Source organism: Candidatus Venteria ishoeyi, assembly GCF_030378065.1.
Lineage (GTDB): Bacteria > Pseudomonadota > Gammaproteobacteria > Beggiatoales > Beggiatoaceae > Venteria > Venteria ishoeyi.
Genome location: NZ_JAUCGJ010000038.1, coordinates 1 through 44400, shown reverse-complemented (window position 1 = coordinate 44400; position 44400 = coordinate 1). Strand labels below are relative to the sequence as shown.

Sequence of the window (44400 nt, the reverse complement as noted above, 5' to 3'; positions counted from 1 at the left end):
AAAAAATAAGTGTTATGTCTCTGTACAGGACATTAAAAAACCGCCTGAGGGCGGTTTTTTAAGTTTTAACAGCCTAAGCGGCCAATGCGTCTGAAACCATACACCATAAACACCTTTTGAAATCAAGCACTTTCAAGGCGTTTCCGCGCACCCCCTTAAAATTGCACAGATAATACAAAAAATTTTAAAAAAGTAGCTCAAAAACCGTTGTAAGTCATTGATTTTATAAGTACCGCCGACCTGTCTTAATAAATAACATGAGTTTTTATTGATAAGTCATTGAACGATATTATTATTTTGAGTTTAACCCTATAACCACTTTAATGGAATGGTCTTTAGCGCGGATTTATGCTGTTTTTGCACTATTTTGGTGCCATTAACTTAAGGCGCGAGAATTTTATAACTTCAGAAACCGGGCTGGTTTTTTTCTCCATTTTCTGCGTTGTGAAAATGAATGAAAATCCTGTGCCCAGTTCCTGCACTTATTTCATCCTCACTCCTCAGGGAAAGTCACCGTCACCCGCCAGTCCTGCCCCACGGCGCGCATATCTGCAATTTTCAGTGGAATACGCTCCGCCATCAATTCCAGCCCCGGCAGGTGGAACAAGCCGCGCGCGCTGTCGCCCATCAGCACCGGGGCCACATATAACACCAGTTCATCAATCAGTTTGGCGCGCAGCATGGCACCGGCAAGGTTAGCGCCGCATTCCAGATGGAGTTCATTGATTTCCTGATCTCCCAGTAATTGACATAAGGCCGCCAGATCAATGCCGCCTTCTTTTGCCGGTAAATACAAGACTTCAGCACCCGCTGCTTTTAAGTCGGCCTGGGATTCGGGATCATCGCTGGCAGTGACCACCAGGGTTTGTCCCGGCAGGCCCAGCAATTTGGCATCGGCAGGCAGGCTGAGGTGATGATCGACCACAATGCGTAGCGGCTGGCGCAGGTTTTCCGGTATGGAAAAATGCTCCGGCAGTTCTCCGGGGCGCACGTTCATGGAAGGGTTGTCGGTTAATACCGTACCTACGCCGGTCATGATGGCGCTGCTGCGCGCGCGCAGGCTTTGTGCGTCACGCCGTGCAGCTTCGCCGGTAATCCAGTAGCTTTCACCGGATTTCATCGCGGTGCGCCCGTCCAGACTCATGGCAAGTTTACAGCGCACATAGGGGCGGCCTTTGCACATGCGGGAAATAAAGCCGGGGTTGAGTTTTTCGGCATCAGCTTGTAATACGCCGGTTTTGACTTCAATACCGGCGGCTTGCAGTTGTTTGATACCGTTGCCAATGACTTGCGGATTGGGGTCTTGCATCGCTGTGACCACCCGCGCAACACCGGCTTTAATCAGCGCATCAGTGCAGGGTGGTGTTCTGCCATGAATACAACAAGGTTCCAGGGTGACATACGCCGTTGCACCGCGCGCGGCATCGCCTGCATCGTTTAAGGCATTGACTTCGGCATGGCCTTCGCCTGCGCGTTGATGCCAGCCCTGTCCCACGATTTGCTCGTCTTTAACCAGTACGCAGCCAACGCGCGGGTTGGGATCAGTCGTCCATAAACCTTGTTCTGCAAGGCGCAAAGCCTGCGCCATATAATATTCGTCATTCATTCTTTATCATCCGGGATGTAAGGAATTAAGCCTTTTTCAAAAGCGACTTCCTGTATTTCTCTGGGCAGATGACGCGCATCTACAATCAAACCATCGACTTGAATCATCCAGACCATTGGATTGTCATCCATGCGGCTGGGCAATGTCCAATTGCCATCAAACTGGCTCATTTTAAGCGCGTCACGTATTTGTTTTGACTTCGCCTGCCCGGTGCTTTCAGCAAGACCAAAGGCTTGATACATGGCTTTGGCTGTGATTGTTGGTTGCTGACTTTTATCAAAAACAAAATTAGTCATACCAATCGCATGTGCCGCGCCACAAGCCCATGAATTTGCGCGCCCTTTCACAAGCGGGGAAGGGCGCTTTCTTGCCATTGCCGCAACGGCGTAACGAATCATTTTTGCATATTCATCATTCAAGTGCCGTTGGCAGAAATCATCTGTGAGCGCAGTAATTTCAGCATATTTTGCTGCCATATTTTTAGGCACATTTTCTGACTTTTTAGCTGCCATGATTCATTTATCCTTTATGCTGAATAAACTGGAAATTGTTTACACAGGGCTTCAACTTTCCCGGCGATTTCCTGTTGCAAAGCTTCATTACCCAGGTCATCAATAATGTCACAAATCCAGTTTGCGAGTTGCTGACATTCCGCCGATTTAAAGCCGCGCGTGGTGATTGCGGGGGTGCCGATGCGAATGCCGCTGGTGACAAACGGGGATTGCGGGTCATTGGGTACGGTATTTTTATTAACCGTGATATTGGCCTTGCCCAGCGCCGCGTCAACTTCTTTGCCGGTGAGTTTTTTGTCGATTAAATCGACCAGGAATAAGTGGTTGTCGGTGCCATTGGAGACGATATTATAACCGCGCTCCTGTAGGGTTTTAGCCATGATTTGCGCGTTTTCTATCACCTGCTGCTGGTAGGTTTTGAACTCAGGTTCCATTGCTTCCTTAAAAGCAACGGCTTTGGCGGCAATGACGTGCATTAAGGGGCCGCCCTGAGTACCGGGGAATACCAGAGAATTGAGTTTTTTCTCGATTTCGGGGTTGGCTTTTGCCAGGATAATGCCGCCGCGTGGGCCGCGCAGGGTTTTATGGGTGGTACTGGTGGTGACATCGGCAATCTGTACCGGGCTGGGGTACAAGCCTGTGGCGATTAAACCGGCGACATGAGCCATATCCACCATTAAATACGCGCCCACCTTGTCGGCAATTTCGCGCATTTTTTCCCAATCAACAACACGGGAATAGGCGCTGAAGCCACCCACCACCATTTTTGGTTTGTGTTCCAGGGTCAGTTCTTCAATCTGTCCATAATCCACAGTGCCAGTGTCAGGATTTAAGCCATATTGTATGGCATTAAATATTTTACCGGAAAAATTCACTTTAGAGCCGTGGGTTAAGTGTCCACCGTGCGCCAGACTCATGCCTAAGATGGTGTCTCCCGGCTGCAATAAGGCGAGGTAAGCGGCGGCATTGGCCTGCGAGCCAGAATGTGGCTGCACGTTGGCGTAATCTGCGCCAAACAACGCTTTAACCCGGTCAATGGCGAGTTGCTCGGCAATATCCACATACTCACAGCCGCCATAATAACGTTTTGCTGGATAACCCTCTGCATATTTATTGGTTAACACGCTGCCCTGCGCTTCCATCACGCGGGGGCTGGCGTAATTTTCCGAAGCGATCAATTCAACATGCGTTTCCTGACGCACTTTTTCTGAATCGATTGCTTTTGCGATTTCTGGGTCAAATTCTGCAATGGTCATAGACTGGGAAAACATGATATACCTGCCTGTATAGCCTGGATAAAAATAAAACCGGTTATTATATACCAATCCCAGCAGCAACTGTAAAAATTACCGTGTTCAATTCAAGTTGTTTTCTCGCTCCCACGCGCCTTGTGTGGGAGCAAGCCGCCACGGGTTACCACGCAGGGCGCGTGGGAATCAGGAAATAACGCAAGGTCTTGTTTTATTAACTTCCCTGCCTTGTGTTGGATTAAGTTGCACCAGCCAAACCTCAAAGCGTGATAGCATTTTTTTACCATTCAAGCGTTTCATCCTTTATCAATGAAGCATCTAACCATTCGCTGTCTATCGTTTCTGAATCAGAAGATGCCAATATTGTAGCGATTGATTCCTGCCAGCCTTCTCTCGGCTTGTGTTTAAGTGAAATGAGAATACCCTCTGAGACGACCTTGATAGACAATTCAGCCCCTGCAAAATGTGCCTCTTCAATTAATGGTTTTGGTATTCGTATTCCTTGAGAATTACCAATCTGTATGAGATGTGCCATTTTTCTGCTCCAAATAAAATCTATAAAGTAATTACAATGTAATTACTTTATTTTTTCTCATTCCCAAAAAGGAAATATCACATGTGGTTTAAAGTACTTACAGGTTTCCAAGAAGAGTCCCCGACGCAGGTTCGTAAAAACTTATCTGTTACTGGAGAAATATTGAAATCTCATATAAATGATAAGGAATATAGCTGCGGGTTATTAGAAACACCATCTTTGGCAGAGTTACGAGAGCGCGTTGCACACAACGAAGACCAAACTAAAAAAATATCTGTTCGTGAAGTAGTGGCTGATGTTCAGCAACTGCATATTGAAAGCGTAAATGCCGGTTCATTGTTTCAAGTCGCTTCCCAATTTAACCTGCTGGAAATGGTTTCCCCCAATGTTACACCAGAACAGGGGGTCAGTGATTATGAGTATGATCGAACACAGGGGCCTGCTTGCGCCATAGCAGCGGGGGCGGGTACTATTTATCGAAACTATTTCGCAAAAGTTCACGGTGAAATAGGTCAAACCACGGATAATCAAATAGATTGCCTTGCTAATATGGGCGAGGCATTAGGCAATTCAGATAATCGTCTTTGGCAAATGAGAAATGGTTATGCTTTAGCATCTGAGGCAGGGCTAATCAAAATCAACCATAAAATCAAATCAGCAAGTGAAGCTGAAATTGATGAGCTGAGAAAGTTGTTGCGTATTGGAATTCAGTGGAATACAGAGGTAACATTACATGATGCCAAACACAGCGTTACCCAAACTTATTGTTCGGCACTTCCCGTTGCCTATTCACAACAATCACCTATGCTGTGGGCAGAGTTTGCCAGGATTGTTTTAGAGGCTTCATACGAAGCAACTATCTGTGCAGGTATCTTGAATTCCCAAAAAACTGGCAACAATAAAGTCTATCTCACACTACTTGGAGGGGGTGCATTTGGCAATGAAAGTACATGGATAGTAAACGCAATTGAGCGCTCTTTAAAGCTTTATAGGAATGCTGGTCTTGATGTCGTCATTGTGAGTTATGGGCATTCAAATCCTCATATCCAAGCATTAATCCATCAAGTAAATAATTTCTAAACATCTAACGAATACCCCCTCTTGAAGGGGTGTTATCCATGAAGCTATAGTTATTTCTGGCTCCCACGCGCCTTGCGTGGGAAGCAGAAAGATTGATGTTATTACATATCTGGATATTGACAAACCTAGATATGGCGATTAATATATTCTGAAAACTTAGCCTTTAGAATATTTAGTAGATAACTGTAAAAACGTATAGCGATTTTCAATCAAATGCGCATCCTGACACTTCTTTTGACACAGTTGTTGGCTGAAAATTAACGCTTAGTTTTGGCTCTTCATATTGATATTTTGCAATTTCCACATACAGGCATATTACAGATGAATGCAAGCTCATTATTTAAACCCGTAAAACTCGGCCCCTACACCCTTAACAATCGCATAGTCTTGCCACCTTTGACCCGTTGCAGAAGTAGCCAGCCAGGCAATATTCCCACTGATTTGATGGCAGAGTATTATGCCCAAAGGGTTAATGCCGGACTCTTGATTACAGAGGCCACTCAGATTGAGCCACGAGGTCAGGGTTATGCGTGGACCCCCGGTATTTATAGTTCTGAACAAGTGGAAGGCTGGAAGAAGGTTACTAAAGCGGTGCATGATGAGGGTGGAACCATATTTTTGCAGCTCTGGCATGTTGGTCGCGTATCACACACCTCATTTCAACCCAATGGAGAGCCTCCTGTCGCTCCATCAGCTACGCGCGCTGATGCCGTCAAGGTTTTTATTGAAACCGCACCAGGAGAGGGCGAACTGGCGGAACCGAGCGAACCCCGCGCATTAACAACAGAAGAGGTCAAGGAAATTGTTCAACTTTACGCCCAAGCTGCAAAAAATGCTATTGAGGCTGGATTTGATGGTGTGGAAATCCATAGTGCTAACGGCTATCTTGTCAATCAGTTCCTTTCAGATAAAACCAATTTCAGAACGGATGAGTATGGCGGCTCATTGGAAAACCGTTTGCGCTTCCTTAAAGAAGTCACTGAGGCAGTCGTGCAAGTCGTTGGTAAGGATAAAGTTGGCGTACGTTTCGCGCCTCTATTTGAAACCACAGATGAGGATCGTATCTACCTGGGTCTTGTGGAGGAGAATCCCCACCAAACTTACATCAAAGCCGTAGCACTGTTGGAACAGATTGGGATAGCATACCTCTCTATTGCTGAGGCTGACTGGGACAATGCCCCTGACTTGCCAGAGTTGTTCTGTCAGGAGGTTCGCAAAAGTTTCAGTGGGCTAATCATGTATGCAGGCAAATACACCGCAGAAAAATCATGCCGTATGCTGGAAGCGGGTTTAGGTGATATCTTTGGCTTTGGTCGTCCCTTTATTGCTAATGCTGATCTGCCGGAACGGATAAAAAATAACTGGCCTCTAAACCCTCTTGATCCCAATACGATGTTTGGCGGAACAGAAGTTGGATATACGGACTATCCACTGTATTCCCCTTCAGTATAGAGCCAGTCAGGCTAAGGAGGGCTAGTACATCAGCAAGCTTATTTTGACGGGTTTCAGACCTGACAGGTCTTTGGTATGGAGACCGACAATAGAATGTTGCTGATGTACTAATATCTGTAAGCTGGAGAGCACAATATTCACTTATCATTTCTATGTTTTAATGGATATTATTGGGCTACTCTCCCTTCTGGAATATTAAATTTTGTCAAAGGGTTCGGTTTTACAGAAATACCTAAATATCGTAATATGCAAGTTTCATATCTAAACAAAGGACTGATTTCATTGGATATTCTTGAAGTATTTAAAGCGCTGTCAAATCCAGTACGATTAACAATCGTCCAAAAACTGAAAGAGCCAAAGAAGCATTTTCCCGTTGCAGATCAGCTTGTTGATGCTGATCAAGAAGGTGTGTGTGTCAGCATCATTCAGGAAACATCGGGGCTATCTCAGTCTACAGTGTCATCTTACCTAGCCACCTTACACCGTGCAGGTATTATTCAATCCAGGCGTATTGGCCCCTGGACCTACTATAAAAGAAATGAAGAGAATATACAGATATTTATGAAACAACTTGCTGAACAAATTTAGCACCTCTTTTTCTCGCTCCCACGCGCCTGCGTCACGAATCAACTCGCGGCACAGGTACGCCGCCACGGGTTACCATACAGGGTACGTGAGAATTAGAAAAAGTTACAATACAGAACAACAACCAGCACAATAAAATAACATTTTTACAAAATTAAAAATATTATACTGGAATAGTCTTAATACCATCATATGGTATTAATTTCACATTACACCCTGCTGAGCTGTTTTTAATATTGAAAATTTTACACATTGCACGAGCAGGTTAAATTCAATATACAAGGACTTTATTATGAAGAGATATGTATTACTTAGCTTTCTGTTATCCGCCCTGCTTAACCATTCCGTTTTAGCAGTGACAATTTCAGGTTTACCTAATGTTGGTAAATTAACCATTGATGCGCGCATGTTGGGTACGCTTGATGCCGGACAATCAACCGGTGATTTTGACTTACAATGGCAAGAAACCAAGCGTGTTGTTACCAATAGTGGTGATTCAGTTATTGCTGGTTATTTTTATGCCAGCCAGGACAATGTAAGTTGGGGCAACGAAGGCAACCCTGAAATCTATACAAAAATCTGGTTTGCACAATCTGGCACAGTGAATTTAAATTTTTTCCATGTTGGCTTGTTTGAAGTGCGCATGAGTAGTCAATTTGAAGGACGCTCACCTAGTATTATTGGCGGTCGTTCTGATGACTCAAGTCGTATTAGCGTAGATAAAGCAGACTGGCGTTATGTTCGTCATGACTATTGCTGGGGCGAAGGCTGTAATAATGTGTCCGCACCGCCAGCAAATACCAGTAACTGCGAAGGACTAAGTGGAAGCAACTACAATCGTTGCCAGCCAGAACGCATGTATGGCAGTTGGGAGTTAAAATTTAAGATACTGAGTGAATTCACCAGACAATATACATTCACTGGGGAAGCCATAGAGAATGATAGCGACCCAGGCACTTATATTATAATGGGTACTGACCAATCTGGTAATACAGCAGCAGTTTCCTATAACCCTGATGTTCAATTATTTTTAATACTTGATTTTAACAGCCTTAATAACATCGACAATGTTTATACATTTTCAATAAACGATGATAATAACTCGTTATCAGGATGTCGTTTCAGCTCTGTTGAGAGCATTAGAACCGGTAGTTGCTATAGCATGACCGGAACCAAGCTAAGCAATATGCTTTCGTTATCGATGATGAAGTCGGGAGAAATTAAGCAGAAAAATATAGATCGGAAGATTGCTGAGCAGGAATATTTTGCCAAAAGACTTACCCATGAGCCACAGCCAGATGATTTAGGGCAAATCGAGTTCGCTGAGAGTGTGATTAACGAGCTATTAATTAAGCTTAATCAATAACCTGGTCGAATAGGCCGAGGGAGCTTCCCCCCTCAGCCTTTCACAGAACCGAACATGAAACTCTCTTTTCATTCAGTTCTTCATGCCCCTTGCAAAGTAGCAAGTTTGCGTAAACTTAAACCTCCTCCCATTTCTGGTTGAGATTAAGTCTATTTTTTCCCACTCCCACGAGCCTTGTGTTAAACCAATACGCGGCGCAGGTACGCCGCCACGGGTTACCACGCAGGGCGTGTGGAAACCAAAAAAAACCTGCAAATCCAATCAGGATTTGCAGGTTTTTTTTGGTGCAACATCAGTGCTTCAAGAAATCCGCTAGGCGACATTCCCAAAGCAAACACAATGGCATCTGGTACACACACACTATCAAACACTTAAGTTGAGACGGAAGCGGCTTTTTGCGCCATAAGCGCAAAATGAAGCTTACGTCGAACTCAGGTTAAACAGCATGAGACAGAAGCGGTTTTCAGCACTGTTAATGCTGAAAGAAGCTTCTATCGAATCCAGATTAATTACATCATGCCACCCATGCCACCCATGCCGCCCATGCCACCCATAGGATCAGCGCCACCCATTGCTGCTGGTGCATCGTCCTTAGGTACTTCTGCAACCATAGCTTCAGTGGTGATCATCAGGCCCGCAACAGAACCGGCATTTTGCAGTGCGGTACGTGTCACTTTGGTGGGGTCTAAGATACCCATTTCGATCATGTCGCCATAGGCTTCAGAAGCGGCGTTATAACCGTAGTTATTTTCACCTTCAGAAACCTTGTTCAGTACCACGGAAGCTTCGCCACCGGCATTGGCAACGATTTGGCGTAAAGGCTCTTCCATTGCGCGGCGTGCCAGTGTAATACCGGTATCCTGATCGCTGTTTTCACCTTTAAGTTCACCCAGAGAAGAGAGTGCGCGAACCAAAGCAACACCACCACCCGGTACCACGCCTTCTTCAACGGCGGCGCGGGTTGCGTGCAGCGCGTCTTCTACGCGCGCTTTTTTCTCTTTCATTTCAACTTCAGTGGCTGCGCCTACTTTGATCACGGCAACACCGCCAGCGAGTTTGGCAACACGCTCTTGCAGTTTTTCTTTGTCGTAGTCTGAAGAGGTGGTTTCAATTTGTGCGCGAACTTGATCAACACGTTCTTTGATTTCTTCGCTACGGCCTGCGCCATCAACAATTGTGGTGTTGTCTTTGCTGATGCTGATTTTTTTCGCAGTACCCAGGTCTTCCATGCCGGCTTTTTCCAGGGTCAGGCCAACTTCTTCAGAAATTACGGTACCACCGGTGAGAATAGCAATATCCTGTAACATGGCTTTACGACGGTCGCCAAAGCCTGGAGCTTTAACCGCTGCAACTTTAACGATGCCGCGAATGGTGTTAACCACTAAAGTCGCCAGGGCTTCGCCTTCAACGTCTTCGGCAATGATCAGTAAAGAATTGCCTTGTTTGGCAACGCCTTCCAGGATTGGCAGCAGGTCACGGATGTTAGAGATTTTTTTGTCATGCAGCAAAATCATTGGATTTTCGAGTTCTGCGGTCATGGTCTGCTGGTTATTGACAAAATAAGGTGACAGGTAACCACGGTCAAACTGCATGCCTTCAACTACATCCAGTTCGTTTTCCAGGGAATTACCTTCTTCAACGGTAATCACGCCTTCTTTGCCCACTTTGCCCATCGCGGTGGCAATGATTTCGCCCACAGCAGTATCGGCGTTGGCAGAAACAGTGCCGACTTGAGCAATAGCTTTGTCGTCGGTGCAAGGGGTGGATTGATTGCGCAGCGCGTCAACGGCTGCGTGAACGGCTTTATCGATGCCGCGTTTCAGATCCATAGGGTTCATGCCCGCAGCAACGGCTTTCATGCCTTCAGTCAGGATAGACTGTGCTAATACGGTAGCGGTGGTGGTGCCGTCACCTGCGGTGTCAGAAGTCTGGGAAGCCACTTCCTTGACCATCTGTGCGCCCATGTTTTCAAATTTGCCTTCCAGCTCAATTTCTTTGGCAACGGAAACGCCATCTTTAGTGATGGTTGGGGCACCAAAAGATTTATCCAGCACCACGTTACGGCCTTTAGGGCCGAGGGTTACTTTAACGGCATTAGCCAGGGTATTTACCCCGGAAATCATACGTTGACGCGCGTCATCACCAAAGCGAACTTCTTTTGCACTCATGTTGTAAAACCTCTATTGCGTAATTCTTGGTTAAAATTTAATGTTGGATGCAGGTGGGAGCGATTAAGCTTCAACCACTGCCATGATGTCGTCTTCACGCATCACCAGAAGTTCTTCGTCGTCAACTTTTACTTCGTTGCCGGAATATTTGCCAAACAATACGGTATCACCGACTTTGACATCCAGACCACGCTGTTGCCCATTATCCAGAACCTTGCCATTACCCACGGCAATCACTTCACCGCGAGAAGGTTTTTCAGTGGCGCTATCTGGCATGATGATACCACCGGCGCTGGTACGTTCTTCTTCCATGCGGCGAATAACCACGCGATCATGTAATGGACGAATATTCATATGTTCAATGTCTCCTTAGAAAACAAATATAAACTTAATAACAATATGTAGGAGAGAAAGATTGTTAGCACTCTCTCCGAGTGGTTGCTAATAATAAGGGTGAAATATTTGATGTCAACCATTTTGGGTGAAAATTTTCTGTATTCTCTGTATTCAATGATTAATGTTACGCAGTTGCTATTTTTTGCATCACATTTGCGTAACAGCGGTTAATCATGAGGTGACAAATGTAATAAAAAACCCGCATAACTTAGCGTTATGCGGGTTTTAGGTACTTGTGAAACACTATGGTTTCATGATTTGGTGCCGATGGCCGGACTCGAACCGGCACAGCTTTCGCTACCACCCCCTCAAGATGGCGTGTCTACCAATTTCACCACATCGGCATGTTCTGTATTACTGAGTATCAGGTGCTGCTCCTGTTTCTGTTGCTACAGGCTTCGCGTCTACAGGCGCAGGCTGTTGAGTTGCAGGCGCAACGGGTATCTCAGCGGATGCTGCTTCTTCTTTTGCTGGTACTACAGGTATTGTGGGAACTTCATTACCCGCTTCCGGCAGTACTGGTATTTCAGTCGGTAAAGACAAAGGTGCAGGTTCTGTCACTTCCTGTATCACACTTTCTGGCTCAGCAACTTGCGAACTGAGATAAGCTAAGACCAGATTGGTAACAAAAAAGATAACTGCTAATATTGCCGTGGAGCGAGTCAGAAAGCTGCCAGATCCTTGACTCCCAAATACGGTGGAAGAAGCGCCGCTACCAAAAGCTGCACCAGCGTCTGCGCCCTTGCCATGTTGAATCAAAATCAGACCAACAAGGCCTAAAGCAATAAATATGTGCAGTACATGAAAAAATTCAGTCATAATATTATTTTGTTCTCTTGTTTCCACGCCTTAGCATGGAAATGCTGATTACGTATCGTAATACGTTCTTATGCAGCCGTGCAAATACCCAGGAAATCTTCTGCTTTCAGTGCTGCGCCACCAATTAAACCACCATCAATATCTGGTTTTGCCAGTAAGTCCGCAGCATTGCCCGGTTTCATGCTGCCACCATAAAGAATCTGTACCTTATCGGCAACTTCCTGACTTTGCTTGGCAATTTTTGCACGAATAAAAGCATGAACTTCTTGCGCTTGTTCCGGTGATGCGGTTTTGCCGGTACCAATTGCCCAGACAGGTTCATAAGCAATGACGCCATCTGCCAATGCCTCTACGCCATTACGGGCTAAGACGGCATCCAATTGTTTTGCAACAACAGCTTCTGTTTGACCCGCTTCGCGCTCTTCCAGTAATTCACCAACGCACAAAATGGGTTTGAGTCCACCTGCGCGAACCACTGCATATTTATCGGCAACGATTTCGTCGCTCTCACCATATAAACTGCGGCGCTCAGAGTGACCAATAATCACATAATGACAGGCAAAGTCTTTGAGCATGTCTAACGCAATTTCTCCAGTAAATGCCCCGGAAGCTTCGCTAGAAACATTTTGACCACCCCAGGCAATTTTGCTGCCTTCCAATGCACTGGCAACCTGTTGTAAGTAGACAAAAGGCGGGCATACGGCAACACTGACATTACCCTGTACCTTATCCATTCCGGCTTTGATACCGTCAAGTAAGGAGGCAATGCTGGCGGTTGAACCATTCATTTTCCAGTTACCGGCAACTAAAATCTGGCGCATGAAACAACTCCTGGAGAAGCTTTAGATACTAAAAAAGCCGTAAATCATACCTGTTGCTCAAATGAAAATCAATATTTTCAGCATAAAAAAATCCAGGCTGGAATCTTAAACAGATTTCAGCCTGGATTTTTTATTACACTTGAGGAACAAAAATGAAATAAAAACCGAAACTAACGCAGAAAATGAACCATAAAGCGTTCTCAAGTTTCGGGCGTTATAACATTCCCGCCCCCTGGTACATCAGCAACATTCTATTGTCGGGTTTCATACCAAAAACCTGTCAGGTCTGCACTTCCGTCAAAATAAGCTTGGCAATGTGCTAGTCTCAGGCTTCCAGGTTATCCAGAGCTTTCTGGAAACGGTTTGCGTGGGAGCGTTCTGCTTTAGCCAGGGTTTCAAACCAGTCTGCGATTTCGTCAAAACCTTCTTCACGCGCATCTTTAGCCATACCCGGATACATGTCGGTATATTCGTGGGTTTCACCGGCAATGGCTGCTTTCAGGTTGTTGCTGGTGCTACCGATAGGCAGTCCAGTTGCTGGATCACCGGTTTCTTCCAGGTATTCCAGATGACCATGTGCATGACCGGTTTCACCTTCTGCGGTAGAACGGAAAACAGCGGAAACATCATTATAGCCTTCAACATCGGCTTTGGCTGCAAAATACAGGTAACGACGGTTTGCCTGAGATTCACCGGCAAAAGCATCTTTCAGGTGTTGTTCGGTTTTGCTATTTTTTAAATCCATTGTGTACTCCCAAGTGTTGTAACTTATGAAATCTGTCTAATAAAAAATTTAGAATCAATCTAAATTGAATAATAAGTTACCGTTTTACTCAAATAATGTCAAATACCTTGATTCCAGGGGGATTGCATGAGTGGCTCTACTTTTTTTAACATTTTTTTACTCACAAAATACCGATAGCCTGAACCTTTTGTAAACTTTGCTTGCGTGCAGGTGCTGCATCAGGATCTTGTTGCACTGTTTTAATCGGGCAACTGCGTTTACAATAGTGTTCATGGAAAATCAATTCCCAACATACAATTGTCCCTCTTGCGGCGGCCCTTTAGCCTTGCATTTTCGTTATACCAAATTGATGACCTGTCCGCATTGCGGCAGTGGTTTGTTTTTGGATGACAAGGTGGTGCAACTGCGCGGCATACAATCTGTGATGGCAGATTATCCCTCTTTGCTGCAACTCTATCAAAATTTTACCTATCGTGACTGGAAATTTACCCCGGTTGGTCATGTACGTTTTGAATATGCACATGGTTATTGGGATGAGTGGTGGGTTATTAGCAGTAACAGCGGAGAAGAGGGCAAATGGGTGAGCGTGGATGAAGGTGATATTGCCATTGAAGTGCCCGTATCCATCCATAGTTTATCGCTGCCTGCGCAGTTACTGAGCGCCCCACTGGACTTTAGTTTAGATTCAGCGCAACCCAAGCAGTCCACTGAGACGATAAAAATTGCACAAGCTGAAAGCCTGCAACAACTTTCGGTTGGCGATGAGATCAGCTTAAATAATCGTACCTTGTTGGTGACAGAGCGTGGCACAGCCAACTGTATTGGTTTACAGGGGGAATTACCGGAATTATTTAATCTTGGCGATCACTATGATTACCTGCATCTTCAGGGGGAAAAAGGTTATTTCATGACCCTGGAAATTGAGAAAAAAACATTATACGCCTATGAGGGACGCTGGGTTGACTCGTTTGAAGTAAAAGCCTTATGAAATTTTATTCCGGGTCTTAGGAACGAGGATTATAAAATCCTCGTTCCTAAGACCTGGAAGGTTTTCACAATTCAGCTTAATTATCCAAAAATGTTTGTAAACGCTGGTATTCCATCATAGAACGACTGACGCAATCCTCAATTGATAAGCCGTAAAAATAATTTCCCGTTAATGCCAGTGGCAAGGAGTCTAAGTTTTTTTGTAAATGCGCAAGGTTTTGATGATGTCCGGCACCGAGGCTGGGCAGGCTACTATATCGGGTTTTTTGTTGCAGAATCTGCTCTGGTGTGATGTTCAGCACTTTGCACACGGTATTTATTCGGGTTTTTTCATCAATTTGTGGCTTAAAGTGGAAAGTAAAACCACGATAACGTTCATTGGGCAGGGGGTCGCGGGAAACCACGGAATAAAATGCTGCATCGGTGGCAATAATACCGCCTACAGGTTTCAGTGACACGGCTGATGCGTCAACCAGCACTCCCAGACTTTGAATATTGGCGGAGGGAATATGTTGCAAGGATTCGCATAACTGTGGAAATGCTGTTTTTAATAAAGACACAGTAGTTGCCACAGGCGTTGCCAGCGTCAAGGTACGACTATAATATTTTTTATTTTGCTGATCAGTAAGCTCAAACAGACCTTCTTGATAAGTAATCGCTTTAATTTCAGTTCCAGTCAGGCATTCAAAATTATTTTGTCCAATAATCGCTTCGGCAATACTTTGTAAACCTTGCGTTAAAATCATGCTGCGGGGCTGTGTCTTATCGCGTGGTTTCTTACGAAATAGTAAATCTGCGGGAAATGCATCGGCTGGTTGGGAAATAACCGCGTTAAACGCATGACGAAATACATGCTCGTAATTGTAATCACCCACCACCTTGCGGTAATACTGCGCAACGCTCAGACCATTTTTACGAGTAATAAATAATTTGGGTATATTTAACAATAAGCGCGGAAAGCTCAGTTGTGAAGGAATCGACGACAGCATATTTTGTTGCCACAACTGGAAGCTGAGTCCAGTTTTTTTCTGCACTTGCTCCAGTTGTTCCACATCTTTCAAAATCCCCAGCAAGTGACGATAGGAGTTAAAAAGACTATGTCCACCCAGTTCCAGCCAGAAATCTGTTTTTTCAAAATGTGTGGTATGCAGCAAGCCGCCAACCTCCGGCGTTGCTTCCAGTACTGCACTGCGCCAGTTTGAACGCAACGCATAATGTGCCATGCTCAAACCACTGATGCCCCCGCCTACGATAAGCATATCATATGTTTTCATAAGTCTCCTGTTATCAATAACGGGTGTTACTATGCAACGCGTTTATTTTTGGCTTGGCATCGGGATTATCCAGGACTAATCAAAAATCAGCGTGAAGCAAAAAACAGTTTTTTTATACTTTAAAGCATAAAAAAGAAGTTTTTGCGTAACTCCTTTAAATAATTAAAATATTGAGTATTGTAGCATTACCACTATAAATGCCAGTATCCACGTATTGTTATTTTTTTATCCGCTGCCGCATAAGATAGACCAAAAAGGCATAAATACCTGAAAATTTATAATTTTTATCCGTATATTTTTCAATTACATAAAACATAAAATAATAGCTTCTGGCAGATGACCATATCACCAGTATAAGTAGAAAAAATATTTTCAGGCTTGGGTATGTGTTTAATATCAAAAAAGAAGACAGCAGTAATATCAGAAAAAACAGAAAACCTTTCAGATAAATAAGTTTTGTGGATTGCAAATCACTAATAAGGTATTTCATGGGGTGTGAATTTTTGTTTTTTTAGCTTCACGCAGGTGCAACCAGACATCATCACTTTTTTCCTGCAATAATGCCTGCCATTTTTCTAACTCCTTTACCGCCTGTTTTTGCTTCAGTATTTTTTTAACCTGGATCCACAATGCCAAATTCTGCGTTGTACCTTTGGCATCCTGCATATGCAAGCGTATGGTAATGGCGCGTTCTAAACGATTATCTGCTTCTGACCAGTTTTGCTGTTGCATCAGTAATTTGGCCCATTCAGTTAATGTCGCCGCAAGACCGGGACGATACAGCGCGCGGCGATAATGAAGCAGTGCTTTGTTTAATGCTTGATGCGCTGATTGCACGTCATGTTGTTGCAGAGCAAGTTGCGCTTTAAACCGTTCCAGACGTCCGCGAAAAGCCGCAAGAGTCCCGTGTTGTGGGCGCGGCCTCGCATTTAAACACAGCAATAAAGCAAATTCAAAACGCCTCAGTTGTGTTGCAGCTTGTTGAGGCGTATACATAAAAGCCAATAAGGTACGATTACTCATGGCGCTCAGATGTAGATTAGAAGGACAATGCTGCTGACCTTCAATTTCCAGCAACAAGGTTTCCAATAACGCCAAAGCTTTATCATAGTTTTGTTGACGTATTGCCAGCGTTGCTTGTAATAAATTTAAACGTGGTAACAAATCACTTAAGCGTTCACGTTGAATCAAATCCGCTACAACATCCAGATGCTTTTGTGCAGCTTTCAAGCTATGCAGGGCTAAGGCAGTTTCTGCTAAATTTAAATGTGCGGGTACCATGCCTTTAACATAATCCAGCGCACTATAATCAGCTAAAGCATGTTGAAAATGGGTGCTGGCGGTAACATAATCATTTTCTGCGAAAGCCCAGGTACCGGTACTCATTTGCTCTTCAGCTTTAAGCAAAGCAAATGGTGGGGTTTCAGGTGGCGCAGAAATACAAGCCGTTAAGAGCAATGATAATAATAAAATGTATGACAATCTTCTATTCACTGAGGCCCTGTATTTTATCGAAATCGAATTCAGATTATTTACTCATTAATGGGTAGTGGTATGGTTAATAAATCACGTTTCGGTACCTCCAGTGTACTGGAAACCGGCCAGATACGCTGTATCCCCATCAACAAGCGATCCGTATCTTCAATCAGCAGTTTTAACTGTGTCATGAGTTGTGGAAACTGTTGTAATTCGCCGCTTAAACTGGCAAGCAGGGTATTGAGTTGCACCACCAGTTTGTGTACTTCATTGGCGGTAATCGGGAGTGTGGCAGAGGCTTTGCGTACATCGCGGGTAATGGCTGAAGAATCCCGCAATAGTGGTTGTAAAGCTTGCAACATCTGATTCACTGTTTCCACAACGCGGTTTACCTGAATAATCGCAGCTTCCAGATTATTTGCCAACGCTTCATCAAATAATAATTTACCCAATGAGCCTTTACCAGCACTGATACGGTGAATAATCGCAACCAGATCCTTTCCCGATGTATCAAGCATGGCTTCCAATTTAATTAGTTCAACTTGAAGCAAATGTTGACTGATGAGTCTGAGGTTTTTGGCAGTAACACTGATATCTTCAGTAATACCAGTCACTTGTTGAGGATCTATGGCACGAATCAACTGTGCTACATCAACAATTGTGGTACGGATGGTTTCAACTATGGGTTGCGTTTCATTGATAATATCTTCCAGCGTTTTTTGCTCTTTGGCTTGTAAATAAGCCCCCTGTTTCAGCAAAGCTAAGGTTTTATCACCAGGACTGATCTCTATTACGGCTTTACCCAGTAAAGAAAGCGTACCCAAGGCAGCTTTTGAGTCTGTGCGGAGCAATTCCAGAAAGCGTTTACGCACGGAAAGCGTCAGACGAATACGATTGTCTTCAGATAATTCAATGACAGTTACCCTGCCAACCTCAATGCCGGAGATTCGCACCGGGGTTTCAGTGGAAACACCACCAGCGTTTTGCAACAGGATATATAAATCAATATGTTCTTCAAACAGGTATTGAGTTTCACTGTTGACCACAAATAAAAATATCAGTACCAATGGTGCAAAAAAGACAAAAACACCCACAATCCGCTCCTGAAAAGAATAGCGGACATGGTGTATATAATGCTGTTCACCCAGAGATGTTTTAGTTTCCATTTTTATCTGGTTTATGACTACTTTTATTTAGCTAAGCACATACCTAAGTCATTATTTATCAATGGCTTAAAAAACTGGTTTTTTTAAAAAACTGAGTTCCCGGACAGCCTTCTAGCGCAAAAATGGGTTGCTATGCCGTTCCTCACCAAAGCTCGACATAGGGCCATGACCGGGAATAAAACGTACTTCATCACCCAAAGGTAATAACTGCTCGCGGATACATTTTAATAAGCTTGCAGTGTCACTTTGCGGAAAATCCGTGCGTCCGATAGACCCCTTAAACAGAACATCACCCACCCAGGCTAATTTTGAATCTGCATGATAAAAAATGATATGTCCCGGCGTATGTCCAGGGCAATGCCGTACCTCCAGCAAGAGTTCACCGACTGTTACCTGATCGTGTTGCTTCAGCCAACGCTGCGGAATAAAACTTTCAACTTTAGGAAAACCGAATACCTGGCATTGTTCAGCCAGACTGTCTAACCAGAAACGATCAGCCTGATGGGGGCCTTCTATGGGTATTGACCAGCGTCGGGCTAGTTCTGCAACCGCCCCAACATGATCGATATGAGCATGCGTTAATAAAATTTTTTCCGGGATGAGTTTACGGCTTTCGAGTTCGCTACATAATAAGTCAGGTTCCCCTCCCGGATCAATTAAAGCCGCCTTTTGGCTTTGATCACACCATAATAAGGTAGAATTCTGTTGAAAATCTGTAACGGGAATGATTTTATATTGTAACATAGCGATAATATATCTAGAATGAGTGTAAATGAATATGTAATCGTAACAAAATAAACAAACTTTTATTTGTTTATGGGAAAACTATTGCAAATCAAGGAAGTCATTAAATAAAAATAAATTTTAGGACATTATTATGAATAAGAAATCATGGCAGCACAAAATAACAGTAATGATGGCTGTGTTCGCTGGTAGTAGCATTTTCCCCCTATTATCTTCTGTTGCAGCACAGGAAGACCCGAAAGAAATTATTCAAGATTTACGGGGCCTGAGCCTTGAGCAGTTGTTGGAAGTACGCATTGATGATATTGCCAGTGTGGCGCGTAAATCTCAGAAAATCACTGAAACTGCTGCTGCTGCTTTTGTCATTACCCGCGAAGATATACGCCGCGCGGGTATTACCAGCATCCCTGAGGCATTGCGCATGGCACCAGGTGTGCAGGTCGCACGTTTGGACTCCAGCACCTGGGCAGTGAGCATTCGTGGCTTAAATGGGCGCTTTTCCAGTAAACTGCTGGTACTGATAGATGGCCGCAGTGTTTACAGCCCCACCAGTTCCGGTACTTATTGGAACCGTATTAATACCGTGATGGCAGATCTGGAACGTATCGAGATTGTACGCGGTCCCGGTGGCACCTTATGGGGTGCAAATGCGGTAAATGGCGTCATTAATATCATCACCCGTCACAGCCAGGATACACAGGGCGCTATGCTCAGCACAAGCTTGGGTCAGGGCGGAGAAAAAGGCAGCTTAAGTGCGCGTTATGGCGGTGAGTTAGGTGACTCAGGCACTTACCGTTTCTATGCCAAAACTTCGACATTTAATGGCTCGGTTGATGCTTTAAATGCAAAGCAAAAAGATGATTGGCGTATGCAGACCGGCGGATTTCGTGCTGACTGGAAAAACGATGAAAAAGATGCCTTTAACATGCAGGCTGAGGTTTATCACAGTATTTTAAACAGCCCACCATTACAGCGTCCCGATATTGTTGATCGTAATCATCATAATGGCTTTTTCCTTTCTGGTCGCTGGCAGCATGATCTGGAAAATGGTAACACCATTCTACAAAGCTATTTCGAGCGGGAGAAGCGTACAGAATTCAATTTAACGGATTCCAGAAGAATCTGGGATATTGACTTTCAGCATCGCTTTCAACGTGGCGAGAAACAGGAATACGTCTGGGGTTTAGCTTATCGTTATATTACAGATCATCTGGTTTCACCTCCTGGCGGTGCAGTCAATTATAATCCACCTAAACGCCAGGACAACCTGTTCAGTGCTTTTATACAGGGAGAATGGATTTTGATACCGGAACACTGGTGGCTGACGCTGGGTACCAAATTTGAACATAATGATTATACTGGACTTGAAGTTCAACCCAGCGCACGTTTGTTGTGGCGTCCTTTTGACAAGCACCAACTATGGACTTCGGTTTCACGCGCAGTACATACACCTTCGCGCTCTAATTCAGATTTGGATGTTTCCAGTGTTCAGCAAGGGATGCGCATTAGCGTCAAGGGTAATCCTGACTTAAACTCAGAAGCCCTGCTGGCTTATGAATTGGGTTATCGTTATCATCCCTCTAAACGTTTCTTTTTAGATACAACGGTTTTTTATAATGATTATAAGCACCTGATTATTGCTGACATACAATTTTCTCCATTTCCACCGCCACCCACATTAAATCAGCATTTTACCAATGATATGAAAGGTTCGGGGCAAGGTTTTGAACTGGCTGGGCAATGGCAGATCGCAAAATCCTGGAAATTGATTACCAGTTATACTTATCTGGATATGCGTTTACAGGCGCTGAACCCGTCACTCAGCAGTCAGGAAAGCAAAGCGGGTAAAACACCGCAGCACCAACTTAATTTACGCAGTTTATGGAATCCTGCAAAAAACTGGGAAATTGACAGCAGTATTTATTATGTTGACAAACTGACGGAATCAAATACATCGGCTTATACGCGGGTAGACTTAAGATTAGGCTGGAAACCTCATCAAAATTTAAGCGTTTCTATCGGTGGACGTAATCTATTTGATCCGCATCATGCAGAGTTTGGTCAGGAAACAGGATCAACAATTATTACTCAGGAAATACCACGGACGTGGTATATACAGGTACAGTATCAGCATTAAGGAGTGGTTATGATTCACAGGGGACTGTGAACCGACAACTGTAAATTATCAAGTGCTTGCCTCATCAATCTGTTTGGATTCAACAACGCACCGGGCTACACCATCGACAAACTTTATTTGCAATTTTTGCCCAGTTTTTATCATTTCAATGCGGTGTAATACCTTTTTAGCACGCGCATCAGTGACAATACTATAACCCCGTTGCAAGGTTGCCAATGGGCTGACTGTATCCAGTCGTTTGCCCAGATTGGCTGCGGCTTGTTGATGGGTTTGTAAATGTTGCTTGATTTCGCGTAATAAGCGAGCTTGCAAATAATCTAATTGTTTAGACAAACTTTCAAGTTGCTGAGCGGGCTGTAAATCCAGTAAATGCTGCGCTTGCCGCGCCAGACGATACTGGTTTTGTTGCAGTGTTTTGTGTATGGCATGGTGTAAACGCAACTCAAAATTATCCAGGCGTTGACTGAAATCATTAAGCCGACTTTGTGGATGCTGCACCCGGGCGCTTAATAATGCCTGTTTTTGTTGCAAAAACTGTATTTTGTTTTTTAATTGCCGGATCAGATTCTGTTCAATCCGTATAAAACTATCCAGCCACACGCTGACATCAGGGCTGAGTAACTCAGCAGCAGCAGACGGCGTGGGCGCGCGCGCATCAGCCACAAAATCGCTGATACTGAAATCGGTTTCATGACCAATGGCTGAGACCACGGGCAGGCGACTGCTGGCTATTGTGCGCGCCAGGCGTTCATCATTAAAAGGCCATAAATCTTCTAAAGAACCACCGCCCCGGGTTAATAAAATAACATCATTAAGTGAGCTGGCATTGGCTTTTTTTAATGCACTAATGATTTCCCCAGCGGCATTTTCGCCTTGTACTGCAACCGGATAAATATAAACGGGAATAGCCGGGAAACGACGTTGCAGTACGCTTAATACATCATGAATGGCAGCACCGCTGGCTGAGGTGATGATTGCAATACCCTGAGCTAATAAAGGCAACGGCCTTTTACCCACGGCTTCAAATAAACCTTCTGCCAATAAACGCTGTTTTAAGGCTGCAAAGCGTTGTTGCAGCAAGCCCTCTCCCGCTGCCTGGATATGCTCAACAATTAATTGAAACTCACCGCGTCCCTCGTATAAGCTCACGCGGGCGCGCACAATCACCTGTAAACCATTTTTTGGCTGACAAGTATTTAATTGCGCACGATAACGAAACATCGCGCAACGCACCTGTGCTTGCGCATCTTTCAGGGAAAAGTAGAGATGTCCTGAAGCAGGGCGGGCCAGATTGGATATTTCACCCTCTACCCAGAGTATTGGAAACTGGGTTTCCAGCAGGGCGCGGGCTTTTTGATTGAGTTCGGAAACCTTGAGAATATCACGGGATTGCATGGTTTTGAAATGAACGATAAGCGTCTCTATTGAGTGAGTGCTGCCAATTTTTTGAGAAAATATTGTGCACTTGGACAAGCTGGATGAGCAGCAGCACGCTGAAGGGAAAAACCATAATCATTTAACATTTTTCTGGTAAATATTGGCTTTTTCTTACCTGGACCTCTGGTTTTATATTTGTTGGCAAGACATTTTAACTCATCCCAAGGCTTTTTTTCAGTACCTGAGAGTTCAGGGTTTTTGTGTTCAGAAACTTTCTTTTCCATCCATTTTTGCAATGCTTCAGTATCAGCAAGATACCAGGATTCTAATGCCTTGCAAGCAATACAGAGCAAATCAATATGCTCAATCCCAATACGTTGACGTGCTTGAGTAATACAAGGCTCACATTCCAAATCAGTCAGTACAACAATTTTATCTGGATTTGCTTGTTTCTGACAGAGTTCCACATAAGGCTGGATTTGCTGTGGGCATAAATTTCCTCCACCACGCACATCAATTACTGGATCACAAATTTCCAGTTCATATTGAACAGCCCAATCACGGAAATGCTTTGATTCAATCAGTATTTTTTCACAATCACCTTCAACGACAAAACCAACTTTGACTACCATGGCAATCCACCATTTAGTGCATTAGAAAGCCACATCTGATCAACAGAAATCCCGGTTTGTTTGGGAATATTTGCTTGTTTTATTTTTGTTGTACCGTCTTCATCTTTTTCAACTAACCAAAGCTCCCCATTATGCAAGCCTCTGATTACTGCTTCACTATGTGTTGTCAGCCAAATTGGAGCATTTTTTCCTGACTTCTCCCGAAAAAAATCAACCAATTCATAGATTGCTTTCGGGTGCAAGCCCCGCTCAGGTTCTTCAATTAAAGTAAAAGGTGATGTTCCCAGTGAGGTTTGACCTTGAAAAACAGCAACCAATAAACATAATAAATAAACTGTCCCTTCAGAAATTAAACGTGCTGGAAATATACTGTTTGCACCTTTTTCATGCAATAAAAATGAGACATTACCTGTTAAGTGCTCTCTGTTGGTTTGAAATTTTTTGAAGCCAGGCACAATTAATGTCAGCCACTCTTCAATTTCCTCTAACCTTTCTGTCTTAGAACAAGGCAGCATATTTTTTTCTTGCTCACGTTCAAATCTATTTAAAACATTTGCCAGATTATTTCCTGTTTCATTTAATTGAGCATTAGAATAATTAGATAGGGAAGGGGGATATTTAGCAGATACAGGATCAATTTTATAAACTCTTACACCTTTCAGGAACTCCTTAACCCATCGGTAATACTCTTTTCGGATTCGATTTTTGGTATTTTTACCTTTTATCGGCGCTGCTTGTTCCAGGTTATCGGAATATTTTTCCTCTTTATCTTTAAGGTTTCTATTTTTCAGATCAATCGTTAATTTATACTGATAAATTACATCTTCATCTCTGGTGTGGTCACGAATAATTGCCTCAATTACAAATTCAAAAAATTGATTATTTTCAGCAGAACGCTGATAACAATAAATATTTTCATAACCACCATATTGTCTGATTGCTTCTTCAGCACCAAAATGCAAAATTTTACCAACAAAATTCATCGCATCAAAAAAATTACTTTTCCCTGAACCATTAGGACCTGCAAATACTGAAAAAGGCTGGATATTACGCAACTCAAGCATGTTGATGCTTTTAAAATTACTTATTTTGAGATAGCGAATCATATCTTTTCGCTAATTCTAATGCACACTACCAGTATTAATAGCAGGATCTTGTTCCGGTTCGCCCGTTTTAATCTCTTCCGCCGTAGGATTACGCACGTCTGCAACCTTGACATAAAACGTGACATTTTGCCCTGCTAAAGGATGATTGGCATCCACCGTCAGTTTGCCATTTTCAATTTTTGTCACATAAAAAGTTTTGCTTTCGCCCTGTTCATTCTGGAACTGAACTTCCGCGCCAATACGATGAAATTCTGGAGGGACATTGCTCATGTCATCAGTAAAACTCAGGCTGGGATCGCGTGGCCCATAAGCTTCATTCGGCATCAGGGTGACACTGACTTGCTCGCCTACCATCTTGCCTTCTAAAGCGGCTTCAACGGGTAAAAACAAACCCTTGTCAGAACCCTGAATATAACCAACGGGTACATCAGAAGATTCAAAAAATTCACCTTGCTGATTTTTGATGGAATAGGTAATAAATACAACCTTACCTTGGCTGACAGGAATCGTCATTGATATGCTCCATTTAAGCAATTTAACTTGAGTTTGGTCAAACTTGATTTTTTCGTTAGATGCAAACAAGCCCCATTCACCGTTTTTAGCGGTGAATGGGGCTTGTCTATTATGTTTTGGATTTACTTAATCCGCTTACGCAGTTTTTCAATCGCCTGAATCTGTGCCATAGCTTCTATCAGTTCAGCTTGCGCTTTGGCATAGTCAATATCGGACTGCTTATTGGCTAACAGGGCTTCGGCCTGTTCTTTGGCTTTCAGCGCCGCCGCTTCATCCAGGTCTTTTGCCCGCAAAGCCGTATCAGCTAATACTGTCACCGTATGCGGTTGGATTTCCAACATGCCGCCAGAGATGAAATACGACTCTTCTGTTTTAGGATCGATTTGCACCCGAACTTCACCGGGTTTCAGTGTCGTCAGCAGTGGCGCATGGCGGGGAGAAATACCCACCTCGCCCATTACCGCAGGCGCAAACACCATTTCCGCCAGACCGGAAAAAATCTTTTCCTTGGCACTGACTATATCAACATGGACGGTCATCGTCATAATCTTGACTCCCTGAAACCTTTACAATTTTTTGACTTTGCCGTTGTTTGGCACTTAGGAGCGAGAATTTTATAACTTCAGAAACTTGACTGGTCTTTTTCTCCATTTTCTGTGTTCTGAAAACAGTTACATAGCTTGCTATGTGCCTGTTTTCACGCCTTGAAAATGAATAAAAATCCTGCGCCCTGCTTCTGAAGTTATTTTATCCTCACTCTTTATAATTTTTTAGCGCGCTCAACGACTTCGTCAATGCCACCAACCATATAAAACGCTTGTTCCGGTAAATGATCGTACTCACCCGCAATAATCGCCTTAAACCCGGAAATGGTATCTTTTAAGGAAACATATTTACCTGGAGAACCGGTAAAGACTTCAGCCACAAAGAACGGTTGTGACAGAAAACGCTGAATTTTACGGGCGCGTGATACGACTTGTTTATCTTCTTCAGATAATTCATCCATCCCCAGAATGGCGATAATATCTTTTAATTCTTTATAGCGTTGCAGTGTACCCTGTACCGCGCGCGCCACATCATAATGTTCCTGACCAACAACCAAAGGATCAAGCTGGCGACTGGTAGAGTCTAATGGGTCAACCGCAGGGTAAATGCCTAATTCAGCAACCTGGCGAGACAATACAACGGTTGCGTCCAAATGTGCAAAAGTGGTTGCAGGCGAAGGATCGGTCAAATCATCAGCCGGTACATAAACCGCCTGAATTGAAGTAATAGAACCGGTTTTAGTCGAAGTAATACGCTCTTGCAATGCGCCCATCTCGCCAGCCAGCGTAGGTTGATAACCTACCGCAGAAGGCATACGTCCGAGCAATGCGGAAACCTCGGTACCTGCCAGGGTATAACGATAAATATTATCAATAAATAGTAATACGTCACGACCTTCATCACGGAAAGCTTCTGCCATGGTCAAACCGGTCAGCGCAACACGCAGACGGTTACCTGGAGGCTCATTCATCTGCCCGTAAACCAGTGATACCTTGTCGAGTACGTTGCCTTCTTTCATTTCATGATAGAAGTCATTACCTTCACGGGTACGTTCACCAACCCCGGCAAATACGGAATAACCGCTGTGCTCAATCGCAATATTACGAATCAGCTCCATCATGTTCACGGTTTTACCTACACCCGCACCACCAAACAGACCCACCTTGCCGCCCTTGGCGAAAGGACAAATCAAGTCGATTACCTTGATGCCGGTTTCCAGCAATTCATTGGTATTAGCCAGCTCTTCAAACTTGGGTGCGCTGCGGTGAATCGCCCAATGCTCTTCTGCGCCAATATCGCCTGCTTCATCAACCGGATTGCCTAATACATCCATGATGCGACCCAGGGTTTTTTGACCAACAGGCACCTGAATCGGTGCGCCGGTATTAGCCACTGGCATATTACGCTTCATGCCTTCGGTAGTACCCATTGCAATGGTACGAACAACGCCATCACCAAGCTGTTGTTGTACTTCAAGGGTCAGATCATTACCTTCTACAGTAAGTGCATCATAGACTTTTGGCATGTTGCCACGGGCAAATTCCACGTCCACAACCGCGCCAATAATCTGTACAATTTTGCCTGAACTCATGACTTTCCTCTTACACTAATTCTTGGATATGATGTTGCGCAAGGACAAAAAAATTGCCCATGTATCACACGTTATTTGATTATTATACCGCTGCTGCGCCTGCAACAATTTCAGATAATTCCTGAGTAATTGCAGCTTGACGCGCTTTATTATAAGCCAACTGTAACTCATCGATAAGATCGCCCGCATTATCAGATGCGCTTTTCATGGCAACCATACGCGCAGATTGTTCACAGGCGATATTTTCTACCACACCCTGATAAACCCGGGATTCAATATAACGTGCTAACAAACTGTCTAATACATCTTCTGCATCAGGCTCATAAATATAATCCCAATGATGACTCAAATCTTCATTTTCTTCTGCTTTTAATGGCAGCAACTGCTCTAAGGTGGGCTGTTGTGTCATGGTATTGACAAATTTATTGTAAACCAGCACCAGTTGATCGATTTCACCATTAGTAAAGGCATCCAGCATGACCTTAACTGAACCAATCAATGCTTCAATATTAGGCGTATCGGATAAGCTTTCAGGCTGGGAAATGATCTTTGCGCCAACGCGTTTAAAAAAAGCACTGCCTTTGCTGCCAATGGTGCAAAGGCTGACATCCAACTCATCTTTATCCCACTGCTTCATTTGATTCAGGGAGAATTTGAAGAGATTGGTATTCAAACCACCGCATAAGCCACGATCTGAAGAAACCACAACCAGTCCGATACGTTTGACTTCACGGGACTGCATATAAAGATGCTGGTATTCCGGGTGCGCGTTAGCAAGATGTCCAATTACTTTTTGGATTTTTTCAGCATAGGGGCGAGACTCTTCCATCTGTACCTGTGCTTTACGCATTTTACTTGCAGCAACCATTTCCATTGCGCGCGTAATTTTTTGTGTATTCTTTACGCTGGAAATTTTACCACGGATTTCCTTACCACTTGCCATGCTCTATTACTTCCCAAAAAAGTGGAAATTAAAGCAAAAGCACTGATTGTTGCTGTTCATCGCACAATCAGTACTTTCCTCAGAATCCTGTATTACCAATAAATTACCAGGAATGATTTGCTTTGAAATCATCTAAAGCCGCTGTAAAGGCTTTAATAATTTCATCATTATAATCCCCTGACGCATTGACCTTGTCGAGTAAATCCTGTTGATTTGCCCGCATATAACTGTGCAATGCCTGTTCAAAGTCAACCACCTTGTTGACATCAACATCATCCAGATAACCTTCGTTAATGGCAAACAGGGAAGCCGCCATTTCAGCAACGGTTAGCGGTGAGTACTGCTTCTGTTTCATTAATTCAGTTGCGCGCTGACCACGTTCAATCTGTTTTCGGGTCGCTTCATCTAAATCGGAAGCAAACTGGGCAAAAGCCGCTAATTCACGATATTGCGCCAGGGTCAGGCGAATACCACCACCCAGCTTTTTAATAATCTTGGTTTGTGCAGCACCACCCACACGAGAAACGGATAGACCTGCATTAATCGCTGGACGAATATTGGCATTAAACAAATCCGTTTCCAGGAAAATCTGTCCGTCAGTAATCGAAATTACGTTGGTGGGAACAAATGCCGAAACGTCACCGGCCTGGGTTTCAATAATAGGTAATGCAGTTAAAGAGCCAGTCTGACCTTTGACTTTACCATCAGTTAGTTTTTCAACTTCAGCAGCATTAATGCGCGCAGCGCGTTCCAATAAGCGAGAATGCAAATAGAATACATCACCGGGATAGGCTTCACGACCTGGCGGACGGCGCAGCAACAGGGAAACCTGACGGTATGCCCAGGCTTGCTTGGTTAAATCATCATACACAATCAGGGCATCTTCACCGCGATCACGGAAAAATTCACCCATGGTGCAACCGGCGTAAGGGCCGATGTACTGCATGGCTGCCGAGTCAGACGCTGAAGCCGCAACAATAATGGTATGTGACAGAGCATCATATTCTTCCAGTTTGCGCACAACATTGGCAATAGAAGAGGCTTTTTGCCCAACCGCAACATAAATACATTTAACGCCGGTGTCTTTCTGGTTAATAATTGCGTCAATGGCAACAGCGGTTTTACCCGTCTGACGGTCACCAATAATCAGCTCACGTTGTCCGCGACCAATCGGCACCATGGCATCCAATGCTTTTACACCGGTTTGCACCGGCTGGTTCACTGCCTGACGATTAATGACACCAGGTGCAACTTTTTCAATCGCTGAGTTTTCAGTGCAACCTACCGGGCCTTTGCCATCAATGGGATTACCCAATGAATCAACAACGCGACCTAATAAAGCTTCACCAACCGGCACTTCCAGTACCTTACCGGTACATTTAACCACATCACCTTCAGTAATATGCTCATAAGCACCCAGAATCACAGCACCCACAGAATCACGCTCTAAGTTCAACGCCATCCCATAAGTATTATCAGGGAATTCCAGCATTTCCCCTTGCATTGCATCGGCGAGTCCGTGGATACGCACGATACCGTCCGTAACACTGACTACAGAACCCTCACTACGCGCTTGCGTATCGAGTTCATAACCTTGAATTTTATTCTTAATCAGTTCACTGATTTCAGATGGATTAAGCTGCATGATATTCTCTCAAAAACTGTTTTAGTCTGTGTTCAGGTTTACCGGAGCGACTTTAGCCAGGTTTCAGCCCTGAAGCTCCACGGCCATATTTTCCAGACGGCCCCGCACCGATAAATCAATCAACTGGTCATTCGCACGAATCAACCAACCACCCATTAAAGAACGATCAATCGTGATATTCACATTCACTTTTTTGCCGTAACGTTTTTCCAGCATTTTTATTAATTCTGCTTTTTGCGGCGCTCTGACTGCATAAGTAGACGTCACCTCAACACTGACATAAGCTTCCTGTTTAGCTTTTAGCAATTCATATTGTTTGGCAATTTCTGCCACTGCTAATAGCCGATCATTTTCCACCAGTGTCTGAATCAGGTTTTCTGCCTGCTTTTCAAATTCCGCAGACAGTTCTGTTTGCTGACAACAACCTTCCTGACACAGTTCCCACAGAAACTTAAGCAAAGTTTCTTTATCCACTTGTGGATTACGGGTTATCTCTTCCAGCTCGGGTGATGATGTCACCACGCTGAGAAACTCAATGAGATTTGACCACTGCGTCAGATTATCGGTTTCAACTGCCAGTTCAAACAATGCTTCTGCGTAAGGCCGCGCTAAAGTTGCAAGTTCCATGCGTATTTAACCGCCTTAAATTTTCTGTGCCAGTTTATTAATGAATTCACCGTGCGCTTTTGCATTCACCTCTTTCTCAAGGATTTTGTGAACCCCTTCCAGAACGATTTCAGCAAATTCTTCACGCAGGTGCGTCTTCGCCCGATTTATTTCCTGCTCAATTTCAACTTGAGCAGCGTCTAACTGGCGCTGACCTTCCTGACGACCGGTATCTTTTGATTCCTCAATAATTTCATTGGCGCGTTTATTAGCCTGAGCAATCACATCAGCAGACTGCTGTTTGGCTTCGCGTAAGCGTTCAACCGCTTTCTTCTCAGCCAGTTCCAACTCATGCTTGCCGCGCTCTGCTGCTGCCAGCCCATCTGTAATCCGCTTGCGACGATCTGCCATCATCTGCGTCATCGGTCCCCACAAGAACCGATTGACAAACCAGACCAATACTGCAAACGTGAATATCTGCCCCAATAACGTGGCTGTTATGTTCACGCTTATTCTCCCTTTGAATTAGAGATAATAAAAAATCAACGACAAGGACGACTAGTGTCCGCCAGCAGCTTTGCTGGTTGCTGACAGAAATGCGCCAACAAAAGGATTAGCCGTTACAAACCACATGGAGAGACCCAATACAATCATGGGAAACGCTTCCATCAATCCACCAGTAAACAACATTTGCCCCATTAACTGAGGACGCATTTCTGGTTGACGCGCAATACCTTCCAGGTATTTAGCACAAATCAAACCCCAACCTAATGCGGAACCAAGTCCAGCACCAGCGAGAATGATACCCGCACCAATTGCGGTATAAGCGTAAATCGTGCTAAGCGCTGCGATCATATCAGGGGACATTGAATGTTCTCCTTAAAATAGGTTTTTGAAAAAAAAATAAAGCAAGAAATCGAATAAAAAATCCAGAGCAAGCTAATGCTCATCCGCAGTTTGATGCGCCACGCTGAGATAAGCAATCGTCAGCAACATAAAAATGTAAGCTTGCAGCGTAATAATCAAAATATGGAATATTGCCCAGATACCACCGGGCAGAAATTGTATCCACCAGGGTAATAACGCAATCAATAAGAAAATCAGTTCACCGGCAAACATATTACCAAACAAACGTAAACTCATGCTGATTGGCTTAGCCAGCTCTTCAATCGTGGTCATGAGAATATTAAATGGCATCAAAATAATTTTTGCAATGGTGTTGTTTGCCTGGAAAGGATGAAACAGGAACAGTTTAAAATACCCAAAACCACCCTTAATCTTAATATTATAAAAGATAATCAGTGCAAATACACTTAAAGAAAGACCAAATGTGGTTGCCAAATCTGTGGTGGGTACGACTTTAAGATATTCAATCCCGACAAAGCCAGCAAGTAATGGCAATAAATCCACGGGAATTAAATCCATGGCATTCATCAGGAAAATCCACACAAAAACGGTCAAGGCTAATGGCCCAATCAACGGGTTATAACCATCAAACATTTCTTTAACCTGAGTTTCAACAAACTCCAAAATACCCTCAAGGGCATTTTGTAACGGCCCGGGATTATCAGGATCAAGATTTTTGCCAACCTTGTAACTGACAAAAGCAATCAGACCCGCCAGTATCCAACCGATAACCAAAGTATCAATATTCAGTGTCCAAAAACCACCGTCATACTGAGGGGTACTAAGATTTTTCAGGTGATGGGAGATATAATCAGTTGAACTCACTTATCTCTTACTCCGCTTTGAGTTAAATTTCCAGAATCGTTATCAAACGATGCCTTGTCCGCTGTCATTAAATAAGCCAACTGCGCAACAGCAAAAGCAGCCAGCAAAGGCAATGGGGCCAGTTTAAGCACCCACATACCTAAAATAAAAAAACTTAAAGTTGCAATAAAACGTTGTACTGCGCCCAGATAAAAAACACCGGTTTCAGTACCGGGCAGATATTCTGCTTGTTTTGCGGCAGATTGTAATCTGCGCACTGCCAGCCAGACATTAAATATTGCAATAAAGCCACCATATACGGCGGAAATCAATATAAAAATACTGAATCCTTGATATAGGTAAAAGCCAATGGCAACGCCAATTGTTAATGTAATCTGTGTAGTCAGCAGCCTTTGTGAGGCTTTCATTAAATCGGCATGTAATACCGCTGTATTTGCGTCGGCTTCCACAACGGCTTGTTTTGGCGTGTGTTTATCGTCCATATTTAGTTTTACCCAAAGTTCCACACCAAAATACCCCCAAAAATATGGGCGCTGATAAAATACCTGTTTCAAGTGCGGCGCATTATTACAAATTTACCCCGCCCAGGTCAATATCCCGATAAAAAATAATTATACAGGTATTTTTTAAAACTTGCAGGCTACAAAATATTTTAGAGATAGATTTCAGAATTAATTCCCTTGCAGGACTGGCAGTCCTTTATCCAAAAAATTTCCAGAATGCTGATATTCCTTATTTTTCAAGCCAAGAGGACTGCCAGTCCTTCATGATAATTTTTACCGGAACAAAAGTGGGACATGATTTTATACTACATTGGGAAATTTTCACCACCCCAGGCCGCACCTCGCTATAATAGACTACTATCATCGTTTTGAAAAAACGTGAAAATACAGGAAAAAAATAACCATGTCCGAGAAAAATGTCTTACATGAAGCCTTAAACCGCTTAATTCCCTCGCAATTTGAAGAAGTCCTGTTTCACTACGATATTCCCACGCAAAATGTACCGCCTGGAGCGCAAACAGAACGTGCTATAACAGTGATTCGTTATGCTGAAAGTCATAGCGAATTGCCGCAACTACATCAGGCGATTACAACTGTTACCGGTAATGACTTTATCACTGGCGCAGCACCTGCTCCGGTTGCGGCGGATATTCCGACTGCTCCATCTGCAACACTGCCAGCTACGGAAAATACCTCGGCACAGGCTATCAGTAACACCCCGGAAATTTTTATTTCTTATGCCTGGGGCGGCGACAACGAAGCAATCGTCAATCAACTGGATGCTTCTCTGAAAGAGCGCGGCATCACTATTATTCGTGACAAACGCGATTTGGGTTATCGCGGTGGCATTGCTGATTTCATGCGCCGCATCGGGCGTGGGCATTATGTGCTGGTGATTATCAGCGATAAATATCTGAAATCACAAAACTGCATGTTTGAATTATTGGAAGTTGCACAACATGGCGATTGGCGTGAGCGGGTGTTTCCGATTGTATTAGCCGATGCCAATATCTATAAAGCCATTAACCGCATCAAATACATAAAGCATTGGGAAAATGAAATTGCTGAACTTGATGCTGCGATAAAAGAAGTAGGCGCGGCAGACTTGCAAGGTATTCGGGAAGAAATTGATCTCTATACACGCATTCGCGCGCAAATTTCAGGTCTGGCTGAATTTTTCAAAGATATGAATACCCTGACCCCGGACATGCACGCAGGCGATGACTTCCAAGTCTTGTACGATACCTTGACGAAACAAATCAAGGCCGATCAACTGCCTGCCGACAACCCCAACTAGCCCCACCCACACCACCCGCGCCAGCGGCTGGGGCTAAACCCGCGCAACTATCCCTGTCTTCCATCCTGACGCTGAATACCGGCGAGGTGTTTGTACGCCGCGAGCCGGAGTTAAAGCGGCTGGAACTCGCCTGCGCCGATACCCGGCAGAACATCATACTGTTTCACGCCGCTGGCGGCACGGGCAAAACCGCGCTACTGAAAGCATGGCTCAAACAATTGGAGGTAAATAACTGGAATGGTTTTGACAAAGTTTATGGCTGGAGTTTTTACAGCCAGGGCACGGATGAGGCGCGGCAGGCTTCTTCGGAAAGTTTTGTGCATGACGCGCTGATTTTTTTCGGGGATGCCGAGCCGGATGCCGGTACGGCGCTGGATAAAGCGGCGCGACTGGTGGCGCTGGTGCAGGCACAGAAAACGTTGCTGCTGTTGGACGGTCTGGAGCCTTTGCAGCACAAGGCGCAGCCACAGGGCAAGCTGCGCGATGCAGGACTGGAGCGGCTGCTGAATGACCTGGCCTTGCACAATCCCGGCTTGCTGGTGGTGAGCAGTCGTTTAGCCATTCCCGGTTTTGACTGGCAGGGCGTGGCACAAATACCGGTGGATGCGTTTGCAGCGGCGGATGGCGCGGCCTTGTTACAGGCGCTGGGGGTGCAGGGTACGGCGCAGGAACTGGAGACGGCTTCCACTGCATTTGGTGGTCACGGTCTGGCGCTGGTGTTGCTGGCGACCTGGTTAAAGGCTTTGCATGGTGCTGATGTGCGTTGTCATCAGGAAGTGGCCTTACTGGATGCGGCGGATGTGGAATATTTCGGTGGTCATGCGCAGCGGGTGATGCGCTCTTATGAACAGTTTTTTGGCGAGGATAGCGCAGAAATTGCCTTGTTAAAGGTTTTGAGTTTGTTTGACCGGCCTGTGTGCTGGGAAGAAGTTATGGTGGTGTTGGAGCCGTCGCTAATTCAGGGTTTGACGGATAAGTTAGGTCATGTAGAAAAACAGGGTGGTTTTCTGGGCTTTTTTCAGCATGAGACTTTCGTGCGCCTGGATGACAAGCACTGGGCGGTTTTGTTACAGCGTTTGGGCGAGGCGCGTTTGTTGAATAATAGTGCAGATGCTGACTTGGGAGATGAAGTTGTAATAGCCCAATCTGAGGACTGGACGCCTTTAAAAGTATTTGATACCCACCCGCTGATTCGTGAGCATTTTGCCGCCGGTTTGCAAAGGATGCCGGATGTCTGGCGTGAGGCCAATCGGCGTTTGTATGAATATTATAAAAATCAGGCGGTGGAATTTCCGGATAGTTTTGAAACTATGCAACCCTTGTATGCGGCGGTGGGACATGGGTGTCGGGCGGGGTTGCATTTAGAAGCTTTGAATGATGTGTACTGGAAACGTATTTTGCGTGAGAATAAATTTTTCAGTATACGAAAACTGGGTTTATTGGGTTCGGATTTGTCCGCTTTGGCTGGCATGTTTGCAACACTGTGGACAAGGCCGGTTGCCACGTTAGGTGAAGATTGGCAAGGTTTTATCCTTAATCACGCCGCCATCTGCCTGCGTGCCCAAAGCCGCCTGCGTGAGGCGCTGGAGCCGATGCGGGCGGGTGAGGACATGCGTGTTGCGCAAGAGAGTTGGCTAAATGCTGCAAAAAGTGCAGGCAACCTCAGCGAACTCCAGGTGACGCTGGGGGATTTAAGCGCGGCGGTGGAGTCGGCGCGGCGTAGCATGGCGTGGGCGGATAAAAGTGAGGATGCCTCTTGGCGTATGGTAAGTCGCACCACGCTGGCAGATGCCTTGCAGCTCAGTGGCGAGTCTGAGGCGGCGCTGGTTTTGTTTGCTGAAGCAGAAACCATGCAGCAGGAATGGCAGTCAGAGTATCCGTTGTTGTATAGCTTGCGGGGGTATCGGTATTGTGATGCTTTGTTGGCGAGGGTGGCGCAGATGGATAACAGTGCTGCGCGGGGGCTTATTCTTGAGCTGCGGGAGCGAGGGGAGAAAACACTGGATTGGGTAACAAATCATTTCACAAATATGGGCTTGCTTGATATTTCTCTCCACCACCTTACCCTTGCCCGTGTTCAGGTCTTGTCCACGCGGTTTACGGTGGATAACGCTGGCGCTAATCCGCCCTACACTGATGACAATTCCGCGCAGGCGGTGGAGATAGGGGGGCATTTCCAGCAGGCGGTGGCTGGCTTGCGTGATTCGGGCAACCAGGATGATTTGCCTCGCGGTTTATTACACCGCGCCACCTGGTATATGCAGCAAGGCAGGCTGGCGAAAGCACAGCGGGATTTACAGGAAGCCTTGCAGATTGCTCAGCGCGGCGAGATGCGCTTGCATGAGGTGGATGCGCATTTGGGTTTTGCTGCCTTGTTAAAGCGTCCCGATTTTGAAAACCTGGAAGCTTTGGAGCCAAACCTGAGTGCAGGGGCGCATTTAGACCGGGCCGAGGCGCTGATTGACGCGACTGGCTACGAATCGCGGCGCGGGAGGCTGGCGGCATTACGTCAATAAGAGGAGCTTTAGCTTTGTCCTACACGTTTCAAATGTGCCGCTAAGGCGCTGTCCATAGTGCGCGAATGAAGCTCAAACCAGCGGGGTATCTGTTCGTGAATAAAAGCGCGGCCCACGCTCAGCTCACCCGCTGCAACCTGGGCGGCAAGGTGTTTAAATGCTTCAAGCACGCGCTGGTGTTCACCCATATGTATGTGGATGGGGGGAAAGCCGCTGGTTTTCATTAATTCGTTTTCCGCCGCGAAATGCGCTTCGGTATGCCTGAGCAATGCCGCAAACAGCTCGCTGAATGTGGCATCAGGCGCAGTATCAAGCTGATTGACCTGCGCCACGAATTGGCGATGCGTTTCATCCATTTCCGCCACGCCCAGACGGTAATTTTGTTCAAAAGATTCAATCAGTTCAGACATGTGCCTTACTCCGGCGGTAAATAATCATTTTTTCCAGGTACATCAGCAAGCTTATTTTGACGGAAATGCAGACCTGACAGATTTTAAAAACCTGTCAGGTCTTTGGTATGAAGCCCGACATAAGAGTAACTAACAGCGATGGAGAAAACAAGCAAGTATCATTCACGCAGTGTCATATTTTGACTCATGCTTAAGCACCCCGTTCCGTTCTGCGCTGAAGCATTACCAGAGTTACCCCGGCCTGGCTGATGGAATTTTATATTTTCTTGAAATATCTAAACCAGCGCAATAACATTCCTGTTTAATCTATAAACACCCATGCTATGATGCTATAAATCTACATTTCTCTGTCAAAATCTGGCAAACAACCCCCTCTTATATTAAGGATGACTGGCCCCATGAAGCAGCGCATTCGTGAAATTCCCTATAATTACACTTCTTTTTCTGATCGTGAAATCGTATTGCGCTTACTCGGTCAGGAAGGCTGGGAAATCCTCCAGCAATTACGGGGGCAGCGCGTGACCGGGCGCTCCGCCAGGATGTTATTGGAAGTGCTGGGGGATATGTGGGTGGTACAGCGCAATCCTTTTATTCAGGATGACTTGCTGGCACACCCCAAACGCCGTCAGGACTTGCTTGATGCGCTGTATCATCGTCTGGAGCAAGTGCGTTCCCGCGCGCAAAATAATCAACTGGCATTGCAACTTGCTGGCTTGGCGCAGCAGGCAGCGCAGCGTTTTGATAGCGCCCTGCAACAACAACATGCGTTGCGAGCGCAGGTATCACAGCGTTTAGCCAAGCTGACGCGCGCGGATAATATTTGTTTTGATGGCCTGTCGCGGGTGTCTCACGCCACTGATGCTACTGACTGGCGCGTGGAACATCCGCTGGGGGTATTAACCCCGGATTCGGAAGCGGAGTTGGGGGCTTTGGTGCAAACCTGCATGGCAATGGGTCTGCCGCTGATTCCTCGCGGTGGCGGCACCGGCTATACCGGTAGCGCCGTGCCATTAACCGCTGATGCGCTGGTCATTAATACTGAAAAACTGGATGCCATCAGCGCAATCCAGTCCCGTCAATTACCGGGTTTGGCGCAAGCTGTGAATACTGTACGTGTGGAAGCCGGTGTGGTAACAGTGAAAGTCACCGAGGCTGCCAGCAAACACAATCTGGTATTTGCCGTTGACCCGACTTCTCAGGAGGCTTCCACCATCGGTGGCAATATTGCCATGAATGCTGGCGGTAAAAAAGCCGTGTTATGGGGTACCACGCTGGACAATCTGCTGTCCTGGAAAATGCTCATGCCTGCGCCGGAAGGCAAAGCGCATTGGGTGGTGGTTGAGCGGCTTAAGCATAACCTGGGCAAAATTCATGAGCAGGAGACGGTTGAGTTTCGTATCACACGTTTGGCTCTGGATGGTCAAACATCATTAGGGGAAGCTGAGCTTATTTGCGTTCCCGGTCACAGCTTCCGTAAAATTGGCCTGGGCAAGGATGTCACCAATAAGGTATTGCATCAGATTCCCGGCGTGCAGAAAGAGGGCTGTGACGGCCTGATTACTTCTGCCGAGTTTATTTTGCATCCACAGCCTGCGGTCATTCATACGGTGTGCATGGAGTTTTTCGGCACGGTGCGCGAAGCGGTGCCAGCGATTACCGAAACCATTGATGATTTGGGACAAATGCCTAACGTGCAACTGGCGGGGCTGGAACACCTGGATGCGCGTTATATCAAAGCCGTGCAATATTCCACCAAATCCAGCCGCGCAGAATTACCGCGCATGGTGTTATTGGCAGATATTGCTGCTGATAATCTGGCAGCGGTGGAGCAGGCCACGCAAGTGGTGGTGCAGCATACCCAGGCCAGAAACGGCGAAGCCTTTATCGCCACCAGCAGCGCCGAGCGCCAGCGCTTCTGGGTGGAGCGCAAGCGTACCGCCGCGATTGCCGCCCATACCAATGCCTTTAAGATTAATGAAGATGTGGTGATTCCGCTTGATAAGCTGGCGGATTACAGCGATGGCATAGAGCGCATCAATATTGAGCAATCTATCCGTAACAAGTTAAAAATGCTGGATGGCTTTGCGGATTATATTGCGCAGCGTTTGCCGCAACAACTGGATGAAGTTGAGTCAGCGGAGATTATTCAGGCTAAACAAAAAACAGCAAATACCCTGCTTAAGCAGATTCGAGCGCAATGGCTGTGCATATTGGAGAAAATGGATGAGTCGGTTGCCGCGCATCCTGATTTATTTGACAGCCCGGCTCTGCAACAAGGCCAGGCGCAGGTTAAAGCAACAGATAGCTTATTCCAGGCGCTGCAACAACAGCAACTGCGGGTTTCCTTCCGCCACAGTATTGAGCGTCCGCTGAAAGAGATTTTTAATGGACGCGCTTTTGTTTCTGTGCGCCAGCAATTTGATAAGATTCATCAAAATCACCGCGCCAGCCGTTTATTTGTGGCTTTGCACATGCACGCGGGTGATGGCAATGTACATACCAATATCCCGGTCAATTCTCACGATTATGAGATGTTACACGCCGCTGAACTCATGGTTGACCGCATTATGCAGCTTGCCAGTGATTTGGGCGGGGTGATTTCCGGCGAGCATGGTATCGGCATGACCAAGCTGCAATATTTGGATGCTGATAGTAAAGCCGCTTTTGCCCAATATAAACAAGAAGTTGACCCGCAGGGCTTTTTTAACCGGGGAAAATTACTGGAAGGCAGCGGTCTGGAAAATGCCTATACGCCCTCTTTGCGTTTATTATCGCAGGAAGCCTTGATTTTAGAAGCAACGGATTTAGGCGAACTCAACACCCTGGTCAAAGATTGTTTGCGTTGCGGTAAATGCAAACCACAATGCACCACCCATATACCCCGCGCCAATTTACTCTATTCGCCGCGCAATAAAATCCTCGCCAGCGGTCTGCTGATTGAAGCGGTGCTTTATGAAGAACAAACCCGGCGCGGCTTGTCGATTGCTCACTATCAGGCATTTAATGACATTGCCGATCACTGCACCGTATGCCATCGTTGCCTTAAACCGTGTCCGGTGAATATTGATTTTGGCGATGTCACGGTCAAAATCCGCGAAATATTACGCGCCCAGAAACAGAAACGTGAGAACATCGGCAGCCGCTTATCCATGCTGTTTCTGAATACCAACAACCCGCGTTTGATTCGATTTTTGCGTCATGCCTTAATACGCGGCGGTTATGCGGGACAGCGCACGGGCTATTTTCTGGCAAAAGCTCTGCAACTGAATCCGCCGGGGCAGCAACCGGCAAAAACCACAGGCAAAACCAAGCTTGTCAGTCAGGTTTTGCATTTTGTGAAAAAACCCCTGCCCGGTCAATTACCCGCCAAACCCATGCGCGGCTTGTTAAATATTGAAAACCCGCATCAGGTTTCCATTATCCGCGACCCGCAGCAATGTGCGGAAGATGCCGAAGCGGTGTTTTATTTCCCCGGCTGCGGTTCCGAGCGTTTGTTCAGCCAGGTGGGTCTGGCAACCCTGGCAATGCTCTATCACAGCGGTGTGCAAACCGTACTGCCACCCGGTTATTTATGTTGTGGTTATCCACAAATTGCCAGCGGTGACAAAGACAAGGGTCATGCGATTACTATGGATAATCGCGTGCTGTTTCACCGTATTGCCAATACGCTGAACTATCTGGACATTAAAACTGTGATTCTGTCTTGTGGCACTTGCATGGATCAACTCTTAAAATATGAATTTCAGCAGATTTTTCCAGATTGTCGTTTATTGGATATTCATGAATATTTAATGGAAAAAGGCCAGCAGCTCCCTACGCAAGGTGCGAAGGAACAAGAGACGCAATATCTCTATCATGAACCTTGTCACACCCCAATGAAAACTCACCCACCATTGCAAGTGATAGAAAACCTGCTGGGCAAGCCTGCAACCTTGTCTGACCGCTGCTGCGGGGAGGCCGGTACTTTTGCCGTTGCTCGTCCCGACATTGCCACTCAGGTGCGCTTTCGCAAGCAACAGGAAATTAAACAAGGCATTAAGTCATTAACCGGACAGGAAACAGCCAAGGCTGGCAATGTGCGCATGTTAACCAGTTGCCCAGCCTGCCAGCAAGGGCTGGCACGTTATCAGGCAGATACTGGCATGGAAACTGATTATATCGTGGTGGAAATGGCACGCAAACAATTGGGCGCAGATTGGGATGAAGTATTTGTGAAAGAAGCCATAAAACACGGGATGGAGTCGGTTTTATTATGATGCAACTAAAGACAAGGCAACACCACGCTCTTTGGTTTTGGTTTTTTTGTTTGCCATTAATAGGCACTTGTCATGCGGAAACTGCCACTGTCGCAGTGGTTAACCCGGATATTCAAAGCATGATACAAGGTGCGGTGGCGCAAATTGGAAAAACCCGCTTTTACGATGGCGCTTACCGCAAACTGCAATATCCAGGTGGTGATATACCGCTGGAAACGGGTGTATGCACTGATGTTGTGATTCGTGCCTTGCGTCAGGTCGATATTGACCTGCAAGTGCTGGTGCATCAGGACATGCGCAAAGCCTTTGCGCATTATCCTAACAACTGGGGGCTGAAGACCACAGATCGTAATATCGACCACCGCCGCGTACCGAATCTGCAAACTTTTTTCAAGCGTCAGGGAAAAGCGCTGCCAGTCACCCAAAATCCAGCAGATTATAAACCGGGTGATTTGGTCACCTGGCGATTACCCAGTAATTTACTGCATATCGGTATTGTTTCCAATTACCAAAGCCGTGATGAGCAGCATTTGCTTATTCTCCATAATATTGGCGCAGGCACTCAAATGGAAGATATCTTGTTTGAATTTGAAATTACCGGGCATTACCGCTATTTTCCTTTAATGGGGAAATAGTCAATAACAAAACTTGTTCAAAATGGTGGATGGCGCAATGCTTATCCGCCTTACGGGTTAGGCCCCGGAGGATAAATACCGGATAAATATGAAATGTCTCAATATAGCGTATAACACTGTCATTGTGTTTCTGACAGTGCTATGGGCCTTGAGCAGCCAGGCTGAGGAGCCTGATATCAGGTTCAGCCATACGCTTAACATTAAGATGGAACTCAGGGACAATGGCGTTGCCCAAGACCGGGATGGCTTTATCTGGTTAGCCACCCAATCCGGGCTGGCTCGCTATGATGGTTATGATCTGAAATTATATAAAAATAACGGTACACCCAAGCAACCTTTAAGCAATCAGGTCAATACGGTTCTGGCAGACAAGGAAGGCTTTATTTGGCTTGGCACTTTTGGCTCAGGCGTTAATAAGTATGATAAAAATACCGATATTTTTACTTATTATCAACATAACAAGGATAAGCCTGACAGCTTATTGAATAATCAGGTTTGGGAACTTTATGAAAGCCGGGACGGTAATATCTGGATTGGTACTCAGCAGGGTGTCAGTCAGTTTAATAAAAGTACCGCTAAATTTATTAATTATCAGCATGTTCCCGGTGATGCTAATAGCTTCAATGGCACTAACACCCGAGCCATATTTGAAGACAGTGACGGTATTATGTGGTTTGGTACGCGTGATAACGGGCTTAACCGTTTTGATCGCATCAGCCAAAGTTTTAGCCACTATAAAAATGATCCCGGCAATCCCCACAGTTTGAGTGGTAACGCTATTGGTACAATTTATCAGGATCGCAGTGGGGTATTATGGATTGGCACCCTTGATGGTGGACTTAACCGCTATGATAAAGAGACCAATCAGTTTATTGTCTATAAGAATGACCCGGATAGCCCTCACAGTTTAAGCCATAACGATGTCAGGGTTATTTATGAAGACAACAGCGGCAGGTTATGGGTGGGTACTGGTGGCGGGGGTGTCAACTTATTTGACCGTGCCAGTGAAACCTTCAAAGTCTACAAGAATACCGCCAATAATCCTCATAGTCTTGGATTTGATGCAGTCTGGAATCTGCTGGAAGATGATTCGGGAATTATCTGGCTGTTCAGCCCTGCTGGCAAGGTTGATAAGTATGATTACAAAACGCAACAGTTCAAGCTTTATCAACATATACCCAATAACCCCAACAGCCTGTCTAGCAGCGCTATTATGCGTATCTATGAAGATAGCAAGGGTATACTGTGGCTGGGAGGCTTTCGCGGTGGTTCATTAAACCGCTTTGATAGAGAAACCTGCCAATTCATCCACTACCCCGCTGACCCCGATGACCCCACTAAGTTGAGATTTGCCTACCCCACTTTTTTTATTGAAGACAGCCAGGGTAACTTCTGGGTATCAACCAGCAATTTTTCCGTGTCCCCCTTCAGCCTTTTTGACCGGGAAAGTGGGCGGGTTATTAAGCGTTATGAACATGATCCCAACGATCCTGACAGCTTTCCCCGTTCATTGGTCAATTTCACTATGGCAAATGACAAAGATGATCCCGACATATTGTGGATTGGCACTTATTTTGGGGGTTTGGTCAGGTTTAACAAAATAACAGAGCGTTTTACCGTTTATACCAATGACCCTGCTGATCCTGACAGTATCGGGGGCAATAACCTGTACAACATCTATGATGACGGTCGGGGAGTGCTGTGGGTTGCCACGCAAAAAGGGGGGCTTAACCGGTTTAATAAAAAAACCAAAAAATTTAAACGTTACCAGCATGATCCAAACAACCCCAAAAGTATCAGCAAAGGCTTTATTGGTAATATTATGGAAGACAGCGCCGGTAATTTATGGGTGACGCCTTTTGGGGCGGGTCTGGATAAATTTGATAAGGCAACTGGAACCTTTATTCACCATACCACTGAAAATGGTTTCCCCAGCAATCTGGTTTATGCGCCCCATGAAGATAAACAAGGTTATTTTTGGCTGTCTTCTGATAGTGGGCTGATCAAATTCAACCCTAAAAGCGGCAGGGTGGAAAAAGTTTATGATGAAAGTGATGGCTTGCAGGGTGATGTGTTTAACTATTTCTCCTTTGAGCAAACTGCGGATGGTCTCTTTTGGTATGCGGGCATGAATGGGGTCAACAGCTTCCATCCGGAAATGATAATTGATAATCCTTATGTCCCCCCTATCCAATTGACTGCTTTCAGGCAGGGCGGTGAAGATATGGATTTTGGCAAGGCGTTTGAAAGACTCAGCGCGGTAGAACTGGATTGGCGCTATAACTTTTTTGAATTTGAGTTTGCCGCCTTAAGTTATACCCAGCCGGAAAAGAACCAGTATCAATATATGCTGGAAGGTTTTGACAGTGACTGGTTTAATTCCGGCAATCGGCGGTTTGGTAAGTATACCGGCCTGCCGGGAGGGGAATACAGCTTGAAAATCAAAGGCTCCAACAATGATGGCGTGTGGAATGAGGAAGGCATAAGCATCAAGCTGACCGTGCTATCCCCCTACTGGCAAACCCAGTGGTTTCAGGGCGCAGCAACCTTGTTGCTGATTGGGCTGGCAAGCATTGGCATAAGCTGGCGCATTCGCGCTATTGAACTCCAACGGCAGGCATTGGCGCAGCAGGTAGCTGAGCGCACCGCTGAACTCAATCACTCTAATGAGCAGTTGATTATAGCCAAGAATGCTGCTGAAGCTGCCAACCGTGCCAAGAGCTTATTTATTGCCAATATGTCACACGAACTGCGCACCCCGCTTAATGCCATTCTGGGTTTTTCTCAATTAATGGCTGGCGCATCAGACACCACATCGAAACAAAAAGAAAATCTGGATATTATTAATAGAGATGTTGCCAAATAACCTAAATTAAAAAAACTCCCGCCCCATGCCCGTTTACCCTATGAATTACCCTCTACATTCCAGATTGAAGTTCCATAATCCAGCCGCTAGAAAAATAAATTTATCATC

Annotated in this window: 39 protein-coding genes and 1 tRNA gene; 11 read left to right on the top strand and 29 right to left on the bottom strand. The window is 45.3% G+C overall.

The genetic code is table 11. The annotated features are described in order from the left end of the window. Positions 1-493: 493 nt before the first annotated feature. The 5 genes from ribD to QUF61_RS12940 form a co-directional block, all read right to left on the bottom strand. On the bottom strand, positions 494-1606 hold the full coding sequence (gene ribD, locus QUF61_RS12955) for a bifunctional diaminohydroxyphosphoribosylaminopyrimidine deaminase/5-amino-6-(5-phosphoribosylamino)uracil reductase RibD (RefSeq protein WP_103922266.1): 1113 nt from the start codon (positions 1604-1606) through the stop codon (positions 494-496). After that, positions 1603-2118, bottom strand: coding sequence for a DUF6398 domain-containing protein (locus tag QUF61_RS12950; protein WP_286019581.1), 516 nt, complete (start codon positions 2116-2118; stop codon positions 1603-1605). The genes ribD and QUF61_RS12950 overlap by 4 nt, the downstream gene beginning before the upstream one ends. A 14-nt stretch (positions 2119-2132) precedes the next feature. Next, positions 2133-3389, bottom strand: a complete 1257-nt coding sequence (gene glyA / locus QUF61_RS12945) for a serine hydroxymethyltransferase (RefSeq protein ID WP_289682039.1) — start codon at positions 3387-3389, stop codon at positions 2133-2135. 165 nt (positions 3390-3554) lie between these two features. Continuing rightward, positions 3555-3644, bottom strand: a complete 90-nt coding sequence (locus tag QUF61_RS18235) for a type II toxin-antitoxin system PemK/MazF family toxin (RefSeq protein ID WP_407080059.1) — start codon at positions 3642-3644, stop codon at positions 3555-3557. 4 nt (positions 3645-3648) lie between these two features. Next, complete coding sequence (locus QUF61_RS12940) at positions 3649-3903, bottom strand: AbrB/MazE/SpoVT family DNA-binding domain-containing protein (protein WP_177428674.1); 255 nt, start codon at positions 3901-3903, stop codon at positions 3649-3651. An 81-nt stretch (positions 3904-3984) separates the two neighbouring features. Here QUF61_RS12940 and QUF61_RS12935 point away from each other — a divergent pair, with 81 nt between their 5' ends. From QUF61_RS12935 to QUF61_RS12920, 4 genes are all read left to right on the top strand, one after another. Then, positions 3985-4983, top strand: coding sequence for a hypothetical protein (locus tag QUF61_RS12935; RefSeq protein ID WP_289682037.1), 999 nt, complete (start codon positions 3985-3987; stop codon positions 4981-4983). 321 nt (positions 4984-5304) lie between these two features. Then, on the top strand, positions 5305-6435 hold the full coding sequence (locus QUF61_RS12930; RefSeq protein ID WP_289682036.1) for an alkene reductase: 1131 nt from the start codon (positions 5305-5307) through the stop codon (positions 6433-6435). A 282-nt stretch (positions 6436-6717) separates the two neighbouring features. Next, entirely contained in the window at positions 6718-7023 is a 306-nt protein-coding gene (locus tag QUF61_RS12925; RefSeq protein WP_286019578.1) for an ArsR/SmtB family transcription factor, read from the top strand. 289 nt (positions 7024-7312) lie between these two features. Next, positions 7313-8386, top strand: coding sequence for a hypothetical protein (locus QUF61_RS12920; protein ID WP_146066898.1), 1074 nt, complete (start codon positions 7313-7315; stop codon positions 8384-8386). Between the two features lie 509 nt (positions 8387-8895). Here QUF61_RS12920 and groL read toward each other — a convergent pair. From groL to QUF61_RS12890, 6 genes are all read right to left on the bottom strand, one after another. Beyond that, positions 8896-10554, bottom strand: coding sequence for a chaperonin GroEL (gene groL / locus QUF61_RS12915; protein WP_103922260.1), 1659 nt, complete (start codon positions 10552-10554; stop codon positions 8896-8898). Between the two features lie 63 nt (positions 10555-10617). Continuing rightward, entirely contained in the window at positions 10618-10908 is a 291-nt protein-coding gene (groES, locus tag QUF61_RS12910; protein ID WP_103922259.1) for a co-chaperone GroES, read from the bottom strand. 301 nt (positions 10909-11209) lie between these two features. Then, a tRNA-Leu gene (locus QUF61_RS12905) sits at positions 11210-11294 on the bottom strand. 10 nt (positions 11295-11304) lie between these two features. Then, a complete protein-coding gene (secG, locus tag QUF61_RS12900) occupies positions 11305-11769 on the bottom strand; it encodes a preprotein translocase subunit SecG (RefSeq protein WP_103922258.1) in 465 nt (154 codons plus the stop codon). Positions 11770-11837: 68 nt separating this feature from the next. Continuing rightward, positions 11838-12590, bottom strand: a complete 753-nt coding sequence (gene tpiA, locus QUF61_RS12895; protein ID WP_103922257.1) for a triose-phosphate isomerase — start codon at positions 12588-12590, stop codon at positions 11838-11840. A gap of 325 nt (positions 12591-12915) precedes the next feature. After that, a complete protein-coding gene (locus QUF61_RS12890; RefSeq protein WP_103922256.1) occupies positions 12916-13335 on the bottom strand; it encodes a rubrerythrin family protein in 420 nt (139 codons plus the stop codon). A 271-nt stretch (positions 13336-13606) separates the two neighbouring features. Between QUF61_RS12890 and QUF61_RS12885 the strand changes: the two genes are divergently transcribed. Further along, a complete protein-coding gene (locus QUF61_RS12885; RefSeq protein ID WP_103922255.1) occupies positions 13607-14323 on the top strand; it encodes a DUF4178 domain-containing protein in 717 nt (238 codons plus the stop codon). 76 nt (positions 14324-14399) lie between these two features. Here QUF61_RS12885 and QUF61_RS12880 read toward each other — a convergent pair whose 3' ends face one another. The 4 genes from QUF61_RS12880 to QUF61_RS12865 all read right to left on the bottom strand — a co-directional run bounded on the left by QUF61_RS12880 (position 14400) and on the right by QUF61_RS12865 (position 18982). After that, the gene (locus QUF61_RS12880; RefSeq protein ID WP_103922254.1) at positions 14400-15596 is read right to left on the bottom strand and encodes a protoporphyrinogen/coproporphyrinogen oxidase; all 1197 of its coding nucleotides are present in this window, start codon (positions 15594-15596) and stop codon (positions 14400-14402) included. 486 nt (positions 15597-16082) lie between these two features. Next, the gene (locus QUF61_RS12875; protein WP_289682034.1) at positions 16083-17078 is read right to left on the bottom strand and encodes a hypothetical protein; all 996 of its coding nucleotides are present in this window, start codon (positions 17076-17078) and stop codon (positions 16083-16085) included. 50 nt (positions 17079-17128) lie between these two features. Beyond that, the gene (locus QUF61_RS12870; RefSeq protein ID WP_289682033.1) at positions 17129-18238 is read right to left on the bottom strand and encodes an MlaD family protein; all 1110 of its coding nucleotides are present in this window, start codon (positions 18236-18238) and stop codon (positions 17129-17131) included. Positions 18239-18349: 111 nt separating this feature from the next. Beyond that, positions 18350-18982: an MBL fold metallo-hydrolase gene (locus tag QUF61_RS12865; protein WP_103922251.1), complete on the bottom strand. Its 633-nt coding sequence runs from the start codon at positions 18980-18982 to the stop codon at positions 18350-18352. A 133-nt stretch (positions 18983-19115) separates the two neighbouring features. Here QUF61_RS12865 and QUF61_RS12860 point away from each other — a divergent pair, with 133 nt between their 5' ends. Continuing rightward, positions 19116-21119, top strand: a complete 2004-nt coding sequence (locus tag QUF61_RS12860) for a TonB-dependent receptor plug domain-containing protein (RefSeq protein WP_103922250.1) — start codon at positions 19116-19118, stop codon at positions 21117-21119. Positions 21120-21167: 48 nt separating this feature from the next. Here QUF61_RS12860 and xseA read toward each other — a convergent pair whose 3' ends face one another. The 13 genes from xseA to QUF61_RS12795 form a co-directional block, all read right to left on the bottom strand. Continuing rightward, positions 21168-22514, bottom strand: a complete 1347-nt coding sequence (gene xseA, locus QUF61_RS12855; RefSeq protein WP_289682032.1) for an exodeoxyribonuclease VII large subunit — start codon at positions 22512-22514, stop codon at positions 21168-21170. 26 nt (positions 22515-22540) lie between these two features. Then, positions 22541-23128, bottom strand: coding sequence for a DUF4276 family protein (locus tag QUF61_RS12850; RefSeq protein WP_103922248.1), 588 nt, complete (start codon positions 23126-23128; stop codon positions 22541-22543). Beyond that, positions 23122-24234: an AAA family ATPase gene (locus QUF61_RS12845; protein WP_103922247.1), complete on the bottom strand. Its 1113-nt coding sequence runs from the start codon at positions 24232-24234 to the stop codon at positions 23122-23124. Before QUF61_RS12845 ends, QUF61_RS12850 begins: the two co-directional genes overlap by 7 nt. 15 nt (positions 24235-24249) lie before the next feature. Beyond that, a complete protein-coding gene (locus tag QUF61_RS12840; protein ID WP_103922246.1) occupies positions 24250-24747 on the bottom strand; it encodes an FKBP-type peptidyl-prolyl cis-trans isomerase in 498 nt (165 codons plus the stop codon). Between the two features lie 122 nt (positions 24748-24869). Further along, positions 24870-25292 (bottom strand): F0F1 ATP synthase subunit epsilon, encoded by a 423-nt coding sequence (locus QUF61_RS12835; RefSeq protein WP_103922245.1) that lies wholly within the window; start codon positions 25290-25292, stop codon positions 24870-24872. 215 nt (positions 25293-25507) lie between these two features. Further along, a complete protein-coding gene (gene atpD / locus QUF61_RS12830) occupies positions 25508-26884 on the bottom strand; it encodes a F0F1 ATP synthase subunit beta (RefSeq protein ID WP_103922244.1) in 1377 nt (458 codons plus the stop codon). Between the two features lie 82 nt (positions 26885-26966). Next, on the bottom strand, positions 26967-27827 hold the full coding sequence (atpG, locus tag QUF61_RS12825; RefSeq protein ID WP_103922243.1) for a F0F1 ATP synthase subunit gamma: 861 nt from the start codon (positions 27825-27827) through the stop codon (positions 26967-26969). A 103-nt stretch (positions 27828-27930) separates the two neighbouring features. Then, complete coding sequence (atpA, locus tag QUF61_RS12820) at positions 27931-29472, bottom strand: F0F1 ATP synthase subunit alpha (protein WP_289682030.1); 1542 nt, start codon at positions 29470-29472, stop codon at positions 27931-27933. A gap of 63 nt (positions 29473-29535) precedes the next feature. Further along, the gene (locus QUF61_RS12815) at positions 29536-30099 is read right to left on the bottom strand and encodes a F0F1 ATP synthase subunit delta (protein ID WP_103922241.1); all 564 of its coding nucleotides are present in this window, start codon (positions 30097-30099) and stop codon (positions 29536-29538) included. Positions 30100-30114: 15 nt separating this feature from the next. Continuing rightward, a complete protein-coding gene (locus QUF61_RS12810; protein ID WP_103922240.1) occupies positions 30115-30585 on the bottom strand; it encodes a F0F1 ATP synthase subunit B in 471 nt (156 codons plus the stop codon). Between the two features lie 51 nt (positions 30586-30636). After that, a complete protein-coding gene (gene atpE, locus QUF61_RS12805) occupies positions 30637-30933 on the bottom strand; it encodes a F0F1 ATP synthase subunit C (protein ID WP_286019590.1) in 297 nt (98 codons plus the stop codon). An 84-nt stretch (positions 30934-31017) separates the two neighbouring features. Continuing rightward, entirely contained in the window at positions 31018-31809 is a 792-nt protein-coding gene (gene atpB / locus QUF61_RS12800) for a F0F1 ATP synthase subunit A (protein ID WP_103922238.1), read from the bottom strand. Then, a complete protein-coding gene (locus QUF61_RS12795; RefSeq protein ID WP_146066897.1) occupies positions 31806-32291 on the bottom strand; it encodes an ATP synthase subunit I in 486 nt (161 codons plus the stop codon). The genes atpB and QUF61_RS12795 overlap by 4 nt, the downstream gene beginning before the upstream one ends. A 424-nt stretch (positions 32292-32715) precedes the next feature. On the opposite strand from QUF61_RS12795, the gene QUF61_RS12790 reads away from it, so the two are divergent. Together QUF61_RS12790 and QUF61_RS12785 are read left to right on the top strand one after the other, a co-directional pair. Beyond that, the gene (locus QUF61_RS12790; protein WP_289682029.1) at positions 32716-33609 is read left to right on the top strand and encodes a toll/interleukin-1 receptor domain-containing protein; all 894 of its coding nucleotides are present in this window, start codon (positions 32716-32718) and stop codon (positions 33607-33609) included. An 86-nt stretch (positions 33610-33695) separates the two neighbouring features. Continuing rightward, a complete protein-coding gene (locus tag QUF61_RS12785) occupies positions 33696-36125 on the top strand; it encodes a hypothetical protein (RefSeq protein WP_289682028.1) in 2430 nt (809 codons plus the stop codon). Positions 36126-36133: 8 nt separating this feature from the next. Here QUF61_RS12785 and QUF61_RS12780 read toward each other — a convergent pair whose 3' ends face one another. Beyond that, positions 36134-36535 (bottom strand): bacteriohemerythrin, encoded by a 402-nt coding sequence (locus QUF61_RS12780; RefSeq protein WP_289682027.1) that lies wholly within the window; start codon positions 36533-36535, stop codon positions 36134-36136. A gap of 398 nt (positions 36536-36933) precedes the next feature. On the opposite strand from QUF61_RS12780, the gene QUF61_RS12775 reads away from it, so the two are divergent. From QUF61_RS12775 to QUF61_RS12765, 3 genes are all read left to right on the top strand, one after another. Next, entirely contained in the window at positions 36934-40791 is a 3858-nt protein-coding gene (locus QUF61_RS12775; RefSeq protein ID WP_289682026.1) for a DUF3683 domain-containing protein, read from the top strand. Between the two features lie 50 nt (positions 40792-40841). Then, positions 40842-41426: a DUF1287 domain-containing protein gene (locus QUF61_RS12770; protein ID WP_289682025.1), complete on the top strand. Its 585-nt coding sequence runs from the start codon at positions 40842-40844 to the stop codon at positions 41424-41426. 88 nt (positions 41427-41514) lie between these two features. After that, positions 41515-44292, top strand: a complete 2778-nt coding sequence (locus tag QUF61_RS12765; protein ID WP_289682024.1) for a ligand-binding sensor domain-containing protein — start codon at positions 41515-41517, stop codon at positions 44290-44292. Positions 44293-44400: the final 108 nt, after the last annotated feature.

Bases quoted from the DNA above. Each gene is read 5' to 3' on its own strand.
- ribD (WP_103922266.1), bottom strand. From the start codon at position 1,606: ATGAATGACGAATATTATATGGCGCAGGCTTTGCGCCTTGCAGAACAA.
- QUF61_RS12950 (WP_286019581.1), bottom strand. From the start codon at position 2,118: ATGGCAGCTAAAAAGTCAGAAAATGTGCCTAAAAATATGGCAGCAAAA.
- glyA (WP_289682039.1), bottom strand. From the start codon at position 3,389: ATGTTTTCCCAGTCTATGACCATTGCAGAATTTGACCCAGAAATCGCA.
- QUF61_RS18235 (WP_407080059.1), bottom strand. From the start codon at position 3,644: ATGCTATCACGCTTTGAGGTTTGGCTGGTGCAACTTAATCCAACACAA.
- QUF61_RS12940 (WP_177428674.1), bottom strand. From the start codon at position 3,903: ATGGCACATCTCATACAGATTGGTAATTCTCAAGGAATACGAATACCA.
- QUF61_RS12935 (WP_289682037.1), top strand. From the start codon at position 3,985: ATGTGGTTTAAAGTACTTACAGGTTTCCAAGAAGAGTCCCCGACGCAG.
- QUF61_RS12930 (WP_289682036.1), top strand. From the start codon at position 5,305: ATGAATGCAAGCTCATTATTTAAACCCGTAAAACTCGGCCCCTACACC.
- QUF61_RS12920 (WP_146066898.1), top strand. From the start codon at position 7,313: ATGAAGAGATATGTATTACTTAGCTTTCTGTTATCCGCCCTGCTTAAC.
- groL (WP_103922260.1), bottom strand. From the start codon at position 10,554: ATGAGTGCAAAAGAAGTTCGCTTTGGTGATGACGCGCGTCAACGTATG.
- groES (WP_103922259.1), bottom strand. From the start codon at position 10,908: ATGAATATTCGTCCATTACATGATCGCGTGGTTATTCGCCGCATGGAA.
- secG (WP_103922258.1), bottom strand. From the start codon at position 11,769: ATGACTGAATTTTTTCATGTACTGCACATATTTATTGCTTTAGGCCTT.
- tpiA (WP_103922257.1), bottom strand. From the start codon at position 12,590: ATGCGCCAGATTTTAGTTGCCGGTAACTGGAAAATGAATGGTTCAACC.
- QUF61_RS12890 (WP_103922256.1), bottom strand. From the start codon at position 13,335: ATGGATTTAAAAAATAGCAAAACCGAACAACACCTGAAAGATGCTTTT.
- QUF61_RS12885 (WP_103922255.1), top strand. From the start codon at position 13,607: ATGGAAAATCAATTCCCAACATACAATTGTCCCTCTTGCGGCGGCCCT.
- QUF61_RS12880 (WP_103922254.1), bottom strand. From the start codon at position 15,596: ATGAAAACATATGATATGCTTATCGTAGGCGGGGGCATCAGTGGTTTG.
- QUF61_RS12870 (WP_289682033.1), bottom strand. From the start codon at position 18,238: ATGGAAACTAAAACATCTCTGGGTGAACAGCATTATATACACCATGTC.
- QUF61_RS12865 (WP_103922251.1), bottom strand. From the start codon at position 18,982: ATGTTACAATATAAAATCATTCCCGTTACAGATTTTCAACAGAATTCT.
- QUF61_RS12860 (WP_103922250.1), top strand. From the start codon at position 19,116: ATGAATAAGAAATCATGGCAGCACAAAATAACAGTAATGATGGCTGTG.
- xseA (WP_289682032.1), bottom strand. From the start codon at position 22,514: ATGCAATCCCGTGATATTCTCAAGGTTTCCGAACTCAATCAAAAAGCC.
- QUF61_RS12850 (WP_103922248.1), bottom strand. From the start codon at position 23,128: ATGGTAGTCAAAGTTGGTTTTGTCGTTGAAGGTGATTGTGAAAAAATA.
- QUF61_RS12845 (WP_103922247.1), bottom strand. From the start codon at position 24,234: ATGATTCGCTATCTCAAAATAAGTAATTTTAAAAGCATCAACATGCTT.
- QUF61_RS12840 (WP_103922246.1), bottom strand. From the start codon at position 24,747: ATGACGATTCCTGTCAGCCAAGGTAAGGTTGTATTTATTACCTATTCC.
- QUF61_RS12835 (WP_103922245.1), bottom strand. From the start codon at position 25,292: ATGACGATGACCGTCCATGTTGATATAGTCAGTGCCAAGGAAAAGATT.
- atpD (WP_103922244.1), bottom strand. From the start codon at position 26,884: ATGAGTTCAGGCAAAATTGTACAGATTATTGGCGCGGTTGTGGACGTG.
- atpG (WP_103922243.1), bottom strand. From the start codon at position 27,827: ATGGCAAGTGGTAAGGAAATCCGTGGTAAAATTTCCAGCGTAAAGAAT.
- atpA (WP_289682030.1), bottom strand. From the start codon at position 29,472: ATGCAGCTTAATCCATCTGAAATCAGTGAACTGATTAAGAATAAAATT.
- QUF61_RS12815 (WP_103922241.1), bottom strand. From the start codon at position 30,099: ATGGAACTTGCAACTTTAGCGCGGCCTTACGCAGAAGCATTGTTTGAA.
- atpE (WP_286019590.1), bottom strand. From the start codon at position 30,933: ATGATCGCAGCGCTTAGCACGATTTACGCTTATACCGCAATTGGTGCG.
- QUF61_RS12795 (WP_146066897.1), bottom strand. From the start codon at position 32,291: ATGGACGATAAACACACGCCAAAACAAGCCGTTGTGGAAGCCGACGCA.
- QUF61_RS12790 (WP_289682029.1), top strand. From the start codon at position 32,716: ATGTCCGAGAAAAATGTCTTACATGAAGCCTTAAACCGCTTAATTCCC.
- QUF61_RS12780 (WP_289682027.1), bottom strand. From the start codon at position 36,535: ATGTCTGAACTGATTGAATCTTTTGAACAAAATTACCGTCTGGGCGTG.
- QUF61_RS12775 (WP_289682026.1), top strand. From the start codon at position 36,934: ATGAAGCAGCGCATTCGTGAAATTCCCTATAATTACACTTCTTTTTCT.
- QUF61_RS12765 (WP_289682024.1), top strand. From the start codon at position 41,515: ATGAAATGTCTCAATATAGCGTATAACACTGTCATTGTGTTTCTGACA.